Source organism: Tenacibaculum geojense, from assembly GCF_042676005.1.
Taxonomy (GTDB): domain Bacteria; phylum Bacteroidota; class Bacteroidia; order Flavobacteriales; family Flavobacteriaceae; genus Polaribacter; species Polaribacter geojense.
The window spans coordinates 57,672-112,550 of sequence record NZ_JBHTJR010000023.1 but is presented as its reverse complement, the minus strand read 5'-3'; the positions used below and the strand labels follow the sequence as shown (position 1 = coordinate 112,550).

Annotated in this window: 48 protein-coding genes; 26 read left to right on the top strand and 22 right to left on the bottom strand. The window is 31.3% G+C overall.

Annotated features, from left to right (window positions below; genetic code table 11):
• The first annotated feature begins 193 nt into the window (after positions 1–193).
• On the top strand, positions 194–2,575 hold the full coding sequence (locus ACFQ1U_RS04920) for a GAF domain-containing protein (protein WP_386105930.1): 2,382 nt from the start codon (positions 194–196) through the stop codon (positions 2,573–2,575).
• Here the strand turns inward: ACFQ1U_RS04920 and ACFQ1U_RS04915 are convergent, their stop codons facing one another.
• Positions 2,576–3,811 (bottom strand): Pycsar system effector family protein, encoded by a 1,236-nt coding sequence (locus ACFQ1U_RS04915; protein ID WP_386105928.1) that lies wholly within the window; start codon positions 3,809–3,811, stop codon positions 2,576–2,578. It lies immediately after the preceding gene.
• A 90-nt stretch (positions 3,812–3,901) separates the two neighbouring features.
• Here ACFQ1U_RS04915 and ACFQ1U_RS04910 point away from each other — a divergent pair, with 90 nt between their 5' ends.
• Genes ACFQ1U_RS04910 through ACFQ1U_RS04900 form a run of 3 tightly spaced genes read left to right on the top strand, consistent with a single transcriptional unit; the run spans position 3,902 to position 9,511 of the window.
• Complete coding sequence (locus ACFQ1U_RS04910; protein WP_386105926.1) at positions 3,902–5,452, top strand: protein adenylyltransferase SelO; 1,551 nt, start codon at positions 3,902–3,904, stop codon at positions 5,450–5,452.
• A gap of 21 nt (positions 5,453–5,473) precedes the next feature.
• Positions 5,474–9,139: a metallophosphoesterase gene (locus ACFQ1U_RS04905; RefSeq protein ID WP_386105924.1), complete on the top strand. Its 3,666-nt coding sequence runs from the start codon at positions 5,474–5,476 to the stop codon at positions 9,137–9,139.
• Positions 9,140–9,142: 3 nt separating this feature from the next.
• Positions 9,143–9,511, top strand: a complete 369-nt coding sequence (locus ACFQ1U_RS04900) for a DUF423 domain-containing protein (RefSeq protein ID WP_386105922.1) — start codon at positions 9,143–9,145, stop codon at positions 9,509–9,511.
• On the opposite strand, the gene ACFQ1U_RS04895 is transcribed toward ACFQ1U_RS04900, so the two are convergent.
• From ACFQ1U_RS04895 to ACFQ1U_RS04865, 7 genes are all read right to left on the bottom strand, one after another.
• Positions 9,504–10,352, bottom strand: coding sequence for a hypothetical protein (locus tag ACFQ1U_RS04895; RefSeq protein WP_386105921.1), 849 nt, complete (start codon positions 10,350–10,352; stop codon positions 9,504–9,506). The genes ACFQ1U_RS04900 and ACFQ1U_RS04895 overlap by 8 nt on opposite strands.
• 67 nt (positions 10,353–10,419) lie before the next feature.
• On the bottom strand, positions 10,420–12,126 hold the full coding sequence (locus ACFQ1U_RS04890) for an alkaline phosphatase D family protein (protein ID WP_386105919.1): 1,707 nt from the start codon (positions 12,124–12,126) through the stop codon (positions 10,420–10,422).
• 85 nt (positions 12,127–12,211) lie between these two features.
• Positions 12,212–13,039: a TPM domain-containing protein gene (locus ACFQ1U_RS04885; RefSeq protein ID WP_449343023.1), complete on the bottom strand. Its 828-nt coding sequence runs from the start codon at positions 13,037–13,039 to the stop codon at positions 12,212–12,214.
• Positions 13,020–13,457: a TPM domain-containing protein gene (locus ACFQ1U_RS04880; RefSeq protein ID WP_386105915.1), complete on the bottom strand. Its 438-nt coding sequence runs from the start codon at positions 13,455–13,457 to the stop codon at positions 13,020–13,022. Before ACFQ1U_RS04880 ends, ACFQ1U_RS04885 begins: the two co-directional genes overlap by 20 nt.
• 2 nt (positions 13,458–13,459) lie before the next feature.
• On the bottom strand, positions 13,460–14,068 hold the full coding sequence (locus tag ACFQ1U_RS04875; protein ID WP_386105913.1) for a LemA family protein: 609 nt from the start codon (positions 14,066–14,068) through the stop codon (positions 13,460–13,462).
• A 17-nt stretch (positions 14,069–14,085) separates the two neighbouring features.
• Positions 14,086–14,415 carry a MerR family transcriptional regulator gene (locus ACFQ1U_RS04870; RefSeq protein ID WP_386105911.1) on the bottom strand — a complete coding sequence of 110 codons (330 nt, stop codon included), beginning with the start codon at positions 14,413–14,415 and terminating at the stop codon, positions 14,086–14,088.
• Positions 14,416–14,441: 26 nt separating this feature from the next.
• On the bottom strand, positions 14,442–15,410 hold the full coding sequence (locus ACFQ1U_RS04865) for a M23 family metallopeptidase (RefSeq protein WP_386105909.1): 969 nt from the start codon (positions 15,408–15,410) through the stop codon (positions 14,442–14,444).
• Between the two features lie 153 nt (positions 15,411–15,563).
• On the opposite strand from ACFQ1U_RS04865, the gene alaS reads away from it, so the two are divergent.
• Complete coding sequence (gene alaS / locus ACFQ1U_RS04860) at positions 15,564–18,179, top strand: alanine--tRNA ligase (RefSeq protein WP_386105907.1); 2,616 nt, start codon at positions 15,564–15,566, stop codon at positions 18,177–18,179.
• A gap of 36 nt (positions 18,180–18,215) precedes the next feature.
• Here alaS and ACFQ1U_RS04855 read toward each other — a convergent pair whose 3' ends face one another.
• Entirely contained in the window at positions 18,216–19,100 is an 885-nt protein-coding gene (locus ACFQ1U_RS04855) for a hypothetical protein (protein ID WP_386105905.1), read from the bottom strand.
• A gap of 48 nt (positions 19,101–19,148) precedes the next feature.
• On the opposite strand from ACFQ1U_RS04855, the gene ACFQ1U_RS04850 reads away from it, so the two are divergent.
• Complete coding sequence (locus ACFQ1U_RS04850; protein WP_386105904.1) at positions 19,149–19,514, top strand: TM2 domain-containing protein; 366 nt, start codon at positions 19,149–19,151, stop codon at positions 19,512–19,514.
• 64 nt (positions 19,515–19,578) lie between these two features.
• On the top strand, positions 19,579–20,529 hold the full coding sequence (locus ACFQ1U_RS04845) for a GSCFA domain-containing protein (RefSeq protein ID WP_386105902.1): 951 nt from the start codon (positions 19,579–19,581) through the stop codon (positions 20,527–20,529).
• 8 nt (positions 20,530–20,537) lie between these two features.
• Here ACFQ1U_RS04845 and ACFQ1U_RS04840 read toward each other — a convergent pair whose 3' ends face one another.
• Together ACFQ1U_RS04840 and ACFQ1U_RS04835 are read right to left on the bottom strand one after the other, a co-directional pair.
• On the bottom strand, positions 20,538–20,816 hold the full coding sequence (locus ACFQ1U_RS04840; RefSeq protein WP_386105900.1) for a rhodanese-like domain-containing protein: 279 nt from the start codon (positions 20,814–20,816) through the stop codon (positions 20,538–20,540).
• Positions 20,817–20,848: 32 nt separating this feature from the next.
• The gene (locus ACFQ1U_RS04835) at positions 20,849–22,606 is read right to left on the bottom strand and encodes an aromatic amino acid hydroxylase (RefSeq protein WP_386105898.1); all 1,758 of its coding nucleotides are present in this window, start codon (positions 22,604–22,606) and stop codon (positions 20,849–20,851) included.
• Between the two features lie 120 nt (positions 22,607–22,726).
• On the opposite strand from ACFQ1U_RS04835, the gene ACFQ1U_RS04830 reads away from it, so the two are divergent.
• Positions 22,727–23,512: a M48 family metalloprotease gene (locus ACFQ1U_RS04830; protein WP_386105895.1), complete on the top strand. Its 786-nt coding sequence runs from the start codon at positions 22,727–22,729 to the stop codon at positions 23,510–23,512.
• 54 nt (positions 23,513–23,566) lie between these two features.
• On the opposite strand, the gene ACFQ1U_RS04825 is transcribed toward ACFQ1U_RS04830, so the two are convergent.
• On the bottom strand, positions 23,567–24,406 hold the full coding sequence (locus ACFQ1U_RS04825; RefSeq protein ID WP_386105893.1) for a hypothetical protein: 840 nt from the start codon (positions 24,404–24,406) through the stop codon (positions 23,567–23,569).
• 236 nt (positions 24,407–24,642) lie between these two features.
• On the opposite strand from ACFQ1U_RS04825, the gene gpmI reads away from it, so the two are divergent.
• The 4 genes from gpmI to ACFQ1U_RS04805 are packed head-to-tail and all read left to right on the top strand — an operon-like array spanning position 24,643 to position 28,382.
• Entirely contained in the window at positions 24,643–26,163 is a 1,521-nt protein-coding gene (gene gpmI / locus ACFQ1U_RS04820) for a 2,3-bisphosphoglycerate-independent phosphoglycerate mutase (RefSeq protein WP_386105891.1), read from the top strand.
• A gap of 10 nt (positions 26,164–26,173) precedes the next feature.
• Positions 26,174–26,704 (top strand): thioredoxin family protein, encoded by a 531-nt coding sequence (locus tag ACFQ1U_RS04815; protein ID WP_386105889.1) that lies wholly within the window; start codon positions 26,174–26,176, stop codon positions 26,702–26,704.
• Between the two features lie 32 nt (positions 26,705–26,736).
• Complete coding sequence (map, locus tag ACFQ1U_RS04810) at positions 26,737–27,555, top strand: type I methionyl aminopeptidase (protein ID WP_386105888.1); 819 nt, start codon at positions 26,737–26,739, stop codon at positions 27,553–27,555.
• Between the two features lie 56 nt (positions 27,556–27,611).
• Entirely contained in the window at positions 27,612–28,382 is a 771-nt protein-coding gene (locus tag ACFQ1U_RS04805; protein WP_386105886.1) for a class I SAM-dependent methyltransferase, read from the top strand.
• On the opposite strand, the gene ACFQ1U_RS04800 is transcribed toward ACFQ1U_RS04805, so the two are convergent.
• A complete protein-coding gene (locus ACFQ1U_RS04800) occupies positions 28,379–29,356 on the bottom strand; it encodes an FAD:protein FMN transferase (protein WP_386105884.1) in 978 nt (325 codons plus the stop codon). The two genes, ACFQ1U_RS04805 and ACFQ1U_RS04800, sit on opposite strands and share 4 nt — an antisense overlap.
• A 112-nt stretch (positions 29,357–29,468) precedes the next feature.
• On the opposite strand from ACFQ1U_RS04800, the gene ACFQ1U_RS04795 reads away from it, so the two are divergent.
• The 9 genes from ACFQ1U_RS04795 to ACFQ1U_RS04755 all read left to right on the top strand — a co-directional run bounded on the left by ACFQ1U_RS04795 (position 29,469) and on the right by ACFQ1U_RS04755 (position 38,165).
• Complete coding sequence (locus ACFQ1U_RS04795; RefSeq protein WP_386105882.1) at positions 29,469–30,320, top strand: OmpA/MotB family protein; 852 nt, start codon at positions 29,469–29,471, stop codon at positions 30,318–30,320.
• Positions 30,321–30,485: 165 nt separating this feature from the next.
• Complete coding sequence (gene rplM, locus ACFQ1U_RS04790; protein ID WP_386105880.1) at positions 30,486–30,941, top strand: 50S ribosomal protein L13; 456 nt, start codon at positions 30,486–30,488, stop codon at positions 30,939–30,941.
• The gene (rpsI, locus tag ACFQ1U_RS04785; RefSeq protein WP_386105878.1) at positions 30,941–31,327 is read left to right on the top strand and encodes a 30S ribosomal protein S9; all 387 of its coding nucleotides are present in this window, start codon (positions 30,941–30,943) and stop codon (positions 31,325–31,327) included. The genes rplM and rpsI overlap by 1 nt, the downstream gene beginning before the upstream one ends.
• Before the next feature lie 122 nt (positions 31,328–31,449).
• Complete coding sequence (gene rpsB, locus ACFQ1U_RS04780; protein ID WP_386105876.1) at positions 31,450–32,184, top strand: 30S ribosomal protein S2; 735 nt, start codon at positions 31,450–31,452, stop codon at positions 32,182–32,184.
• 79 nt (positions 32,185–32,263) lie between these two features.
• The gene (gene tsf, locus ACFQ1U_RS04775) at positions 32,264–33,226 is read left to right on the top strand and encodes a translation elongation factor Ts (RefSeq protein WP_386105874.1); all 963 of its coding nucleotides are present in this window, start codon (positions 32,264–32,266) and stop codon (positions 33,224–33,226) included.
• 202 nt (positions 33,227–33,428) lie between these two features.
• On the top strand, positions 33,429–34,139 hold the full coding sequence (gene pyrH / locus ACFQ1U_RS04770; protein WP_386105872.1) for a UMP kinase: 711 nt from the start codon (positions 33,429–33,431) through the stop codon (positions 34,137–34,139).
• A 44-nt stretch (positions 34,140–34,183) separates the two neighbouring features.
• The gene (frr, locus tag ACFQ1U_RS04765) at positions 34,184–34,738 is read left to right on the top strand and encodes a ribosome recycling factor (RefSeq protein WP_386105870.1); all 555 of its coding nucleotides are present in this window, start codon (positions 34,184–34,186) and stop codon (positions 34,736–34,738) included.
• Between the two features lie 101 nt (positions 34,739–34,839).
• Complete coding sequence (locus tag ACFQ1U_RS04760) at positions 34,840–37,203, top strand: efflux RND transporter permease subunit (protein WP_386105868.1); 2,364 nt, start codon at positions 34,840–34,842, stop codon at positions 37,201–37,203.
• 230 nt (positions 37,204–37,433) lie between these two features.
• Positions 37,434–38,165: a LuxR C-terminal-related transcriptional regulator gene (locus tag ACFQ1U_RS04755; protein WP_386105866.1), complete on the top strand. Its 732-nt coding sequence runs from the start codon at positions 37,434–37,436 to the stop codon at positions 38,163–38,165.
• A 2-nt stretch (positions 38,166–38,167) separates the two neighbouring features.
• Here ACFQ1U_RS04755 and ACFQ1U_RS04750 read toward each other — a convergent pair whose 3' ends face one another.
• Positions 38,168–39,223 (bottom strand): hypothetical protein, encoded by a 1,056-nt coding sequence (locus ACFQ1U_RS04750; RefSeq protein WP_386105864.1) that lies wholly within the window; start codon positions 39,221–39,223, stop codon positions 38,168–38,170.
• A gap of 107 nt (positions 39,224–39,330) precedes the next feature.
• Here ACFQ1U_RS04750 and asnS point away from each other — a divergent pair, with 107 nt between their 5' ends.
• The 3 genes from asnS (at position 39,331) to ACFQ1U_RS04735 (ending at position 42,952) form a co-directional block, all read left to right on the top strand.
• Entirely contained in the window at positions 39,331–40,764 is a 1,434-nt protein-coding gene (gene asnS / locus ACFQ1U_RS04745; protein WP_386105862.1) for an asparagine--tRNA ligase, read from the top strand.
• Between the two features lie 123 nt (positions 40,765–40,887).
• Entirely contained in the window at positions 40,888–42,351 is a 1,464-nt protein-coding gene (rpoN, locus tag ACFQ1U_RS04740; protein WP_386105860.1) for an RNA polymerase factor sigma-54, read from the top strand.
• 1 nt (position 42,352) lies between these two features.
• Positions 42,353–42,952 carry a phosphatase PAP2 family protein gene (locus ACFQ1U_RS04735; RefSeq protein ID WP_386105858.1) on the top strand — a complete coding sequence of 200 codons (600 nt, stop codon included), beginning with the start codon at positions 42,353–42,355 and terminating at the stop codon, positions 42,950–42,952.
• Here the strand turns inward: ACFQ1U_RS04735 and ACFQ1U_RS04730 are convergent.
• The 6 genes from ACFQ1U_RS04730 to ACFQ1U_RS04705 form a co-directional block, all read right to left on the bottom strand.
• Positions 42,947–43,609, bottom strand: a complete 663-nt coding sequence (locus tag ACFQ1U_RS04730; protein ID WP_386105856.1) for a porin family protein — start codon at positions 43,607–43,609, stop codon at positions 42,947–42,949. The two genes, ACFQ1U_RS04735 and ACFQ1U_RS04730, sit on opposite strands and share 6 nt — an antisense overlap.
• Positions 43,610–43,692: 83 nt before the next feature.
• Positions 43,693–44,166, bottom strand: coding sequence for an ExbD/TolR family protein (locus ACFQ1U_RS04725; RefSeq protein ID WP_386105854.1), 474 nt, complete (start codon positions 44,164–44,166; stop codon positions 43,693–43,695).
• 21 nt (positions 44,167–44,187) lie between these two features.
• Positions 44,188–44,820, bottom strand: coding sequence for an ExbD/TolR family protein (locus ACFQ1U_RS04720; RefSeq protein WP_386105852.1), 633 nt, complete (start codon positions 44,818–44,820; stop codon positions 44,188–44,190).
• Positions 44,821–44,826: 6 nt separating this feature from the next.
• The gene (locus ACFQ1U_RS04715) at positions 44,827–45,264 is read right to left on the bottom strand and encodes a hypothetical protein (RefSeq protein ID WP_386105850.1); all 438 of its coding nucleotides are present in this window, start codon (positions 45,262–45,264) and stop codon (positions 44,827–44,829) included.
• 9 nt (positions 45,265–45,273) lie between these two features.
• The gene (locus tag ACFQ1U_RS04710; protein WP_386105848.1) at positions 45,274–45,993 is read right to left on the bottom strand and encodes a MotA/TolQ/ExbB proton channel family protein; all 720 of its coding nucleotides are present in this window, start codon (positions 45,991–45,993) and stop codon (positions 45,274–45,276) included.
• Between the two features lie 258 nt (positions 45,994–46,251).
• Positions 46,252–47,286, bottom strand: coding sequence for an asparaginase (locus ACFQ1U_RS04705; RefSeq protein WP_386105846.1), 1,035 nt, complete (start codon positions 47,284–47,286; stop codon positions 46,252–46,254).
• Positions 47,287–47,379: 93 nt separating this feature from the next.
• Between ACFQ1U_RS04705 and ACFQ1U_RS04700 the strand changes: the two genes are divergently transcribed.
• Complete coding sequence (locus ACFQ1U_RS04700) at positions 47,380–48,078, top strand: zinc metallopeptidase (RefSeq protein WP_386105844.1); 699 nt, start codon at positions 47,380–47,382, stop codon at positions 48,076–48,078.
• Between the two features lie 55 nt (positions 48,079–48,133).
• On the opposite strand, the gene ACFQ1U_RS04695 is transcribed toward ACFQ1U_RS04700, so the two are convergent.
• Together ACFQ1U_RS04695 and ACFQ1U_RS04690 are read right to left on the bottom strand one after the other, a co-directional pair.
• Complete coding sequence (locus tag ACFQ1U_RS04695) at positions 48,134–51,412, bottom strand: discoidin domain-containing protein (protein WP_386105842.1); 3,279 nt, start codon at positions 51,410–51,412, stop codon at positions 48,134–48,136.
• A gap of 24 nt (positions 51,413–51,436) precedes the next feature.
• Positions 51,437–53,464: a carbohydrate-binding protein gene (locus tag ACFQ1U_RS04690; RefSeq protein WP_386105840.1), complete on the bottom strand. Its 2,028-nt coding sequence runs from the start codon at positions 53,462–53,464 to the stop codon at positions 51,437–51,439.
• Between the two features lie 606 nt (positions 53,465–54,070).
• On the opposite strand from ACFQ1U_RS04690, the gene ACFQ1U_RS04685 reads away from it, so the two are divergent.
• Complete coding sequence (locus tag ACFQ1U_RS04685; protein ID WP_386105838.1) at positions 54,071–54,847, top strand: hypothetical protein; 777 nt, start codon at positions 54,071–54,073, stop codon at positions 54,845–54,847.
• Positions 54,848–54,879: the final 32 nt, after the last annotated feature.

Genomic DNA, 54,879 nt, shown 5'->3' with positions numbered 1-54,879 from the left:
CTTTTTCTTGCGTAAACTGTTATTCATAAAATAAGTCTTATTGGTGTAAACTTATTTTAGGACGGGACAGCTTAGGAAAAAAAGGCGAAATTAAAAGCTATCGCTTTTAATAGAACTTCATTGTAAGTTTTCACCTCTATACACGACTTTAACTAGTAATTAGTTATTTTTGTAACATGTATAGGGGTGAAATATGAATAAAAAAATACTATTTAATGAGCAAAAATCCGAATTACCTTTACAACTAAACGTTAGTTTTAAAAAGGTATATGATTTATTTGTTCAATTTTCTTCGGATGACAACAAACAACATCCTTTTTATACTTCTGCTTTAACTATAAAAAAAGAAATTGAAAAATATCCTTTTTTAGTAGATGGCTTTTCTGATTTTTCATTGCTTAAAAAACATGAAGACATCATAAACCTACTTTTAGACCCATTATTTCCAGAATTATTACAAACTAATGAAATAAAAGCAGCTAGTATCCCCTTTTCTTTTGAATCATTTAAATTCACAAAACGTTTTCAAGACATTTTAAATAATGCTGGTGATTCTTACGAATTTAGCATAAGAAATTTTCCAGAAGACATGTTTTACATTCAAGCATGTTCATTCATACTTAACTTTTATTACGGATTTAAGGTTGACTTAAAACGTCCTTTTTATTTTGACATACCAGACACCTCAACTGGTTTAATTAAACATTATAGAGTTGCTTTTAATGGAGATTTTTCTGACATTACTAAAACAGAAAATGCTCCAGAAATAACACAACAAGATTACCATGAATTACTTAACAACTTTGACAATATTGCTATTTGGAAAGAGAAATTCCCTCCTAACAGCTATATTTTTAAAGGTTTTGGAATCATAAACTTATTTGATGTTACTGCGGACGAAAGTATTGCTGGTATTCGATCTGAACTTTTAAAACCAGAAAACGATTTTACAACCAGAATAGAGAAACGATTACAAGACTTTTTTGAAATTCCTGATTTACGTGTAGGACTTTCTGTGTACGACTTTTCTCAAAACAGTATTGAAAATATATCTATTAAAAAGAACGAAAGTTTAATTATACCTAAAAATGACGATTTTGTTTGTAACAATTTCTTCTGTGATTACATTGCTAAAAAAGCTTTTTTAGACAATGAAACCATTGCTATTTCTAGCGTTGAAAAATATGGAGAAAACAATCATAAAAACGGACTATATCAACAATTAATTAAAGAAAATATAGGAAGTATTTTAATCATTCCTATTTTATCATCTAACAAAAGAGATATGGTTTTAATAGAAATTGCATCTCATAGACCTTATGAACTAAATTCTATTAATCAACATAAATTAACAGATATTATTCCCGCCTTTCAAATTGCAGTTGAAAGAAGTAGTGCAGAGTTTGCCAATGCGCTTGAAGCGTTAATTCAAGAAAATTACACTTCTATTCATCCAACTGTAAAGTGGAGATTTTTAGCTGCTGCTGAGAACTATCAAAAACAACTTTTTAAAACCAAAGAAGATGTTAAGGTAGAAGATATTGTTTTTAATGAAGTATATCCTCTTTATGGTCAATCAGATATTAAAGGTTCTTCTGAAGCAAGAAACCAGGCCATACAAGAAGATTTAACCACTCAGCTTAACTTAGCTATTTCTGTATTAAAGCAGGCATGTGAAACAGAAAAACTTCCTATTTATAATGAGTTAATGTTTCGAGTAGATGAATATCTTTCTCACGTTAAACTAGGTTTAAATGCTGGTGATGAAATAGATATTTTATCCTTTTTAAAAAGAGAAATATATCCAGTTTTTAATCATATTCAAAATATCAATAGTGAACTAAAAAAGCTTGTTGATGTATATATGAATCGATTAGATCCAAAACTACAGGTGGTTTATGAAAAACGTAAAGCTTATGAAAATAGTGTTACGGTTTTAAACAACAAACTAACTGGCTTTATAGACAAAAAACAGAAAGAAGCTCAAGAAATGTTTCCTCATTATTTTGAACGTTATAAAACTGATGGTGTTGAATACAACATGTACATTGGGCAATCTTTAGTAAACAATAAAAAATTTAACGAGTTACATTTATATAATTTAAAACTATGGCAACTTCAATTAATGTATGATCTCGAAAATTTAGCACTCAATGCTACTCATGAAATGGAACATCAATTACGTGTAGCTTCCTTAATTTTAGTTCATAGTAATCCATTAGCTATTAAGTATAGAATGGATGAAAAAAAGTTTGACGTAGATGGTGCTTACAACATTCGATATGAGATTATTAAAAAAAGAATAGACAAAGCACATATAAGAGGAACCAACGAAAGACTTACTGTTCCGGGTAAAATAGCTATTGTTTATTCTCAAGACAAAGATGCCTTAGAGTATGTTAAATACATAAAATATTTACAATCCAAAAATCAATTAGGTACCTTAGAATTTTTAGAATTAGAAGATTTACAAGGAGTTTCTGGTTTAAAAGCCTTGCGAGTTGAGGTTATTTACAACCAAAGTAATAAGGATAAAACCATAACTTTAGATGAGTTAATGAGCGAGTTTAAATAATTATACACCTGCAAAAGCTGTTTGAGCAGCTTCTACAGGATGTAAACCTTGTGTATAAAAGGCAATTGCAAAAGCCAATACACTTACAATAATACCAATCATAAAAACAACGTAAGTAGCTCTTAATAAATTATATTTTCTGTTTAAAACTAACCCTAAAAAATATAAATCTTTAGTTAAAGAACCGTACAAATAATCTCTGTCTTTCATCATTTCATCCATAGCCCATTCAAACTCTGGTAAACTCATTTTGTGAAAATTTCCGAAGAATATTAAATTCACTTTCTTATTTGCTACATCTTCTTTAGTAAACTCGCCTTTAGTTACATTAGGCTTAGTTGCTAAAATAGATAATATGATTGACGCTACCGTAAATAAAATAAAAATAAGGGATGGAACTATTAAATAACTATTTGAAGGATTATCTAGCTTTGGCAACAATGTTGATAACGCCATAGAAATTATTATCGCGTTTACCGAAAGTAAAATATTTGCTTTTGTATCAGCTATATCACTTAAAGTAATATGGTTACGCAACGCTACCCTAAACATAGTTTCAATACCTCTTTCTGGCAGTTCTATCTTTTCTTTTTTTAACTGAAGCTCTTCCTTTTTTAAAGATGCTTTCTTTTTATCTTTCTTTATTTTCTTTTCAGCTTTTAATAACCGAGCAATGTTTTTAGCCTTCTGTTTTTCCCATTTTTTAATAGCAACATCAGAATAAAACTTATGTCCGTTTGTCAAAAAATGAATATTTCCAGCAATCCAATCTAAGTCAGAAATTTTTGCACCTGATAGTAATTCGGTTTCTTTGTGTAATAATTCTGAAAACTCTTGATAATTTTTACTCCCTAAATGAGAACAATCAGCATCATTCAATAATTTATCTACAATATTTTCGGCTTCCACAGCCATTTTTGTTGAAAGTATAGCAGATGAAATCTCTTTTATCATCTCAGAGCTTACTCCTTCTTTGGCTAAAAATTCTTTTGCTATTGCAACACTTTCTTCTTCATGGTTAGTCGTATTTTTGGTATAACCAACATCATGTAACCAAGCTGCTAAAAGTAATTTTTCAGTATCAACTTCATTTAATTGTATTTCTTCAGCTAATTCTTTTGCTTTTTCTACAACTCTTAGAGTGTGAGATGTATTATGATATACTAACTTTGCATTAGCATTTTTATAAAATAGTTGTAAAACGAAATTTTCAGTTTTTTCAACAAGAGTATTCATAAATAAGTACTTTAGTAAGTAAAAATAGTAAACTTTGCTTGCAAACAACAAGCTTTGTAAGTTTAAAACCAATTTGTCGGCTAATTATAAATGAAATTACATATCCACAATACATTTAGCAAACAACTTCCTGCAGATAAAATTCATGATAATTATCGAAGGCAAGTTTTAGATGCTTGTTTTTCATACGTAACTCCTAAACAACCATCTAATCCTCAACGTATTCATATTGCTAATGATTTAGCTAATAAGCTAGGGTTTTCAGAAAATGATATGCTGTCTGAAGATTTTTTAAATATTTTTAGTGGAAAAACAACCTATCCTAATACGCATCCTTACGCTATGTGTTATGGAGGTCATCAGTTTGGGCAATGGGCCGGACAATTAGGTGATGGTAGAGCTATTAATTTGTTTGAAACTAATCACAATAATCAACAATGGGTTTTTCAGCTAAAAGGAGCTGGAGAAACACCTTATTCTCGTTCTGCTGATGGTTTAGCTGTTTTAAGATCATCTGTCCGAGAGCATTTATGTAGTGAAGCCATGCATTATTTAGGTGTACCTACAACCAGGTCTCTTTCTTTATGCTTAAACGGTGATGAGGTTTTAAGAGATATAATGTATAACGGAAATGCAGCCCATGAAAAAGGAGCAATTGTTTGCAGGGTAGCACCAAGCTTTATTAGGTTTGGAAATTTTGAAATATTAGCTGCAAGAGAAAATCATAAAACTTTAGAACAACTTGCTAATTATACTATTTCAAATTTTTATCCTGAAATTTCTTCAAAAGGCCCTCAAAAATATTTAGACTTTCTTTCAAAAGTTAAAGAAAAAACTATTGATATGATTGTGCACTGGCAACGTGTAGGGTTTGTTCATGGAGTTATGAATACAGACAACATGTCTATTCTAGGACTAACCATTGATTATGGTCCATACGGCTGGTTAGAAGGGTTTGATTATAATTGGACTCCCAATACTACAGATGCTCAAAATAAAAGATACAGATTCGGAAACCAACCCTACATTGGTTTATGGAATTTATATAAACTAGCCAATGCATTATATCCTTTAGTTAATAAGGCTGATTCATTACAAGAGATATTAGATTCTTATGAACTAGAATACTTACATAAATATGAAAGTATGATGCACCGTAAGCTTGGTTTACAAACTACAAATAAAGCCTTTATTGCTGATACCGAAAAAATACTTCAACTTACAGAAACTGATTACACTATATTTTTTAGAAATTTAGCAAATATTGAAGAAAATGATACGCCAAAAAGCGCCTTTAATAAAATTACTGATGCTTTTTACCACCTTAAAAATGATGAAATCATCAAAAAATGGATACAATGGTTTGAGAAGTATTTATTACTATTAAAACATAATAGCTTTTCTGACATAGAAAGAAAAGAACAAATGAATACTATAAATCCTAAATACGTATTACGTAACTACATGGCACAATTAGCCATAGATAAAGCTAACAACAAAGATTTTAGTTTAATCAATGATTTTTATGAGCTATTAAAAAAACCATATGATGAACAACCCAATTATAACAAATGGTTTGTAAAAAGACCCGAATGGGCACGAAATAAAATTGGCTGCTCTATGCTGTCTTGTAGCTCTTAATTACATAACTTATTTTAGTAAATGAAACTAATAAAAATACTTTCTCTATTAATAATCGTTACTACATTAATACAATGTGCGAGTTATAAAGCTAAATATAGTAATCCACAAAAAAAACATGCAGTAACTAGCAGTAAAAAGCCAGTACATACTTTTTATTTAATAGGAGATGCTGGTAATGCTAATATGGGTGAAACTTTGCCTTCGTTAAATTATTTCACCAAAGAAATTAAAAGTGCATCAAAAAATAGCACCACTTTATTTTTAGGAGATAATGTATATCCAGTTGGTATTTACCCTAAAAACCATCCAAAATACGAACTATCTAAATACCGACTTTTACTTCAAGCCAATACTGTAAAAGAATATAAAGGGAAACCAATTTTTATTCCTGGAAATCATGATTGGTACAATGGTATTGATGGCTTAAAAAGACAAGAAAAACTAGTAGAAAAAGCGCTTGGAAAAAACACTTTTTTACCAGAGGGCGGCTGTGGATTGAAAAAAGTTTCTATCAACGAACATGTTGTTTTAATTGTAATAGATAGCGAATGGTATATTACCAATTGGGACGGTAAACCTAAAATGAACGACAATTGTGATATAAAAACACGTGAACACTTTCTTGAAGAGCTTTCTGGTTACTTTAAAAAAAATAGGGATAAAAACATTGTTGTTGCTTTACATCACCCACTGTACTCTAATGGTCCGCATGGAAGTAGTTTTTCTGTAAAAGACCATTTAAAACCGGTACCCGTTTTAGGCACTTTAAAAAATATTATTAGAGCCCATGCTGGTATTCAAACAGATAATTTTAACAAAAGTTATGCGCAATTTGTTAAAGAAATAGAAAAAATAGCAGAGGATTTTAAAAGTCAAACAGTTTTTGTTTCTGGTCATGAGCATAATTTACAATACATAGAAAAAAACGGATTTAAACAAGTAGTTAGTGGTTCTGGGTCTAAAAAATCTGCTGCTCTTATTGGTTACGGGGCTCAATTTACTTATGGAAACAGTGGGTATGCAAAGCTTCATTTTTATAATGACGGATCTGCTGTATTAGCTTATTATGCGGCAAATAACAAAGATGAAAATCAATTGTTATTCAGTAAACAAATTATCAAGCCCAAAAAAGTAAAAGTGTTTGATAATTTTCCAGAATACAACCTTCACAAACAACAAATTACCACTACTATTTATGATTCTACCGAAACTAAAGTAAGTAAGCTTCATCAATTAATGTGGGGTAAATTAAACAGAGACATTTACGGCGAAGAAATTACAGTTCCTGTATTGGAGCTTGATAAAGTATTTGGTGGCCTACAACCTGTTAGAAAAGGCGGAGGCAACCAAACAAATTCTTTACGCCTACAAAATAAAAAAGGTAAAGAATATGTTTTGCGATCTATGCAAAAAGATGCCTCAAGAATTATGGGAGGTATTTTAAAAGGTACTTTTTTAGTTGATGTAGTTAAAGATATTTTCACCATGTCTCATCCATACGCCGCTTTTGTTGTTCCATCTATGGCAACTGCGGTAAATGTATACCACACTAATCCTAAATTATACTACGTTCCTAAACAGCCAGCTTTAGCGGAATTTAACGAAAGCTTTGGAGGTGGCTTGTATTTACTTGAAGAAAGACCTGACGGAAATAGAGAGGACATTAATTCTTTTGGAAATTCTAAGAAAATCATTAGCACCTATGATGTTTTAGATAAAATTAGAAAAAATGAAAAACACTATATTGATCAAAAATGGGTTATCCGTTCGCGATTGTTTGACATGACGATTGGCGACTGGGATAGACATGAAGATCAATGGAGGTGGGCTTCTTTTGAAACAGCGGATAAAAAAACAATGTATCGTCCAATCCCGAGAGATAGAGATCAACCTTTTTCTAGATTTGACGGAATTATTATTCCTATTTTCAAACAATTTGTTCCTATTGTTAGAAACATGCAATCGTTAAATAACGATATCCAAAATATTGAATGGTATAACAACTACGCCCGCTTTTTTGACGCCGAATTTACCAATCAGTTAACACTTAACGATTGGCTGACAGAAGTTTCTTTTATTCAGAAAAATTTAACCGATGAGGTTATAGAAAAATCAATTAAACAATTACCTAAAAATATTTTTGACGTTAACGGACAAGATATTATCAACAAACTAAAATCTAGGCGAGATAATTTAGCCAACATAGCTAAAAAATATTATAAAAAACAAGCGAAAATTGTTCAAGTAATAGGTACTGACAAAGATGACAAATTTGTAGTTAAAAGAATCGATGATAACCAAACTAGTGTTCAAGTATATCGACTAAAAAAGAAAAAGGAAATCATTATTTATGACCGAATTTTTAAAACCCATGAAACTAAAGAGATTCATTTGTATGGTTTAAACGGAGATGATGAATTTAACATAAGCGGTAATGTTAGTAAAGGAATTACAGTTAGATTAATTGGCGGCCAAAACCACGATGTTTATTCTGATGAATCTACTGTTAACGGATGGAGTAAAAAAACAAAAATTTATGATTTCATTTCTAAGAAAAACACACTCAAAGTTGGTAACGAAACTGCTGACTTAAGAACTAACAGCTACTATAAAAACACCTACAACCATAAAGACATTCAAAACAATACAACTGTTGTTTTCCCTACAATTGGTAGTAATCCAGATGACGGATTATTTTTAGGTGCAAATATTGAATATACACGTCATGGATTTAAAAAATTACCGTTTAGCAGCCAACATAACTTTACAGCTAATTTTTATTCTAGTACCTCTGGTTATGATTTTGAATATTCAGGTGAATTTACTGAGGTTATAAGTAATTGGAGTTTGTTGCTAAAAGGAAAAATTACTAGTGATAATTATTCTTTTAACTTTTTTGGGTGGGGTAATGAATCAAAATATAATAGGGATATAAATTTAGATTTTTACAGAGTAAAAAAAGAAGAAGTTAGCTTTTCTTCTTCTTTATTAAAAAGATTTCGAGGGGGAAGTTTAATAAGAGCTACCTCAACTTTTGAAGCAATTGAAATAGAAGACACCCCTGGCAGAAACATTAATAGTTTTAATAATCAACCCACTAATATTTTTGACACAAATTACTTTATAGGAGCAGAATTATTTTTTAATCATAATAGGGTTGACAATAATAGTTTTCCTACCAAAGGAATGAATTTTAAATTGTTAGGAGGCGCTAAAATGAATTTAGAGAATTCAACAAGATATTTTGGTTATCTACAATCGTCTTTAGCTATATATCAAAATTTAATTCCTAATAGAAGTATTGTTTTTGCATCTGAAATAGGTACTCATGTTAATTTTAAAAACCGTTTTGAAATTTATCATGCAGCTAGTATTGGTGGTGATCGTAACCTTCGTGGTTTTAGACAAAATAGATTTACGGGCACGGAAAGTTTTTACCACTCTAACGATATTCGCTATAAACTTGCTAACTTTAAAATATTCATCCCTGTTAAGTTTGGCGTTACAACTGGGTTTGATTACGGAAAAGTTTGGAGCCCATATTCACCATATTCAGATAAATGGCATCATAATTATGGTGGATCTGTTTGGTTAAGCGGTGTTGATATGTTCACTGCTAATTTATCTATTTTTAACAGTAATGAAGGAAGCAGAATAGCTTTTGGATTTGGATTTAATTTTTAAAATATGTCACAACAAATTATATTATTTTTTGCATGCTTATACGGTTTATTAGCAGTCATTTTTGGGGCTTTTGGAGCACATGCACTTAAAAAAGTATTAAACACAGATCAGTTAAAATCTTTTGAAACAGGGGTAAAATATCAAATGTATCATGCGCTTGTTTTACTGTTTGTGGGAAGCTATTTTTCCACTACACAAAACAGTATAGCTTACTGTTTTATTATTGGTATATTTTTATTTTCATTCAGTATTTATGGTTTGGTAATATCGGATGCTAAAGGAAAAAAAATGAAGTTTTTAGGACCAATTACACCAATAGGTGGCTTGTTTTTAGTTATTGGTTGGTTATTACTACTTTTAAAATTTATTTAATAACAAACTCAAATAAATTACCGCCACTACCATGTTCTCTTTCATCTGTAATGTAGAGAGTCTGATTATCTTTAAAACATATTCCTTCTTTTTGAGAAGTATGTTTTAATGGTATTTTTTTAAGTGTTCCATTTAAAAAATCATCCTTTTTAAAATTAGAAAATAATAAAACAGAATTATGCGTTAAAAGGGCTACCTCATTTTTATTTGGTGATAAGGTGGCTCCTGTTATCCAACACTGTAAATCATTACAATTATTAAATGATGATATAAAAGTAGCTATATGATTCCCTTTTTTTGCTGGTATTTTATATAGGCTTGTTTTTCCGAAATCACCTTTTACTCTACTTTTAGTGAAAATGTAGAGATAATTATTGAAATAAATTAGAGCTTCGGCATCAAAATATCTTTCAGATTTCTTGGGTGGAAATTTATGCTGCTCAGCAAATGAAAATTTAATTTTCTCAACCGCTACTTTGTCATTAGTGAGTATATCATTGTTGGCAATTTTAAGAATTACTAAATTTTTACGTTCACTATTATTATTACCAAAATCAGCTATATATAAATTCCCTTGTTCATCAGTGCTAATGTCTTCCCAATCATTATTCTTTGCCTTTACATTTACAGTTCTCTCTATTTTACCTTGAGTATTTACTCCGTAAATTTCACTTTTATTTCCACCATCATTGTGCATCCAAATTAAATCAGATCCTTTAATCATAACATTCCCAGAAACCTCTTTTAATTTTTTAGGCAATTTTACCCGCTTTTTAAAAACCGTATGCTGTGAACAATTTAGTGTGAAAGCTGCTATTAATAACAATCCGAACTTTTTCATAAATGTAAAGTTACTAAAAAAAGCCTCTGAAAAACAGAGGCTTCAAAAAACAACACAACATTACAATTTAAATAGTAATACTATTTTTTAATTGAGTACTAAAAGTTGTTTCTGTAACAGAATCAACATAATACCAATCTGTTTTAATTTCACCAGCGTTAACAGTTAACTTCATATAACCTCTTTCTGATGCATTTAAATATTCTAAGTCATTAATTAATACTTGTAAAGCTTGCTCTAATTCAGCAGTATTATCTAACCCTAAATACCTTTCTAAACCAGGTGATGAAACAGAACTTGTTGCAACCTCTACGCCAACTGTAACTCCTGAATTTGTTGTTAAATTACTATACCAAGCATTGTGGGTATCTCCTGCTAATACAACTACATTTTTATTCTCAAAACCCGTTAAAATTTCTTCTCTTTCCATGTAATAACCATCCCAAGCATCTAAATTATATGGAGCTACATTGTTAACTCTAGCTAATTCTTCAGTAGTTACTGTTGGATCACCTTGAGCAACTCTAAGTTTTATAGCTACTAAGGATGTTATTGTATTTTGAAACGCTGCAAATGTTTCTGGTGACGCAGATCCATTAGCTCCTATTTCACTCAATAGCAAACCTAACAAGTTTAGTAACTCTACGGGCATCATCATTTTACCCATTAACACCTGTTGACCAATAATTTGCCAATTAGCATTAGAACCACTCACCTGATTCATTAACCAATTTTTTTGTTGTTGCCCAAGCATAGATCTGGAAGTGTCTAATAAATCTGTTTGAAATGCCTGAAAATTTATTCCTTGAGCAGTAGTATAATCTGCATATGCTAACTGTTTATCTCTACCAATAATTCTGGTATCTAGCATAATTAAATCTATTAAATTACCTATTTTTAAGTTTCTATAAATAATAGCATTATCGGCAATATTAGTTGTATTAGGTAAATATTCGCTATAAACTTGAAGTGCTACTTGTTTTCTTACACCATAATCTCCTTCGTTATCTTGGTGATTTTCTGCACCATCAACATAAGCATCATTGGTAATTTCATGATCATCCCAAACACAAATAAATGGTTTTCTTCTATGTAATTCTTTCAATTGATCATCTGATCTATATTGACGGTAACGTGCTCTATAATCGTCCATAGATATAATTTCACCAGCCGGAACAGGAGTTCTAAATGAGCCGTAAGTATCTGGACCATATTCATAAATATAATCACCTAAATGAACAACTACATCTGCATCTGAATTAGCAATAGCTTGATACACGTTAAAATATCCATACGCATAATTAGCACAAGAAGCTACCGCTAATTTTGCTTCAGCTATATTTTCAGCAAAAGTTAGTGTTTCCCCTATTGGAGATACATCTTCATTCGTTATTTGTACAAAACGATAATATAGTTTTAAACCAGCTTCAAGATCTTTTACCTCAATAGCTATGGTATAATCTCGAGAAGCATCTGTAGTTACCTCACCTTCTCTTATAACTTCTGTAAAGTTACTATCTGTTGCTAACTGCCATACTAACTGAACGGAAGCTGCTGAAGATTCGTAACGAGTCCAGATGATAACTTGATTGTTCGTTGGGTCGAAACTAGCAACTCCTTGGTTAAAATTGTTTTCTATTAAGTTTGGGGGTATTTGTATTGCAAAATCTTCGTTGTCACTACTACAACTAATAATATTTGGCGCAAGTACAATTCCGCCAGCAACAAATAATGAATTTTTAAGAAAGTTTCTTCTCTTTATATTGGTAGACATAATAAGGATTGTTAATGAATTGCATAGTTAACTTCCTTATATTTCTAAATAGTTATATAAAGTTTACAATAAACTTATTAAATTGTTACCAACTACCTCCAGCTCCACCACCGCTGAAGCCTCCGCCACCAAAGCCTCCGCCAAAACCGCCGCTAAATCCTCCTGAAGAACCTCCAAAGCTTCCACCATCAAAACTACCGCCTCTACCTGAGCTACTTAAAATAATAGTTTCTAAAATATCTCTAGAGTCTGAACGCCTGTAATTTCGTTTTCCTCCACCTTTATTTCCTTTATTTCCAATAGAAATTAGAATAAATATTATGACAACAATTATAATAAAGATGATAAAACTAAAACCTGGTTTTTTTGTTTCTTTTCTACTTCCTTTATACTCGCCATTTAAAACTTTAAAAATAGCATTTGTACCAGCTTCTAATCCGCCATAAAAATCGCCTCTTTTAAATTGCGGAATAATATAATTCCTAGTAATTTCACCTGTGATTCCTGCAGTTAGTTTGTGCTCAACTCCGTAGCCTGGAGAAATCCATATTTTTCTATCATCTTTAGCTAATAATATAAAAACACCGTTATCTTCTTTTGCTTGACCAATTCCCCATTTATGTGCCCATCGTGGAGTTAAAACCCCAATACTTTCTCCATTTGTTGAACCAATAATTCCAACTACAATTTGTGTAGAAGTAGTATCAGAATACTTAATTAACTTTGTTTCTAAAGTTGTTTTTTGAGTATTCGAAAGTAAGTTTATATAGTCGTAAACACTTGATTGTTCTTTGGGTTTTTCAGGAACTTTATATCCTTGTGAAAAAGTTATTTGAACAAAAAATAACGTAGTTAAAACAACTAAAAAATGAGTTATTTTTTTCAAAACTTTTTTATCCTTTTGATATTTCATTAGACAATTCATCTACATCGTTGGTATGCCAAGGAAAATGAACTTTTAATTCTTCTCCAGCTTTTAAAATTCCTGCTACAATTCCTTGTTTAAAATTTCCTTTTTTGAAATGACTTAGCATCGTATTTTTTGTGCTGTCCCAAAAATTATTGGGCACCACTTTATTAATACCTTCATCTCCATAAATCACAAATTGATGATCTTCAACAGCTATGTAAATTAACACAGCATTTTTTTGTTGAGTTTCAAACATTTTTAACTCATCAAACACTTGTAATGTACGTTTAAAGGCATCGTTTTTACACGATGCCTCTATATGAACTCTAATTTCACCTGAAGTATTTAGCTCTGCCATTTTAATAGCTTCAACAATTTTTTGCTCTTCTTCTTTTGAAAGAAAATCTTCTACTTTAGACATTATTATTTTTTTGAACCAAAATCAAAATTAACATCTGGTGCTTTTTCAGCTCCTTCTTCTGCTTTAAAATATGGCTTTCCTTCAAAACCAAACCATCCTGCTAATATTGAATTTGGAAAGATTTTTACGTGATTATTATAAGGTTTAATAGCTTCATTAAAACGAGTTCTTACCGTTAATATTTGATTTTCAGTACTCGCTAATTCGTCTTGTAATTTCAAGAAGTTCTGATTTGTTTTTAAATCAGGATAACGCTCAACAGTTACTAATAAACTCTTTAATGCACCGCTTAAACCACCTTGTACTTTATTAAACTGCGCTAATTGTTCTGGAGTTATCTTTGAAGGATCGATATTCATTGATGTAGCCTTGGCTCTTGCATTAATAACTTCTGTTAGTGTTGATTTTTCAAAATCAGCAGCTCCTTGTACAGTTTTTACTAAGTTACCTATTAAATCGCCTCTTCTTTGATAAGCTGTTTCAACATTTCCCCAAGATTCTGCAATATTTTCGTTTAATTTTACAGCGGTATTTTTAAATTCCACCACCCATTTAAATACTGCAAATACTATAATTCCTACAACTATTAAAGGAAGTAAACCTTTCTTCATAATCTTTCTTTTTAAATTTATAACTGATTTTTTATCTTGATTAATTCGGCTTTCACCGCTTCTAATCTACTAATTATTTCGTGATTGCCAATAACCTTATTAGGATTTTGCTTTAACTTTTGTTTTGCTCCATCTAAGGTAAAACCGCGTTCTTTTACCAAATTGTAAATCAATTTAAAATTCTCAATATCCTCTGGTGTAAAAAGACGATTGCCTTTGGCGTTTTTTTTGGGCTTTATAATATCAAACTCACCCTCCCAAAAACGAATAAGAGAAGCATTAACACCAAAAGCGTTAGCTACTTCTCCTATTTTGTAATAATTTTTTTCCGGTAAATCTATGTGCATAAAAGCTTTTAATGGCAATTTACAAATTAATCATAAGATTGTCTTTGTTCTTGTGATGCTTTTTGCATTGCTGTAAACTCTTCTGGTGATAAATCTCCGTAGTAGTAATAAATTGGATTCACAGGGCGCCCATTTTTATGAACCTCATAATGAAGGTGAGGAGCTGCAGATCGTCCTGTATTACCAACATAGCCTATTAAATCTCCTCTTTTAACTTTTTGACCTCTCTTGGCAACCATTTTACTCATATGAGCATAAATTGTTTCATAACCATACCCGTGATCAATATAAATTACATTTCCGAATGTAGAGCTTCTTGCAGATCTTATTACAGTACCATTACCAGAGGCATAAATTGGTGTACCTGTTGGCGCAGTAAAATCCATACCTTTATGCATTTTCCATGATTTTAAAATTGGATGCATACGCATTCCAAAACCAGAAGCCATTCTTTTTAAATCTTGATTTTTTAAAGGTTGAATTGCGGGAATTGAAGCTAACATTTTTTCTTTTTCTTTGGCCAAATTCACAATTTCATCCAAAGATTTAGACTGTACTACAATTTGTTTAGATAAAATATCTATGTCTTTAGTTAAATTGATAATCATTTTACTGTTATCAAAACCTTCTAACTTTTTATACTTATTCACACCACCAAAACCAGCTTTTCTTTGTTCATCTGGAATAGGGTTTGCTTCAAAATAAGTTCTGTATATGTAATTATCACGCTCTTGAAGATCAGCTAACACATTTGAACTTTCTTCAATACGCTTGTTTAACAATTCATATTGTAGCTTTAAATTCTCTAACTCTCTATTTTGAGCTCTTTCTTTAGGTGATACAATAAATTGATCTAAAACAATAAATCCTATTAACCCAGATAATGCAAACGCTAGTGTAAATACCACCGTATTCTTAAACTTATCACGTTTTCTTACCTCTATTTTTCTGTAAGAAAGTGTATCAGGGTCATAATAATATTTTACTTTTGCCATACGACTAATTATACTATTTTTGTGGTTTTTGAGGGGGCTTTTTCAACAAAAAATAGCCTAAAACAACTCACAAATTTACAAAATGTTTTAAAACTTTATTTTTTTAGGGTTTTAATTAAATTAATTTTAACAATATTCTAGTACGAGTAACGCATGAAATCTCAAGAAATTAGATCAAAGTTTTTAGATTTTTACAATTCTAAACAGCACTTAATTGTGCCTTCTGCACCAATGGTGTTAAAAAACGACCCAACCTTAATGTTTACAAACTCTGGTATGGCTCCGTTTAAAGAATATTTTTTGGGAAATGCCGCCCCTAAAAGTACTAGAATTGCCGATAGCCAAAAATGTTTACGTGTTTCTGGTAAACATAACGACCTAGAAGAAGTTGGTTATGATACTTACCACCATACCATGTTTGAAATGTTAGGAAACTGGAGTTTTGGAGATTACTTTAAAAAAGAAGCAATTGCCTGGGCTTGGGAATTACTAACAGAAGTATATAAAATACCTAAAGATATTTTATACGTAACTGTTTTTGAAGGTGATAAAGAAGATGGAACTTCAATGGATACGGAAGCTTATGACCTTTGGAAAGCTCACATATCTGAAGATCGTATTCTAAAAGGTAATAAAAAAGATAACTTCTGGGAAATGGGTGATCAAGGACCATGTGGACCTTGTTCTGAAATACATGTAGATATTCGTTCGGCAGAAGAAAAAGCAAAAATTGATGGTAAATCTTTAGTAAATGAAGATCATCCTCAAGTTGTTGAAATATGGAACTTAGTTTTCATGCAGTACAACCGTAAGGCATCAGGAGCTTTAGAAGAGCTTCCTGCTAAACACATTGATACAGGTATGGGATTTGAACGTTTATGTATGGTATTACAAAACGTACAATCTAATTATGATACTGATGTTTTTACGCCGTTAATACGAGAAATTGAGACTATCTCTGGAGTAGCTTACGGAAACAACGAGAAAATAGACGTTGCTATTCGTGTAATTGCAGATCATGTAAGAGCCGTAGCTTTTGCAATTGCTGATGGTCAATTACCAAGCAATAATGGAGCTGGATATGTTATTAGAAGAATTTTACGCCGCGCAATTCGTTATGGTTTTACCTTCTTAAATCAAAAAGATCCGTTTATTTTTAAGCTAGCAGAAACTTTATCTCATCAAATGGGTGATGCTTTTCCTGAAATAAAAAAGCAATTTACCTTAGTTCATAATGTAATTAAAGAAGAAGAAGCATCGTTCTTAAGAACTTTAGATCAAGGGTTATTATTGTTAGATAAGGTAATTGAAGAAACTAAAGACAAAGAAATAGCTGGTAAAAAAGCATTTGAATTATATGATACTTATGGTTTTCCTTTAGATTTAACCCAATTAATAGCTCGTGAAAAAGGCTATACGGTTAATGAGGATGAATTTGCATCTGAAATGGAAAAACAAAAAAACAGATCTCGTTCTGCGTCTGCAAGTGAAACTGGAGATTGGATAATTTTAGACGATAATTCAACAGAAGAGTTTATAGGGTATGACACTTTAAAATCAGACATAAAGGTAACTAGATATAGAAAAGTAACTAGTAAAAAAGGTGGCGATCAATATCAATTAGTATTCAATAAAACACCTTTTTACCCAGAAGGTGGAGGACAAGTTGGAGACAAAGGTTATATTGAAACAAATAATGGTGATGTTATCCATGTTTTAGATACCAAGAAAGAAAATAACGTTATCATTCATTTTACTAAAAACCTTCCAAAAAACATAGAGGATACTTTTACTGCTGTTGTAAACGAAGAATACAGAAACTTATCTGCAAGTAATCATACTGCTACTCATCTTTTACACCAAGCATTACGTACTATTTTAGGTACACATGTTGAGCAAAAGGGATCTTTAGTAAATCCTGATTATTTGCGTTTTGATTTTTCACATTTTTCTAAAGTAGAAGCAGATCAACTAGAAGAAATTGAAGCATTTGTTAATGCAAGAATAAAAGAAAACCTTCCGTTAATTGAAAAAAGAGCTATTCCTATGCAACAAGCTATAGAGGAAGGAGCAATTGCTTTATTTGGCGAAAAATACGGTGATGATGTAAGAGCTATAAAGTTTGGAAAATCTATGGAACTTTGTGGTGGTACGCATGTACAACAAACAGGAGATATTTGGTATTTCAAAATTAAATCTGAAGGAGCTGTTGCTGCTGGAATCAGAAGAATTGAAGCCATAACTAATGTAGCTGTTGGTAATTATTTTGAAGAGGTAGAGAAAAACTACACAGAGGTTAAACAGCTACTAAAAAACCCTAAAGACCTAATAAAATCTGTAAGTAATTTACAAGATGAAAATACAGCTTTGAAAAAACAAGTTGAACAATTGTTAAAAGACAAAGCTAAAAACATGAAAGGCGAACTTAAAAATCAACTTCAGGAAATTAATGGAGTTAATTATTTAGCTACTAAAGTCGATTTAGACCCTAATAGCATTAAAAACCTTTTGTTTGAATTAGGTGGTGAAGTAGATAATCTTTTTGTTTTATTTGCCACAGCACCAACAAAAGAAAAAGCTATGCTAACTTGTTACATATCTAAAGATTTGGCAAATGAACGTGGTTATGATGCTGGTAAAGTGGTAAGAGAACTAGGTAAATTCATTCATGGTGGTGGTGGTGGACAAAACTTTTTCGCTACTGCCGGAGGAAAAAACCCTGGAGGAATTCCTAAAGTACTGGACAAAGCAAAAGAATATATATCGTAAACTAAAAATCCCAAACATGTTTGTTTGGGATTTTTTTTAATTTACAATAACATTTATAATCGCTGATTTTCCTTTATCTACGTTAGAAGTTAGCTCATAAAACCTAGTAGCATCGTAAATTTTAATCTTAGCCGTATTGGTTTTGATAGTACCAGAACTTACTGTAGTTACTTTAATTTCATTTTTACCTTCTTGTAAATTAAAAACTACATTCTTCTTTTTGCGTTTAACCTCTAAGTTAGAAATAATCTTTTTTCCATTAATATAGATATCCACTATATCCCCATCTTCTTTTCCATAGTCCCATATTTCAAATTGAACTTTATTCTTTTTTACAAAAAGAGATATTGTTTCATCCTGAGAAATTGTTGTTTTTCCAAACTTAGATAAAATTCTTTCAGGCCTTAACTTTTCTTTTACTACAGAATCTATTTTTTTCTTGTTTTTAACTTTTTTGTAAAGTTTTTTAGCTTTCTTTTCAATAAATTTAGTTCCAACAACTTTAATTCTTCCCGAAGCACATGAAGTACCATCTTCATAAACACCTTCAAATTCTGAATCAAAAGAGTTTTTATTGGACTTTAATTTTAATTTACCGTTAGACTGAATAAAACAAAATTCATCCTCTCCTACTACAGATTTTGTGTATAAAACATCTTGCTCTTTAAAAAAAATATCGTTTGTTATTTTATCATAAGTTCCAAAAATATAGGATTTGGTTTCATGTGGGCCTGTAAGATCTGTATAAGAATACCCTTTAATACTATCTTTATAAATATTAAACTGTAATTTATATGAATACAGCTGTGTTTTACTTATTAGTAAAACTCCTAGAAATTCATAATCAAATTTTTCCTCCTGTGCCTTTACTGTTGATATTAAGAAACTTAGAATTCCTAAAAAAAATAGCTTTTTATTCATTAATTTGTTTATTTTCGTCAGAATCCAAAACTAATATTTTTATTTACTATGAAAAAATCTATTACAATTTTAAGTTTCTTATTTGCTTTTTTATTATGTACTCCTAGTGCAGAAGCGTCTTTCCCTGTAAAGAAAAACAAAGAAAACAAAGAATTAGTAGCTAAAAACTCTGTTGATAAAGACGATGCGTCAGCAACTGTTGCTTACTCTGGTAAAAGCCAGATTGCTGCCTTATTATTATGTTGGTTTGTTGGTATTATTGGTATTCACAGATTTTATTTAGGGTATACTTGGCAAGGAGTTGTTCAGTTATTAACTTTAGGTGGATTAGGTATTTGGACCTTAATTGATTTTATTAGAATTATTATTGGTGATTTACAACCTAAAAACGGAAGTTATACTTCTACATTCTAATAAACCGTAACCAACAAAAAAATCAAGTCTCTTAAAAATAAGAGACTTTTTTTATTTTTACACTATGCAATTATTCACTCAAGTACCCATAAAAAAACAGCAACATCATTTAATTAATTATGATGCCAAACTTTTGTTATTAGGCTCTTGCTTTTCTGAAAATATTGGCCAAAAACTTGAGTATTTTAAATTTCAAACCTATCAAAATCCTTTTGGAATTTTATTTCACCCTAAGGCTATTGAAACATTAATTCTAAATTCTATAAACACCAAAGAATATAATAGTGATGCTATTTTTTTAAACAATAATGTTTGGCATTCTTTTGAAGCACATTCTAGCCTAAGTAATATTGATAAAAATAGCTTACTAGATAGCCTAAACAATGCCGTGATTAAAACTCACAAACAGCTCATATCGGCATCTCATATAATAATAACGTTAGGAACAGCTTGGGTATATCGGCATATAGCTTCAGATAAAATTGTTGCAAATTGTCATAAAGTTCCTCAAAAAAAGTTTTTAAAAGAATTACTTTCTGTCGAAGCTATTTCCGAAAGTATAGAAAACTGTATAACTCTTATTAAAAGTGTAAATCCAAAGGCTTCTGTTATTTTTACAGTGTCACCCGTAAGACATATCAAAGACGGATTTATAGAAAACCAACAAAGCAAAGCTCATTTACTGACTGCTATTCATCAACAAATTAACAATAGAAAGCAATTATTTTACTTTCCTTCTTATGAGATCATGATGGATGAACTACGTGATTACAGATTTTATAATGAAGACATGATTCATCCAAACACAACGGCCATTAATTATATTTGGGATAAGTTTACAGCTACTTGGTTTAGTAATAATACTTATGAAACCATGAAATTGGTTGATAGTTTACAAAAAGGATTTGCACACAAACCTTTTAACCCTGAAACCCCTGAACACCAAAAGTTTTTAGATAACTTGCACAAAAAAAAGGAAACACTTTTAAAAGCATTTCCTTTCATGAATTTTTAAAATCTAATTTAATTTGTAAACTCAGCTACGTTTTGCCATGGTCCGCCATTAATAGCATCTACTCCATGACTCTTTAAAAACTGTGTTGCTTGCTCACTTCTTGCTCCACTTCTACAAACCGCAATTACAGGCTTATTCCATGCTTTAATTTCATCTACCCTTGCAGGTACAGTTTGTAAAGTTATTAAAGTAGCTCCGTTACCATGACCTTCGTTCCATTCTTCTACAGTTCTTACATCTAAAACTACTGCTCCTTTGTCTAAATATTCTTTAATTTCGTTTGCCATTTTCTTTTTTGTAAATAAATTAAATAACTGCATTATATTTTTGCCGCTTGAGGCAACAAAGCTAAGCCATTTTCTATTAAAGTTTTGTAGCTTTTGTTACACTTTAACGTTTCTATATGTTTTTCAACGTGTGCAGATAAACTATAATTGTTTTGTAAGCTTAATTCATAAATTTCCAACGGAAGTAACCAATCATTAGGATATTCATTTTGCAAAACTTCAAATATTAGTTGCAATGCTGCTTCTGAAACATTTTTTTGTTCTCTAAGCATTCTTACCTTACTATACATATCATATAAAGTTTTATCTGATGCTGAATAGTTAATTTTATGGGTTTTAGTTTCAGAAACCTTTCCTAAATCCTCATACGAACTAACATCTGCGGGCCCAGCATAAGCAGAAACAACCTCTACACCAACTGCCATATCATAAATACCCCAATCTGGGTGAAAAAGTAGTGTATCATTACAAGTTACTGTACAGTTTTTAAAAGATATTAATTGAATTCTACCGCGCAAATCTCTAGTTCCTGTAATTACTTCTCCTTCTACTTTAACGCCACCTTCAAACTCTAAACAAACATTTTTCCCTTCGTAAATACCATAAGCTTCTAAATCGCGAGGACTCATGTTTTCAATAGGAATATTAATACCTTTTAGCTTACCAATTGGGCTTCCAAAACCTTCTTTATGATAATTAATACCATGACCAATTAATTCTTTATCTCTATTTGCCAAAGCAGTTGGACCCGTTGTTTGAATATAAATAGGTTTGTTATTTTCATCAGTTATTACATTCGTAAATACACCTGAAATCTGAACACCTGTTGACAACTCAATGGTTCCTAAACTATTAGAATCTATTAACTTTTTCACTCCACTTAATCCGCCTTTTCTAATTCCCATAGTATTAGCATATTGCTCTAACACCAAGCTTAAATACGCAAAATCTGGAGTAACAAATAACTGAGGTTGAGGTTTGGTAATATCAAAAGATACATTTGCAGCATCAAGTGTGTAGGGTAATTTCTTTACATCACTTTGCATACACCATTTACTCTCACCAATAGATGATAAAAGCCCTGCACCATAAATTTTTGGATTTTCTACAGATCCAATCAATCCATACTCAACAGTCCACCAATGCAAATTTCTTATTTGAGCCATTTCTGACAACTCTCCTAAGTTATTTTGTAAATATTCTACCTTTTCCTGAGCTTTATTAATATCTTTTTGAGTAGAATTAGGGTTTTCTTTTAAAATAGATAACAACCTAATTGCCTCATACATTTCATAGTCTTTAGCAGATGAAATTGCTTTTGCACCTATTTCTCCAAATCTTCTAAGATATTCGGCATATTCTGGGTTTGCTATAATTGGTGCATGACCAGCTGCTTCATGAATAATATCTGGAGCAGGTGTATACTCTATATGATCAATAGTTCTCATATCGGAAGCAATTACCAATACATTGTATGCCTGAAACTCCATAAAAGCGTTGGGAGGTATAAAACCGTCTACAGAAACAGCTGCCCAACCTATTTCTTTTAATATTCTATTCATTCCTTCCATTTTAGGAATGTTATCTACAGAAATACCTGTTTTTTTTAATCCATCTACATAAGATTCGTGCGCAACTTTACTCAAATAATCAACATTCATACGCATAACATACCTCCATACAGCCTGATTTTGTGCCGTATATTCATCATAAGGTTGTTTTACAACAAATTTGTGTAAATGTTTAGGAAGCTTTTTAGTTACTTCATTTAATTCGAATGCAACATCCATAAAAAATCTCTTTAAGAAATTAATGCTATAAAATTAACGAATTTAATATTGACTTAACCTATATAAAATCATAAACTCTATTATTTTGTATATTTACCTTTATACATAAAATGAAGAAAAATGAGAAGAGGTGGTCTTAATATTCGGTTATTAATTGGTGTAGCTATTGCTTTTTTTGCCTTATTTAAATATTGTTCAAACGCTGAAGTAAATCCGTACACTGGAAAAAAACAACACATATCTATTTCTCCAAAAGAAGAAATAGCCATTGGCTTGAGTTCTGCACCACAAATGGCTCAACAACATGGTGGTTTGCATCCTAACAAACAGTATCAACAAATAGTTGATATAATAGGAACCAAATTAGTAAATAACTCTATTGCCAAAAAATCTGGTTACCCATTTGAATTTCATCTTTTGCAAGATGAAAGAACAATTAACGCTTTTGCATTACCTGGCGGACAAATTTTTATAACTTTCGCTTTATTTTCTCAACTAGTTGATGAAAGTGGTCGATTAAATGAAGATATGGTAGCTGGAGTTTTGGGTCATGAAATAGGACATGTTATAGGAAGGCATTCTGCCGAAAGAATGGCTAAACAAGAATTAACACAAGGATTATTATCTGGAGCTGCTGTTGGTTTCGATCCTAATACTGCTCAAGGGGCTGCTGTGATTGCCAATGCTGTTAACATGAAATATGGTAGAGAAGATGAGTTAGAAAGTGATGATTTGGGTGTTAGGCTTATGGTAAAGTCTGGTTACAATCCCAAATACTTAATAAATGTTATGGAAATTTTAAAGGCTGCAGCTGGACCAAACAGAACTCCAGAATTTCAAAGTACTCACCCAGACCCTGAAAACAGAATAGCTAAAATTAAGGAAGCCATACGAAAGTATCAATAATAAAAAAGGCGAAACCAATGGTTTCGCCTTTTCGTTCAGTTAACAAATTATTTATTATATGCTTTTTATAGCTTCTTTTTTATCGCTTATTTCCTTTTCAAGCTTCACTAATTTATCTTCTAATCTTTTTATTAATGATGTTCTTCTCTCCGTAGCTTCTGGAGTTAAAGATCCTGAAGTTTTAGCTGCTTCAAATTTTTCTTTCATTTTAGCTAAACCATCTTTTCCTGTAGCTAACATTTCTTCATTAATAGCAATCTCATCTTGATATTCAGCAATTTTTTGTTGCTTTTCTCTTGCTATTTTTGCCGCAGCTTTTTCTTCTTTTAAGTTAGTTTGCATTGCTGCTAACTTTTCATTTTTTTCTTTTAATTCTTGTTGCTTTCTTAAAAAGGCTGCTTCGCTTTCTTTCATTTCACGCTCTAACTTTTCTCTAGCAGCTTGTAACTCTTGTTCTCTAGTTTTAATATCAGAAACACTATTAGAATTCGTTGAAGTTTTTGCAACCTCTGTGTTAGATACTTCAACTTCTTCTGAAGCTTCTACTGCAATATTTAAGCTAGACTTATAAGCGTTTAATTTTTCTTTCTGAGCTTTAATTTTTGCATCTAAACCACTTAGTCTTTTCTCAACATTTAAAATGATTCCTTCTTTTCTTGCTATTTCTTCGTCAGATAATTTGCCTTTTGCTTTATCTTTTTCAAATCTAGATTTAATTCTATCTAAACCTTTTACACCAGTTAATAAAACTTCTTCATTAACATCTATCTCTTCTTCTTGTGCTTTAATTTCTTTCTCTTGCTCTTTGGTAAGGTCTTGAGCATAAAGTTTTTGAGATGAAGTTGCGATAGTAAACACAACTAATAATGGGGCGATTAATTTTAGTACTTTCATTTTTATTTTCAATTTATATTTTAGACACCGTATTCTAAAAAAGTCACACGATGAAATCCTTTTTTTGGGCGTGCAAAAATACAAACAAAAACGATACCAAAAAGTTTTATTATGTTAAAATTAAAAGTTAATCCGTTGAATAGCAGTTTTAAAAAAAACACACCTTATTTATTAAGTAATTTTTAAACAATAACAAAAGCTAAAAACTTTGTACTTTTACTTTTTAAAACATTTTTATGAACAAGAAAGTTATTTTAATGATTTTAGACGGCTGGGGCATTACTCAAAACCCAAAAGTTTCTGCTATTTACAATGCAAAAACACCGTTTATCAACAGTTTATATGATAAATTCCCTACCGCATCTCTTAGAACCGATGGTGAACATGTTGGTTTACCCGAAGGCCAGATGGGAAATTCTGAAGTTGGACATATGAATCTTGGAGCTGGAAGAATTGTTTATCAAAACTTAGCAAAAATCAATAATGCTGTCAAAGATGGCTCTTTAGCTAACGAAAAACCGTTAATAGATGCATTTAACTATGCTAAAAAGAATAACAAAAATGTTCATTTTTTAGGTTTGGTATCTAATGGAGGAATTCATTCTCACATAAATCATTTAAAAGGATTATTATCTGCCGCAAAAAACAACGGATTAGCTACTAATGTTTTTCTACATGCTTTTACAGACGGAAGAGATTGCGATCCTAAATCTGGAAACTTTTTCATTAATGAAATACAAGATCACATGCAAAAAACTACTGGAGAGTTAGCTAGTATAACCGGTAGATATTATGCAATGGATAGAGATAATAGGTGGGAACGTGTTGCTTTGGCCTATAATGCTATTGTTAACGGACAAGGTATTAAAAGTACTAATGCCTCAAAAAGTATTTTAAAAAGTTATGATGATAATGTTACTGACGAATTTATAAAACCTATTATTATGGTTGATGAGCATAATCAACCAAAAGGTAACATTCAACCAGACGATGTTATTGTGCTTTTTAACTTTAGAACAGATCGAGGTCGACAGTTAACCCAAGCACTAAGTCAGCAAGATTTTCCAGAATACAATATTAAAAAGTTACCATTATACTTTGTTACAATGACTAATTATGATGCAACTTTTAAAAATATCAATGTTATTTATGACAATAAAAATATTGAAAACACCCTTGGTGAAGTATTAGCTAATGCTGGAAAGCAACAAATTAGAATTGCCGAAACAGAAAAATACCCACATGTTACATTTTTCTTCTCAGGAGGAAGAGAAAAAGAGTTTAAAGGAGAAAAAAGACTATTATGTCCATCACCAAAAGTTGCCACATATGACTTAAAACCTGAGATGAGTGCTTTTGAAATTAAAGATGCTATAGTACCAGAATTGCAAAAAGGAGATATAGACTTTGTTTGCTTAAATTTTGCTAATGGAGATATGGTTGGCCATACAGGTGTTTTTGAAGCCGCTGTAAAGGCATGTGAAGCTGTTGACACATGTGTAAAAGAAGTTATTACAACTGCACTAGACAACAATTACACTACATTATTAATTGCTGATCACGGAAATTGTGAAACCATGATAAATCCTGATGGCTCTCCACATACAGCTCACACTACTAACCCTGTTCCGTTCATTGTAATAGATAATGACATTAAAAAAATTAAAGATGGTATTCTTGGAGATATTGCTCCAACCATACTTCATTTAATGAATGTAGCACAACCCAAAGAAATGACTCAAAAATCACTTATTTAGAATTAAAACCATGAAAAAAACTATATACATTTTAGCCACAATTGTTTTAACTGCATGTGCTTCACCTAAAAAAATTTCAGCCACTAAAAATGATAAAGGAAATTTAGTTGGAATAGCCACAAAAACAGACTTTGAACAAGAACCATATGCTAGTGAGTGGTTTAATGATTATTACGGTTATTACGAAACCGACAAACAAACCGTTGCAGAACTTAAACCTTATTTAAAAAATGTAACCATTAAAGGTTTTATGGGAACATGGTGTGGTGATAGCCAACGAGAGATTCCTAATTTTTATAAAATCTTAGACGAAGTTAACTATAACTACAACAACTTAGAGCTTGTGACAGTTGATAGAAAAAAGAAAGCACAAGGACTTGAAAAAGGTTACAATATCAAAAGAGTACCAACATTTATTTTCTACAAAGACGGAAAAGAAATTGGCCGCTTTGTAGAGCATACAGTAAACGGAAATAGCTTAGAACATGATATGTTACAAATTGTATCAGAAAAAGGCTACAAACACGCTTACCAAAAATAAAAAAGTATCTTTACAGCAAAATCAAACAAACAATGATAATTCAAAAAACCAGAGAAGAAATTGAGTTAATGCGCGAAAGTGCTTTGGTAGTATCTAAAACCCTAGGAATGCTTGCTAAAGAAGTAAAACCAGGCGTTACACCTTTATATTTAGATAAACTAGCTGAAGAATTTGTACGATCGCAAGACGCAATTCCTGGTTTTTTAGGTTTGTATGATTTCCCTAACACACTTTGTATGAGCCCAAATGCTCAAGTTGTGCATGGTATCCCAAACAATACTCCTTTACAAGAAGGAGATATTATTTCTATAGATTGTGGAGCTATTAAAAATGGTTTTTACGGTGATCATGCATACACCTTTGCAGTAGGTGAAGTAACTCCAGAAGTTGAAAAACTTTTAAAAGTTACCAAAGAAAGTTTGTATGTAGGAATTAGAGAACTAAAAGTAGGTAATAGAGTTGGTGATGTAGGATATGCCATTCAACAATATTGCGAAAAACACGGTTATGGTGTTGTAAGAGAACTTGTTGGTCACGGTCTTGGAAAAACAATGCATGAAGACCCTGAAATGCCTAATTATGGCAGACGTGGAAGAGGTAAAAAATTTGTTGAAGGAATGGTGGTTGCTATTGAACCTATGATTAATATGGGAACCCAAAAAATACGTCAGCACAAAGATGGATGGACCATTACTACATTAGATGGTAAGCCTTCTGCTCATTTTGAACATGATGTTGCTATTGTTGATGGTAAACCTGAATTATTATCTACCTTTCAATACATTTATGATGCATTAGGTATAGAAAGTACAGAGGAAAATGAGTTCAGACAACAACCTTTAGCGTTGTAAATCCTTTTTAAAAAGTAGTTTTTTCAAACAAATAACCTATTGCTTTCAACTTAAGAATGAAAATATTTAAGTTAATTCTTAACACCATACCCAGACCTTTACTTATTAAAGCCAGCTTTATAGTAAGACCTATTATTGCATGGTGGCTAAAAGGAGATAATTTTACTGATCCTATAGATGGTAAATCCTTTAAAAAACTACTACCCTATGGATACGGAAAGCAGCGTGAAAACGCACTATCTCCATCAACACTTTCTTTGGAAAGACATCGGTTAATGTGGCTTTTTCTTCAAAACGAAACCAGCTTCTTCTCATCAAAAAGCACACTCAAGGTACTACATATTGCTCCAGAACAATGTTTCTTATCTATTTTTAGAAAACAGCCGAACCTTGATTATTTAACTTCTGATATAGAATCACCCATTGCAGATGTAAAAGCAGACATTTGTGATTTACCTTTTGAAGATGAATCTTTTGATGTGATTTTTTGCAACCATGTTTTAGAACACATTCCTGATGACACTAAAGCTATGCAAGAATTATACAGAGTAATGAAAACTAATGGATTTGGTATATTTCAAATTCCACAAGACTTATCGAGAGAAAAAACATTTGAAGACTATTCTATTACAGATGCAAAAGAACGCGCAAAGATATTTGGTCAATATGATCATGTTAGAGTTTATGGTCGTGATTATTTTGACAAGCTTCGTAGCATTGGATTTAAGGTAGACGAAATTGATTACACAAAAAAAATCGCTCCAGATAAACTAGAACGATTTGCTTTGATGAAAGGCGAAATTTTGCCCGTATGTTATAAAAATTAGTTAGTGAATTCCACCAACTCATTTGCTTCATTATTAAACAACAACACAACTTTCAGTTCTGGGTGCTTACTTAAAAACTCTTTTGTTCTCTCCAATCCCATTGCTAAAAAAGCGGTTGCATAAGCATCTACATCAGCACAATCTCCTTTTAAACGTACAGAAACGCTTAACAAATTACTTTCTTGCGCCAATCCTGTTTTTGGGTTAACCGTATGCACTATTTTTTTTCCTTGGTCATTTAGCTTGTATTTTCTGTAATTTCCAGAAGTAGCCATAGATTCATTATTTAACTCAATTACTTTCTGAATAGAACGTGTTCCATCTACATTTGGTTTTTCAATAGCCACTTTCCATAATTTTCCATTTTTGGTACCTCTTGCTCTAATCTCACCTCCTATTTCTACTAGATAATCAAAAATATTTTTAGATTCTAAAAATCTACCAACCATATCTACACCATAGCCTTTAGCAAAAGCATTTACATTAAACTCTATATTGTCACTATCTTTAAAAACTTTTCTATCTCTTAAAGTCACTTTATCAAACCCAACATTTTGCATTAAACTTGATATTTCTTCTGGAGTTAAATTTTTCTTTTCTTCACCAGAACCAAACCCATAAGCATTTATCAATCTTCCGATTGTTGGGTCAAAATAACCATCTGTTTCAATATAAATTCTTTTAGCCTTTTCAAATACTTCAACAAACATATCATCTACCACTATAGTAGTATCTCCTTTATTAATTTTTGAAATATCTGAATTAGGTATATACGTAGATAATGATTGATTTACTTCTGCAAATAAACTATCAATAGAGCTTTGATAATTAATGTCACTATTGTATATAATTGAATAAGTTGTGCCAAAAACACCACCTTGAAGTTTTGTAAGGCTATTTTTTTTAACATTTTCTTTGCATCCTAATAAAAAAACAAAAAAAATAAAAGCAATTAAACGCAGTATAGCTTTCATGTAGGTAAATTTTTTAAACACAAAATTACATTTAATTAATTTCTTAAATAATAGTTAATCTTATTTTTTGTAACATTGTTTTTATAACTTTGTTAAAGATTTAATTGAAACAATGATGAAAAAACTAGCTTTATTATTAACATCAATCGTATTACTTGCATCATGTGCATCTACCAAAGAGATGGAGGCTTTGCAAGCTAAACATGATCAAACTAAAGAAGAATTATTAGCTGTAAAAAACAACTTAACAAAATGTTTAGTTGAAAAGGAAAGATATCAAGATGAGTCTGCTTCTTTACAAACTCGAATTCAAGAGTTACAAAAAGATAAGCAAAACACGTTACAACAAGTTGAAAATTTAACTGTTTTAACGCAAGGTGCTAATGACAACATTAAAGAAACGCTTTCACAATTAAGCAAGAAAGATAAATACATTAATAAAATTCGTGAAGCTGCCTCTAAAAAAGATTCATTAAACTTGGTAGTTGCTTTCCATTTAAAGAAAGAATTACAAGATGGAATTGATGACGAAGACATTGAGGTTAACGTTGAAAAAACTGTAGTTTTCATTTCTATTTCTGATAAGTTATTATTTAAAAGCGGAAGCTATACTATTACAGACAAAGCTTCTAAAGTTTTAGAAAAAGTAGCTACTGTAGTAAATGGACAACCAGAAATGGATGTTATGATTGAAGGTCATACAGATGACACTCCAATTTCAGCAAACTCTAATTTAAAAGATAACTGGGATTTATCTGTAAGAAGATCTACAGCAATTGTACGTGAATTACAAGCTAAGTATAATGTAGCTCCAGACAGATTAATTGCAGCAGGAAGAAGTAGCTATTTACCATTAGTAGCTAATGACACACCAGCAAACAAGGCTAAAAACCGTAGAACAAAAATTATAATTTTACCAAAATTAGGTCAGTTCTTCGATTTATTAGATCAAAAAGTAGAATAAGCATTTGCTATTTATAAAATGAAAGTCGTCCAAATGGGCGACTTTTTTTATAGAACAAAAACTGAGTTAGTATTTGTCAATCAAATAATTAATTGTAATTTTGCACACTCTTTTTAAAGAGAAAAGTAAATTTATTAACAATAAACAAAAACTAAACGTGTAATTATGAACACATTAAGTTACAAAACAGTATCAGCTAACAGCGCTACTGCAAACAAAGAGTGGGTTTTAGTTGATGCGGACGGGCAAACATTAGGTCGTCTAGCTTCTAAAGTTGCAAAACTAATTAGAGGTAAACACAAGCCAAACTTCACTCCTCACGTGGATTGTGGTGATAACGTTGTAATTATCAACGCAGAAAAAATTAACCTAACTGGAAAAAAGTGGACAGATAAATCATATATCCGTCACACAGGTTATCCAGGTGGACAAAGATCGTTAACTGCTACAGAAATGTTCGAAAAAGATCCTACAAGATTAATCGAAAAAGCAGTAAAAGGTATGTTACCAAAAAACAAATTAGGTAGCGCTTTATTCAGAAATTTATATGTATACGCTGGTACTGAGCACGGACAAGATGCTCAAAAACCAAAAGCTATTAACCTTAACGATCTTAAATAATGGAAACAGTTCACAAAATAGGTAGAAGAAAAACAGCTGTTGCACGTGTATATGTTTCAGAAGGAAACGGAAACATCACTGTCAACAAAAGAGAGTTAAACAATTACTTTACAACTCCAACTTTACAATATAAGGTTAAGCAACCATTAATGTTAACAGAAAACTTAGAGTCTTTTGATATCAAAGTAAATGTTTACGGTGGTGGTGTTACTGGTCAAGCAGAAGCTATTCGTTTAGCAATTACTAGAGCATTAGTAGCTATTAATGAAGAAACTAAAGCTGTATTAAAGCCAGAAGGATTATTAACTCGTGACCCTAGAATGGTTGAACGTAAGAAATTCGGTCAGAAGAAAGCACGTAAGAAATTCCAGTTCTCTAAGCGTTAATCGTTTATTAGAACTGTTATTTATAAGAGTATATTATTTATTAACAGTTTAGTATCTAAATATTTCAGACTTAATAACTACTGAAATATTGCGAAAACAGAACGTAAACACATTTTTTAAAAATGGCAAACATTCAAGAATTATTAGAAAGTGGAGTACACTTTGGTCACTTAACAAGAAAGTGGAATCCAAACATGGCTCCATACATTTACACAGAGCGTAACGGTGTTCATATTATTGACCTTTACAAAACATCTGCTAAAATTGATGAAGCTACTGCAGCTTTACAAAAAATAGCTAACTCTGGACGTAAAATTTTATTTGTAGCTACAAAAAAGCAAGCTAAAGATATCGTTGCTGAAAAAGCAAAATCAGTAAACATGCCTTACATTACTGAAAGATGGCCAGGTGGTATGTTAACTAACTTCGTTACTATTCGTAAAGCTGTAAAGAAAATGGCTTCTATTGATAGAATGAAGACTGATGGTTCTTTCGATGCTTTATCTAAGAGAGAAAAATTACAAATTAACCGTCAACGTGAAAAGTTAGAGAAAAACTTAGGTTCTATTTCTGACATGACTCGTTTACCAGGTGCATTATTTGTAATTGATGTTAAGAAAGAGCACATTGCTGTAGCTGAAGCTCAAAAATTAAACATTCCAATCTTTGCAATGGTTGACACGAACTCTGATCCAAGACCAATCGATTTCGTAATTCCTGCAAACGATGATGCTTCTAAGTCTATCGACAAAGTTTTATCTTACGTTACTGACTCTATCGCTGAAGGTTTAGCTGATAGAAAAGCAGACAAAGAAAAAGCTAAAGCTGAAAAAGAAACTCCAGCTAAAGAAGCTTAATAATTATAATTTAAAGGTTTCATTACATTGAAACCTTTATTTTGTTTTAAATTTAATCAAAACCTAAAACATATTTAAAATGGCAATAAGTGCTGCAGACGTTAAAAAATTAAGAGAAACTACAGGTGCAGGAATGATGGACTGTAAAAACGCTTTAGTTGAAGCAGAGGGTAACTTTGATCAAGCTATTGAGATTTTACGTAAAAAAGGTCAAAAAATTGCTGCTAAAAGAGCAGATCGTGATTCATCTGAAGGTGTAGCAATTACTAAAGTAGCTGAAGATAACACTTATGGTGTTGCTATCGTATTAGCTTGTGAAACTGATTTCGTAGCTAAAAACGATTCTTATAAAGAATTAGCTCAACAATTTGTAGATATTGCTTTTAACTATAAAACTAAAGAAGAGTTCTTAGCTGCTGATTTTGGTGGTGTAACTGTTGCTGAAAAATTAGTTGAGCAAACTGGTGTAATTGGAGAAAAAATTGATATTTCTGCATTTGAAAGAATCGAAGCTCCTTACGTTGGTGCTTATACTCACGTTGGTAAAATTGCTGCTTTAGTAGGATTAACTAAAGCTGTAGACAATGCTGATGTATTAACTAAAGACTTAGCAATGCAAGCTGCATCTATGGGTGCTACTTCATTATCTTATAAAGATTTTGATCCTGCATACGTAGCTAGCGAAACTGAAGCTAGAATTGCTGCAATTGTAAAAGACAACGAAGAATTAAGTCGTTTAGGTAAAACTTTAAAGAACGTACCTCAATACGTATCTAGATTACAATTAACTGATGAAGTTTTAGCGCAAGCTGAAGCAGATGCTAAAGAAGCATTAAAAGCTGAAGGTAAACCAGAAAAAATTTGGGATAAAATTTTACCAGGTAAAATTGAAAGATACATCTCTGACAACACTACTTTAGATCAAGAGCAGTGTTTATTAGATCAAAAATTCATCAAAGATGAGAAGAAAACTGTTGCAGAACACGTTGCTTCTTTTGGTGATGTTGAAGTTAAAAACTTCGTAAGAGTTACTTTAGGGTAATTATTACTTATTATAAAAAAAGACCTCGCTTATTCAGCGAGGTTTTTTTTTGATCAAACTTGAATGTATTAAATTGGTTTACTTTTTAATAAATTGACAATAATTATTTGATTGTAAAACATGATAGAAAAAGCAATCCTCTTTTTATATCACTTTTTTTGTAACATATACTTTGTATATTTGCAAAACTTTCAACTGAAAAATGCAATACAAAAGAATACTTTTAAAATTAAGCGGTGAAGCGCTTATGGGAGAACGCCAATATGGTATAGACCCTAAAAGACTTAAAGAATATGCTCAAGAAATTAAGCATGTGATTGAAAAAGGTGTAGAAGTAGCCATTGTTATAGGGGGTGGAAACATTTTTAGGGGTGTAGCTGGAGCTGCTAATGGTATGGATCGTGTTCAAGGAGATCATATGGGAATGTTAGCAACTTGTATTAACGGTTTAGCGTTACAAAGTGCATTAGAAGATGAAGGTGTACACACACGTTTACAAACGGCTTTAGAAATTAAAGAAGTTGCAGAGCCTTATATTAAAAGAAAAGCTATTCGTCACCTAGAAAAAGGTAGAGTAGTAATTTTTGGAGCAGGTACTGGTAACCCTTACTTTACTACTGATACTGCAGCTGTGTTAAGAGCTATAGAAATAGATGCAGATGCCATATTAAAAGGAACTCGTGTTGACGGTATTTACAATGCAGATCCTGAGAAAAATAAAGATGCTATTAAATTTGAAACAATTACTTTTAAAGATGTAATTGAAAAAGGTTTAAAAGTAATGGACATGACTGCTTTTACTTTAAGCGAAGAAAATAAACTACCAATTATTGTTTTTGACATGAATACTAAAGGAAATCTAATTAAGTTAATTTCTGGTGAACAAATTGGAACAATAGTTGATAATAAATAAAAAATCTATAGTATTTTTATAGAGTATATTAAACTTAAGATACGATGAACGAAGAAATCGATTTTATTTTAGATAGCGCCAAAGAAGCAATGAACAATGCTATTTCGCACTTAGAAAAAGAGCTAATAGGAATTAGAGCTGGAAAAGCATCTCCAGCCATGCTTTCTACAATTAATGTAGATTATTACGGCTCACAAACACCATTAGGTCAGGTAGCAAATGTGAACACTCCAGACGCAAGAACTATTTCTATACAACCATGGGAAAAAAACATGTTACAAGAAATAGAAAAAGCTATTATGTTAGCAAATATTGGTTTTAACCCTATGAATAATGGTGAAAACATTATCATTAATGTACCACCTTTAACAGAAGAGCGTCGTAAAGAATTAGCTAAACAAGCAAAAGCGGAAGCAGAACATGCCAAAGTTGGTATTAGAAACGCCCGTAAAGAAGCTAATAACGATATTAAAAAAACAGATGTTTCTGATGATATGAAAAAAAATGCAGAGGCAGACATCCAAGATTTAACAGACAAATTCGTTAAGATTATTGACGAAAAATACACTGTTAAAGAAAAAGAAATTATGACAGTATAATTTATATTTTTTATAAAATTATCAAAAAGAGTGTTTGAAACACTCTTTTTTTTGCACAATATCTACCATAATATACCTACCTTTGCAAAAATTTTTTTTAAATGACTTTTTGGACTAAAATTGCCGGATTTATTCTTAGAAATCGTTATCTCGTACTTTTTGTAATTGCTTTAATTACAGCTTTTTTAGTCAGCCAAATGAAATATATGCGCTTCTCTTATACAGAAGCTAATTTATTACCGCAAGATCATGAGGCTAACTTACAATATGATAAATTTTTAGAAATTTTTGGTGAAGAAGGTAATTTGGTCATTCTTGGTGTAAAAGACAGTACCATTTTTACCCCTAAAAAGTTTAATGCTTGGAACAAACTAGTTAAAGATTTTGACAGTTTATCTCAAGTAGATTTCACGGTTTCTGTTTCTAATGTAAAACAGCTAAAAGCAGACAGAAAAAAACGCAAGTTTGTTGTAGAACCTCTTTTTAATAAAGATCCTCAAACCAAGGAAGAAATTGCTGAAATAAAAGATTTACTTTTTAATAAACTACCTTTTTACAATAACTTACTATACAATGATGCTGGTACTTTACAAACAGCTATTTACATTAATAAAGATATCGTTAATACCATTGAAAGAAGAGATTTTATTGTAAATCATTTAATTCCATCAGTAGAAAAATTTGAGAAAGAAAACAACTTACATGTTCGTATTTCGGGGATGCCTTACATACGTACGGTTAATTCTCAGAATATTATTGATGAAATGGGAATATTTGTTTTTGGCGCATTACTAATTACAGCTATTATTTTCTTTTTCTTTTTTAGATCATTTAGAGCTACATTCATCACTCTACTAGTTGTAGGTATTGGAGTGGTTTGGGCTTTTGGTTTTATTGGTTTATTTAGGTATGAAATTACCGTTTTATCTGCATTAATCCCTCCATTGATTATAGTTATTGGTGTACCAAATGCTGTCTTTTTAATTAATAAATATCAGCAAGAGATAAAAAAACACGGTAACCAAGCAAAGTCATTACAAAGAGTTATCTCTAAAATTGGAAATGCTACCTTAATGACAAACATTACTACCGCTTCAGGTTTTGCTACGTTTGTGTTTGTAAAAAGTCAATTACTTAGAGAATTTGGAATATTAGCTTCTGTAAATATCATTAGTATTTTCATTTTAGCCTTATTAATTATTCCAATTATTTATAGCTTCATGGCGCTTCCAGAGAAAAAGCATTTAAATCATCTTGAGAAAAAATGGATGAGTAATGTAGTTAGTTGGATGGAAAAAATGGTAAAAAAACAACGTATTTACATATATATCACTACGGTAATAGTAATTATATTAAGTATGATTGGGCTTTTCCAAATTAGAGTTTCAGGAAGTTTAATTGAGGATATGCCAAAAAGTATGGACTTTTACAAAGACATCAAGTTTTTTGAAAAAGAGTTTGGTGGCATAATGCCTTTAGAGATTTTAATAGATACTAAAAAAGAAAAAGGGGTTATGAAGCTTTCTACTTTAAAAAAGATGGAAAAGCTTATTGAGACCATAGAAACATTTCCAGAGCTATCTAAACCAATATCCGTAACCAACTTAGTAAAATACTCAAAGCAGGCTTATTACAAAGGAAACCCTAAATATTATCAATTACCTACAAGTCAAGAGAAAGGGTACATTTTTGCTTATACTAAAAACTCAAATAGTAATGCTGGTATGCTTAATAATTTTGTTGACAGTACCGGAAGATATGCAAGAATCACAACCTTTATGAAAGATATTGGTACCGATAAAATGGATATTATTCAAGATAGGCTTCAAGCGGTAATCAATAAACAGTTTCCTGGAGACAGATATGAAGTTTCAATGACAGGAAAAGCATTAGTGTTTTTAAAAGGAACCAATTATTTAATTAAAAACTTAGTAATATCATTATCATTAGCCATTGTATTAATATCAATTTTTATGGCTTGGATGTTCCGTTCACCACAAATGATATTAATATCGTTAATACCTAACATGTTACCATTATTAATAACAGCAGGTTTAATGGGCTTTTTTGATATTCCTATCAAACCATCTACTATTTTAGTATTTAGTATTGCTTTTGGTATTTCTGTTGATGATACAATACACTTTTTAGCAAAATATCGCCAAGAGTTATTAGCCAATAACTGGAAAATTAAACCCGCAGTATACTCTGCACTTAGAGAAACTGGTGTTAGTATGTTTTATACATCCATCGTACTGTTTTTTGGTTTCTTAGTATTTACTATTTCTAATTTTGGTGGAACTATTGCTTTGGGAGGTTTAGTATCAGTAACGTTATTACTAGCTATGGTCTCAAACTTACTGTTATTACCATCGCTACTCTTATCTTTTGAAAGAAAAATAGCCAATCAAAGGGTATTAAAAGAAACAAACTTCAAGATTTTACCTCCAAAAGAAGACAAATAAAAAAGATAAAAACCGGTGGTGTTTACAAACATCACCGGTCTTTTAATCAACAATCAAATAGTAGTTAGCAATTGATTTGCAAAATTAATAGTTAATTTTTCATAGAATTTTCCCGAAAGCATAGCAATTATTAATTGAAATATTTAGAATATTTCTTACTTTCGATGTCAAAAATATACTGAATTCCTAAACAAGTCAACTGCGTCTTTCCGCAGGTTTTAAAAATTTATATGAAAAATAACGAATACGGTGAATATTCTAGATCATTAGTAAGAGATATTCCTGCTGATGTTAACAGTGACATCTACAAACATTACGACTCTATTATACCTAGCTTTGAAGGTGAAGCGGTGTATGTATATTCTTTTAAGGAAAATAAAATGTTGTTTGCAAAAGGTTGGCAAGACGTTTTAGGGTATGCTAATGATGAAATTACCCTTTTTAAAATCATCACCAGTTCATCTAAAAGACACATGGCCTTTTCTAGCGAACTGAATGACAAAGGATTAAAATTTGTGCAATCTAGAAAAAAAGATCATGAAAAATATAGCTTTACACTTGAGGTAGAAAAAATTCATAAAGATGGTTTTATTGTTCCATTATTATCAAGAGTCGGTATTTTTAAAGCAACAAATGGAATCATTGAAGAGATTATTGGAAAGTCTCAAGTGGTACCTTCATTAAAATTTGGTGAAGTAATGCAATATGGTGCCTATGGGCCAGATAGAGATGAATTTGAAGAAACCTTAAGTAAAGAACTTTTTCATCATTTTGCTATTTCAAGTAAGGAAAAAGAAGCACTAAGTATGGCTGCCAAAGGTTATGCATTTAAGGAAATTGCTGACCAATTAAAGGTTAGTCAATCTGCTATTGAAAAACGAATTATTCCTTTATACAAAAGATTTCAAGTAAAAAGCTTGCCTCACTTAATAAGCTTTGCTTATAAGAACCACATTCTATAAAATTAAATTAGGTTAATCATCCTGATTTTGTCAGGATGTACACCTATATTTACTAACATTTGTACCCAATCATTTTTATCATAATCGGTAGTTTTACAATTTCCTAGAACCCATATAATATTTTTTTTGGCAATTGTTGTTATACTTTCATTTTCTGGATTTCCAGATTGTGTAGGGTCTAAAAATCGTAAAAATCTATCTGGACAAATCAATTCTTCTTGAATTGGGCTTCCTGGATTTACATCATCAATTATCAAATAATCTGCCTGTTTCCAAGTCCAAATTTTCCAATCACTCAATAAGGCATTGTCTTCTATAAAGAAATAGGTATATAATTTAGTAGCGCTACTGTAAAAACAACGATGTTTTTTAATAGATAATTCATTTAACAAACCTACTCCTAAACTTGTTTTTCCACTTAATTGAGATCCAAAAATCAGTAAATGTTCACCTTCATTCTCATCTGCTAAATAATTTCGAACTATTTTTCGGTTGGTAGTCGTAATAAAATTATTCCATTGACTTAATCTAAATTGAAAAGGGTAATTAGCATATTGTTGATACATTTTTACTAAAAACCAATATCTAGAAGCTACGGTTAAATAAACTAATAAGGCAATTAATATTATTATTGATGTATTACTTCCTTCTTTTAATAAGGCAAAACTAAAAGCACCAACTGCAAAAAAACACATATCTGTAAAAGTATCGAAAGCAATATTTTTCCAACTAGGTTTAAAAACATACTTTCTTCCTACTGGTATATAAATATTTTTATACTTAGAAATCCTATTAATTAATAATGGTCCTAAAAAGTTATACAATTCAAAAACAAGCCAAAATGTAGTGACAATACAGGCCACATATAAAGGTTTTTTTAAATATGAGTTTTGAGGTAAAAAAACAAAAAGTAAAAAAGATGGCATGAAACCTAGTGCAATGTGTCCAAATTGATTGGCCATCCAAGCATAAGTTAGCGTCACTCCTCTATAGGAATCTTTTCCAATTAAATCTGCTTTTAATTGATTAAAAACTTCTTTATATGTAATAAAAGCCATAATAGTAGTTTGGTAGCAACAAAAGTAAAAATAAAAACTAATGATAAATGCAAGTTAATTGTTCATTTATATCTAAAAAATTATCTTTGTGCTTCAATTTTTAAACAATGAAGAGAAGTAGCGTAAAAGAATTATTACAATCTGATAAATTTTTACAAGAAGTAAGTGTTAACGGATGGGTAAGAACTTTTAGAAGTAACCGTTTTATTGCATTAAATGACGGTTCTACCATTCATAACATTCAATGTGTGGTTGATTTTGAGAATACAGAGGAAGCTTTATTAAAAAGGATTACCACTGGTGCGGCAGTTGCTATTAAAGGAACCTTAGCTGAAAGTCAAGGAAAAGGGCAGTCTGTTGAAATTCAAGTAACCGATTTGGAGATATTAGGAGACTCTAACCCAGAAGAATACCCTATTCAACCCAAAAAACATAGCTTCGAGTTTTTACGTGAAAATGCACATTTACGTGTAAGAACCAATACATTTGGTGCCGTAATGCGTGTTCGTTCTGCTTTATCATTTGCTGTCCACCAATATTTTCAACAAAATGGTTTTTACTACGTAAACACTCCTATAATTACTGGTTCAGATGCTGAAGGTGCAGGAGAAATGTTTAGAGTAACCAATTTTGAGGCTAACAAAGCTCCTTTAAATGAAGAAGGAGAAATTGATTACTCACAAGATTTTTTTGGTAAACAAACCAACTTAACGGTATCTGGTCAATTAGAAGCAGAAACTTTTGCTATGGGACTAGGTAAAGTATATACATTTGGACCAACTTTTAGAGCGGAAAACTCAAATACTACGCGTCATTTGGCTGAGTTTTGGATGATTGAACCAGAGGTTGCATTTAACGACTTAGATGCAAATATGGATTTATCAGAAGATTTTATAAAATATGTTTTACAGTATGTTTTAGACAATTGTAAAGATGACTTAGAGTTCTTAGATAGTCGTTTAGCGCAAGAAGAAAAGAAAAAACCACAAGCAGAACGAAGTGAAATGGGCTTGTTAGAACGTTTGAACTTTGTAGTTGAAAATAATTTTAAACGTGTTTCTTATACAGAAGCTATTGAAATTTTAAGAAACTGTAAACCTAATAAAAAGAAAAAATTCCAGTATTTAATTGATGAATGGGGAGCAGACTTACAATCTGAGCACGAACGTTATTTAGTAGAAAAGCATTTTAAATGTCCAGTAATTTTATTTGATTACCCAGCAAGTATTAAAGCATTCTACATGCGTTTAAATGAAGATGGCAAAACTGTAAGAGCCATGGATGTTTTATTCCCTGGAATTGGAGAAATGGTTGGAGGATCTCAACGTGAAGAACGTTTAGATGTTTTAAAAGAAAAAATGGAAGCCTTAGGTATTGAAGAAGAAGAATTATGGTGGTATTTAGATACTCGTAAATTTGGAACAGCAGTTCACTCTGGTTTTGGTTTAGGTTTTGAACGTTTAGTTTTATTCACTACAGGAATGGGTAATATTAGAGACGTAATCCCTTTCCCAAGAACCCCACAAAATGCAGAATTTTAAAATTCATACATATTAAAATACAAATCGTCATTCTTTGTAGAGTGGCGATTTATTTTTTTAAGCTATTATCACTATTTTTGTTTACATTCATTAAATTGTACTATCTATTTATAGTTAACATATATGCTAAAACAAAGCTTACATCAAAAATTACTTCAAAAATTATCTCCTCAACAAATTCAGTTGATGAAGTTAATTCAATTACCTACGCAAGCTTTTGAAGAACGATTAAAGCAAGAAATTGAAGAAAATCCAGCATTAGATACTGGCAAAGAAGAAAGTGATAATTTTGAAGATACTTTGACAAATGATACCGATTACGATGATAGCGGAAATGAAAAAATTGACGCTGAAGATATCAATATTGATGAGTATTTAAGCGATGATGAATATCCTAGCTATAAAACCCAAAGTAACAATTATGCGGCTGATGATGATGACAAACAAGTTCCATATGCAGCTGGAACTACCTTTCATCAATCTTTACTTAACCAATTAAACACCTTTAGAATTGACGAGGAAGAGAAAGCTATTGCTGAGTTTTTAGTTGGTAGTATTGATGATAGCGGATATATAAGACGTGAAGTGATTGATTTAGTAGACGATTTAGCATTCACTCAAAATATATTCACTACTGAAGATAAAGTAGAAAAAGTATTAAAAAATGTTGTTCAGCAATTAGATCCAACTGGTGTAGGTGCTCGTGATTTAAAAGAGTGTTTAATTATTCAATTAAATGCTAAAAATCATAAAGAAACAACTGAACTTGCTATTACTATTTTAGAAAATGCATTTGATCATTTTGTAAAAAAACATTACAAAAGATTATTAGAAAAATTTGATATATCAGAAGATAAATTAAAAGATGTAATTTCAGAAATCAGTAAACTCAATCCGAAACCTGGGAGTTCATATGCTGGAAACAATAAGATAGTAGAACAAATTGTACCTGATTTTTCTATAAGAATAATTGAAGGTGAATTAGAGTTAACATTAAACGCTAGAAACGCTCCAGAATTACATGTTTCTAAAGAGTATAATAACATGTTAAAAGGTTACCAAGACTCTAAAGAAAAAAGTAAATCACAAAAAGATGCTGTTTTGTTTATCAAGCAAAAATTGGATGCTGCTAAATGGTTTATTGATGCTATAAAACAGCGTCAACAAACCTTACTTATTACCATGAATGCTATTATGCATCATCAAAAAGAGTATTTTTTAACCGGGGATGAACGTAAGCTAAAACCAATGATTTTAAAAGATATTGCTGATGAAATTAACATGGATGTATCTACAGTTTCTAGAGTTGCAAATAGTAAATACGTATCAACACCTTATGGAACTAAATTAATTAAAGAGTTCTTCTCAGAATCTATGAAAAATGATCAAGGAGAGGATGTATCTACAAGAGAGATTAAAAAGATTTTAGAAACAGTGGTTAGTGAAGAAGATAAAAGAAAACCATTAACAGACGAAAAGTTATCTAAAATATTGAAAGAAAAAGGATATCCTATTGCAAGAAGAACTGTTGCTAAATACAGAGAGCAATTAGATATTCCAGTTGCACGATTAAGAAAAGAAATATAATTTGCGTTGGGATAAATTCATATCATCTATATTACATCCTGTAGTTATGCCTACTGTGGGTGTTTTACTATATTACTTTTTAGTACCTTATAATTTTGAAACGAGTAAATTATACACGTTACTTGGTATTATTTTTATAACCACATACATACTACCTATTTTATTATTGATTGTTTTAAAATCATTAGGACAAATTAATTCATTCGAAGTATTTTCGATAAAAGAAAGAAAGATTCCTTTGTTTTTTATGGTATCATTATTTCTTTTGTTAGGTAATTTTTTCTACAAAATAGGATATTTTAGAGACCTTAGCTATTTGTTTCTTGGAATAGTAATGGCTTTAATTATAGTATTTATAATATTTCTTTTAAATTTTAAAACAAGTCTACATTTATTATCTATTGGAAGTGCTGTTGGTTTCTTTTTAATGTTTCAGATACAATATCAAATAAATATTTGGCCTGTAATTTACATTTTAATTGTACTTTCAGGCGTTTTAGGAGCTTCTAGGTTAAGTTTAAAGGCTCACACCTTAAATGAGGTTTGTGCTGGCTTTATATTGGGTATTATAAGCCAAATAGCTATAAATTATATTCTATAATAAGAAGAAAGAAATACCAAACTTGGTAATTTTAGTGTTTACATGTACTCCATCAATATTTACATCTTTAAACATAGTTTGTAAACCGTAATACACAAAAAAGTTAAAAGCACCATAACCTGCATTTAATTCTAATCCATATTGAAAATTATTGTAAGCATTAATGTTTTTAAATTCATATTTAACATCATTAAGTTCATAAGAAAAACTATTTCGAAGGTTATAACTCAAACGAACTCCTGTATAAATTCTCCAAAACGAATACGTAACTGCATCAGAAGTTCTCCATCTAAATTGAATAGGAAACTCAATATTATGTAAATAAATTTTGTTAGCTGTAACTCCAGTATTATAAGTTACTTCATTAGTATTAACAACTTGTAAACTATGCGTAAAAACATCATAGTTATACCCTACTCCAATTCCCATAGCAAAATTACCCGATTTATTAAAAGGAATATCTCTAACGTATCCAGCTGATAAACCATAAGAAAAACCTCTATTCTCTTCGCCAAAAGGTCGATCTAATAACACATTATAGGTAATATTTGCATATAATTGATCTTCCAAATAACGATCTCCAATGCGTAACGAATCAATTTGAGCAGAAACATTAGCGATAAAAATGAAGCAAATAAAAATGAATAGTTTTTGCATTTGATATATGAATTAACTCAAAAATACATAAATAAAAAAGAGCAACCATAATGATTGCTCTTCTTTACTATTATTAAAAATAATTACTTTTTAATGCTACTTCCCTTTTGAGTAGATAAACTTAATTTAAGAGCATTAACTTCTCTTAATTTTAATCTAATATCAGTTAAAGTACCAACATTCGATTCTTTATCTGCTTTGATAGAAGTTGTCATAAAAGGAATATCAGATTCTGATACTTTTTCACGCTCACTCATAATAAATGATGGAACATCATCTGGAGTAGCGATTTTATCATTTAACTGAATTCTATTAAAACTAGCACCATATTTGTCTTTGTCTTTAGCTTTACCAACGTAAATAGTACTTACTAAACTTTTATGCTCTAACTTTTTAACCTCAGTTGCGCTTGGTAAACGTGGGCTATCAATTAATAAGTCAGTTTCTCTCATAGTAGTTGTTACCATGAAGAAGAATAATAACATAAAAACGATGTCTGGTAACGATGCAGTTGATACAGCTGGCAATCCTTTTTTCTTCTTTTTAAACTTAGACATAATTAAATGTTTTAAATGTTATTAATTAGCATCCGTTGGATCTAAATCTGTAATAATTTGAGGATAACTGGTTTTGATATCTTCAACCTTCTTTCTTAGCGCTTCATCTTTACGAGCAGTTTCTTTAAAACGTTCTTCTAACTCTGTAAAAGACATATTGTAACGCTTTTGTGATAATTTATTTCTTAATTCAGTGTAGGCAGCTAATAATTCATCTTGTACAGTTACATAAGTACCATACTCAGTTGCTCTATCACTTTCTACAGAAATAATCGCTTTGTTTGGGTGATCTGATGACTCAGGATTTCTTTCACCACCACAGTAATCACAAGGTTTACCTTCTTCTTGACCGTCTACTGGGTTTCCTACACCTCCACCATTGTCAATAAACTTAACAGCAGCTTCTCTTAAATCTTTAAGATCCATAACCTCTCCATCAACAAATAACTGGTTGTTTTTGTTAATACTTATTTGAAAGATATTTTTCTCTTTAATTTTAGGTGGTGTAATGTTTGGAGGTAATTTTTCAGCTAACTTTTTAGAGATACCTGAATCTACGTCCATAGTTGTTGTTACAAGGAAAAAGATAAGTAGCAAGAAGGCAATATCTGCCATAGAACCTGCATTAATTTCTGGGTTTTCTCTTCTTGCCATAATTTATTATTTTACTAATCCTTTTACTAAATCGAATACAAAGAAAGCACCTGCAATAGCTAATAAAACGATACTAGCCCAAATACCTGCACTTGTTAACTTAGTTACTGCACTGTTAGCAGCAGCAATAACTTTTTGTTCCGCATCAACAACTTCACTTGAATCTGCCATTAGGTATGATACTAATAATACCACAACTAAACCAACAAGACCTAATAATGTTTTCTTTAAAGCATCTGGGTTTTTAAAAACGCCTAATAAAGATGCAATTAAAGCAGCAGCTACTGAAAGCCCAAATAAAACAATTGAGAAGGTAATTAATGGTGAAACGGCAGCAGACAATTCAGCTGCTTGTTCTGTATCTATAGCTACAACTCTTCCGAATAAGATGGCTCCTATTACAGAAATTACAGCTACAAATATGGTTAATACTTTATTACTCATATTGTTTTCTTATTTTTTATACTTAGCTAACAAATCAATTAAAGAGATAGACGCATCTTCCATACTGTTTACGATACTATCTACTTTAGAAATGATATAGTTATAGAAAATTTGTAAGATAATTGCTACGATTAATCCAAATACTGTAGTTAAAAGTGCTTGTTTAATACCACCTGCTACTACTGCTGGAGAAATATCGTTAGCAACTGCGATAGAATCGAATGCAGAAATCATACCAATTACTGTACCCATGAATCCTAACATCGGAGCTAAGGCGATAAATAATGAAATCCAAGAAATGTTTTTCTCTAATAATCCCATTTGTACACCTCCATATCCAACTACTGCTTTTTCAGCTGCGTCTAAACCTTCGTCAGCTCTTTCTAATCCTTGGTAAAAGATAGATGCAACAGGTCCTTTTGTATTTCTACAAACTTCTTTAGCTGCTTCTACACCTCCAGAGCTAAGAGCGTCATCTACACTAGCAACTAATTTTTTAGTGTTAGTTGTAGCCATATTTAAATAGATAATTCTCTCGATTGCAATAGCTAAACCTAAAATTAAGGCAACTAATACAACTCCCATAAATCCTGGATCTCCTTCAATAAAACGTTGCTTTAACTCTTGGTGGAAAGTCTTTTCAGCTCCAGCATCCTGAGCGAAAGTTGATTGAATAGCTCCAAAGAACATAAATCCTGCAATAGTTAGGATATTTACTACTTTTTTCATCTTTGTTATAATTAATTTTAAATAGTTAACGGGTTAAAAATACAAATTTTTTAATTGCAATTCACAAGAAGATATCCCATAAAGGCCTATAAAAATAGAATATTAAAGAAACCTCCCCAGATTACAGACCGCCAAATAACGAAAAATTGTTGGTTTGATAAAAAAAAACTAAAGCTAATTATAGTTTTTTTTTGTTTTTTAAACTTTTAACACTTTTTTACCATCAATTTTAACATATGTGGTTGTTTGTTTTCAAATTTAGGTAGACATTTCACCTCTTAAAGGAGTCTCAAAATAATGTTTAAAGGCTTCATCTGTTAAATTTTCCCCCAACAAATACATCATTTTTACAATGGCTGTTTCTGTAGTAATATCTTTACCATTTATAATACCTATTCGTTGCAAATCTGAACTGGTTTCATATAAACCAAGCAACACACTACCACCTGCGCACTGTGTAACATTTACAATATGAATTCCTTTTTTTATTGTTTGTTCTAGTAAATTTATAAACCATGTTTCTGTAGGAGCATTCCCTGCACCATAGGTTTCTAGAATAACTCCTTTCAAATTTGGGATATTTAGTATGGTTTGCACAACATTTTTTGTTATTCCCGGAAATAATTTAAGTACCACTACATCTTCAATTAGCTTTTTTCTGAAAATAATTTTTTGTCGAGAATCAACCGGTTCATAAAGTAAATGTTTATTAAACGTTAAATGCACACCACTTTCTGCTAAAGGAGGATAATTCATAGATGTAAATGCTTCAAATTGCTCAGCATTAATTTTGGTTGTTCTATTTGCTCGATATAATTTATATTCAAAATATAAACAAACTTCTTTAACCATTGGTTCCTCATCATTTCGTATAGAAGCAATTTGTATGGAAGTAATTAGATTTTCTTTAGCATCTGTTCTTAAATCTCCAATTGGTAGCTGTGAACCTGTAAAAATGACTGGTTTCTGAAGGTTTTCAAACATAAAACTAATTGCTGATGACACATAAGACATCGTATCTGAACCTGTTAATACTACAAAACCATCAAAATCATTATAATTATCGGCTATTATTTGTGCTATTTTAACATAATAGCTTGTATTCATGTTTGATGAATCTATAGGTTCTTCAAAAGAAATTGTTGAAATTTCACAGTTTAATTGTTGTAATTCAGGGATTTTATTTTGAATTTGACTAAAATCAAATGCTCTTAAAGCATTGGTTTTATAGTCTTTTACCATACCAATTGTTCCTCCCGTATATACCAGTAATATTTTTGGTTTATTTGTCATTTTGACAATATTTTTTTGCTGTTTGTTTTTGGAATAATTTATGTTGTAAATTTATCAAACAAAATTGACACAAAACTTAAAACAATAAAGATTATGGGAATTGGTATGGAGTATTATATAATAATTGGAGTTATCTCATTATTTAGCTGGCTTGTTAGCAATACTTTAAAAAGAAAATTTAAAAAGTACTCTAAAGTACATTTACGAAACGGTATGAGTGGTGCCGAAATTGCAGAAAAAATGCTGGCAGATAATGGTATTTATGATGTTAAAGTAATATCTACTCCAGGTATGTTAACTGATCATTATAACCCACAAAGCAAAACTGTAAATTTAAGTGAAGGGGTTTACAACAAAAGAAATGCTGCTGCTGCAGCAGTTGCAGCTCATGAAGTAGGACATGCTGTTCAACATGCACAAGCTTACAAATGGTTAGAGATGAGATCGAACTTAGTGCCAATGGTAAATATATCATCTAAATTTTCTCAATTTTTAATTATAGGTGGTTTAGTGTTAGGAGCTGCTTCTAGCATGGGATTTTGGGTATTAGCCGCTGGAGTTGCTTTAATGGCAATAGCAACTTTATTTAGCTTTATTACGCTTCCTGTTGAATATGACGCTAGTAACAGAGCACTTGCTTGGTTAGAAAACAAACATATTGTAACCAGAGAAGAGTTAGCCGGTTCAAAAGATGCTTTAAAATGGGCCGCAAGAACTTATTTAGTTGCTGCTTTAGGTTCTTTAGCAATGTTAGCTTATTGGGTTTTACGTTTAATGGCTAGTAGAGACTAATTATAAGAAACAAAAAACAAAAAAGCTCCGATGTAATTATCGGAGCTTTTTCTTTTTACTTTTTAAGTACTTTAAATGATTTTACATTGTTCTGGTTTTTCATTCTTAGAATATAAAATCCCGTATTAACAGTATTTACATCTATTTGTAACGTATTACCATCATATGATTTTTTAATAGGTAATTGTTTACCGTTAACACCTATTAACTTCACTGATTTAATTTCTTTTTTAGTTAAGTTCCCTTTTACAAATAACTTATCTTTAAATGGAATTGGATACACCTTTACACCTTCAAAATCTTGCAAGTCTACTTCAGGAGTTACTGAACTTATTGGTTCACTTAAAGGCTCTTGACTAATGCTTGTTGCTGGTGTATTAATATATTTTACTGAGAACTCTGCTACAGAAGCCCATCTTTTACCATCTACTTCAGATAGAGCTCTGAAATACAAATATCTTGTCTTAAATTTTTCAAAATCTGCAGACTGTTTTAACGTAGACTTTTGAAATGCTCCTGTAGATAACTGTTTCCAATTACTTCCGTCCCATCCAAATAAAATATAATCTTTCACCATACCTGTAGTTCCAGACTGACGCCCCTGGTACGAAAAACCTACCAACTCCTTTTCTTGTCCTAAATCAATTGCAATAAAATGAGGATGTGAAGTATTATCATCATACCAATTAGAATGCCAATAGGTGTTTGGATCTCCATCTACTGCTTTTTCTTTCGAATGATCAGCGTTTGTAGTTTCTTCACTATTGGTATCATATACCACACAGCCAGCACAATCCTCTATAATATCTGGACCTGAATCTTCATCTGAAATGGTTATTTCTATACTATTTGAAAAATCAGAATAATCAGTACTATCGTAAGCTCTAACTCTATATTTGTAAGTTCCGTTTGCTAAGTTTTCATCTGTAAAACTTGACACGTTATTTACGTAGCTAATTCTTGAAAAACCTTGTCCATCATTTCTTTGAATGGTAAAACCAGATTCATTGGTAGAGTTATCTTGCCAAGTTAAATTTACACTCTTATTATTTACAGTTCCTGTAAGGTTACTTGGAGCTGCCAAAGCAATATCAGAATCCGAATCATCTTCATTATACAAATCAGATTCCCAAATACCCCTTCCGTAGGTTGCTAAACGTAATTTTCTAATTCCGTAATGAATTTCTAAATCAGTTGTCTGAACACCTGGAAGGTTTTTAGAAAAAGAAACCCAATTACTTAGATTATCATTTGTGTAATACACACCAGATTGCATCCCAACGTATAATCCGTTTTTACTTGTATCATCAAAAACCAAACACTGTGCTGCTATATTTGGTAAGTTACCTCTTATATTAGTCCAACTATCACCTGCATTGGTAGACACATATACTCTAGAACCAGTAGCTGCAATAGCAACTCTTTCAGGATTGTTTGGATCAACAGCTATAAAGTTTACATCACCACTAAAATTGCTAACTTCTGTCCAACTTGGACTACTATTTTGTCCGTTTTTAGTTCTCCAAACTCTTCCTCCTTGAGCAATATAGATATAGTTATTGTTAGATTTTGCAATTGCCATTTCATCTAAATTACCTCCAAGATTTATTCTTGATGTAATATTTGTCCAGCTACCACTACTACCTCCATTATTACTTCGGTATAAATCGCTATAACCCACATATATTTTTCTATTATCAATTGGGTCCATCATAAATGGGGTTACCCATTCACCACTAAAGTTTCCTGGTTTGCTAATATTACCAATACTGTTTCCTCCGTCGGTACTTTTGTATAAACTTCCAAACTGAACCGTACCATAAACAACATTTCGATTAGTATGATCAATAAAACATTCCATTCCATCAGCTCCCAACCATTCTACAAATTGCCTACTAGAACCTCTCATGATATTTGTACCGTTATCTTGAGCTCCACCAACTATCATATTTGCATCTGTTGCAGAGTTTCCTATTCTATAATATTGTCGAATAGCTAAACCGCCTTGAGTTAAATCTTTCATGTTATTACCACGATCGGAGCTTCTAAAAATTCCTCCATCGCTACCTACATAAATCACTCCGTTTATATACTGCATTACTTCAATATCTGCATGAACATAAGATCTATCTCCAGGAGAACTCCATGAAGCTAACTTTGTAAAAGAAACACCACCGTCTAATGATCTAGAATAATCCATACCTCCTACATGAACTTCATTTTCATTGGTATTCGAAACGGTAATAGCCATATCTCTAGACGCTTGTGTAAAATACACATCGTTTGTTGATACAGTTTGATAACTAGATCTGGTTGAGAAACTAGATCCGCTATTTGTAGACCTATAAACATAACCAAAGCTACTTCCTCTTTTTTGTACCAGATACACCATACTTGGATCAGCTTGTGTTACTGCCATTTTCATGCGTTCTGTTCTGCTTAAACCACTCGTTACTCTTCCAAATGAAGCTCCACCATTTGTTGATTTGTAAAAACTATTTCCGCATGCATAAACTACATTTACGTTTCCTGGTTTAAACTCTATATCTTCTGCGGTATCATTTAATACAGATGAAAAGCTACTTCCTTTATTGGTGGATCTATAAAGTGCTCTTGATGTACCTATAAAAATTGTATTCCCGTTTGGATGAATCAAAATTCTTCTTGGAGTACCACTAACTCGGTAAATTTCCGACCAGGAAGTACCTCCGTTGGTTGATTTCATAATTTGACCTGCTGAATTTCCTAAATAAACAGTATTGGTATCGGTAGGATCTATAGCAATTGCCCATACAGACATGTTGGTCATATTATCGCCTAAAGGAGTCCAAGAACTACCTGCATTGGTAGATTTCCATATTCCTCCACCAGGAGAACCTACATAAATTAAACTTTGATTTCTTGGTTCAACAGCAATAGACACAACTCTTCCTAAACCAGGAGACCAACTTCTGGTTCTTGTCCAGTTAAAAGGACCTAATTCTTCCCAACCAGAAAACCTTTGGGCTTCTTTAGATTCAGAAATTTTGTTAAACTTTTTTTCAAATTTTGCACGTTCATCTACTACTTGACGGTCGCTAATTACACGTCCATTTTCATCCTGATTACGTTTTGCCCAGTATAAGTTTCTCATGAATAACTTATACCCACTTCCTTTACCTTTGCTATGTGTTTGGTAATACTTCTCTCCTAATCGTTCTAACTTTTTAACTTTTAGATTTTCTTTTTGAGTTAGTTCATATAACTCCTGTGCTTTTAGCTCAGATACACTCATAAACAACGCTAAGGCTGCCAATGATGTTTTAAGACCTAACCATGATAATTTGTTTTTCATTTTAAAATAAATTTCGGGGGTTTATTATTGCTTTTTAACCTTTTTGGTTACTGTTTTATCTCCGTTGCTAATTTTTAGCAGATAAAATCCTTTTGAAATTGAGTTTACATTAAGAGCATTACTAACTGTACCTGCTGGAGAAATTTTATCTAGCTTTTTTGATAAAACTACTTTTCCAAGAATATTCAATAGTGTTACTTGCGTGTTTTTACTTTTGATATTAATCACTTTAAAATTAAGAGACTCTTTTACAGGATTTGGATAGATTTCTACATCTAACACTTTATCTTTTGATGATTGTATATTAGGTAACATGGCTCCTGGTTGTGATGTACAAGTTGCTAACTCAATCCATTCAGCACCATTCCATTCAAAAGCCTTACCGTTGTATATTACTTTATCTCCTGGTCCGTAGTTAGTATTTTCTCTCCATGGATCTATTCCTGAACATGGATCATTATTTTGATTATCGCACGACCCTAAACTAGTCCAGTCGTTATTTTCTCTTTTAAATAAGTTTCCTTGATAAATCACTAAATCACCGTCATTATAAGAAACGTTACTGGCCCATTGATCTAAACCGTAACACTTATCAGAACTACAACTACCCAGATCATTCCAATCATTATTAGCCGTTCTTTCAAAAAGCCTTCCATTATATACCACACGATCACCAGCTGAGTAACTAACATTATCAGCCCATTCAGAAACTCCAGAACAGCTGACTTCGTCATCATTTCCACCACCGCCTCCATCATTAGAGCAAGAATCTACACAATTTGCATAGCTAATAGTTCTTCTAATAACATTTGCTGGTTGAGATCCAAAACCTTTTCTAAGGTTTGTTCCTACACTATTTAAATGACAATAGCTCATTATAGTTCCCCCATCAGAAGGAACTCCTGGTCTACTACAATTTCCTTCCGTTTGATAGCAGCCATCAATAGCTGTATTATTTCCATTCCAAACACATGCATGCGTGTGACTTGATCCGAAATTATGACCTAACTCATGGGCTATTGTTGAAATATTCCAAGAATAACGAGGCACGTTAGAGTAATCTACATAAATACCTGAAAGCCCATAACGATAAGAACCACACAAAGCACTAACCCAAGCAACACCTCCAGAATAATCATATGTCACAAAATGACCTAAATCACCATTAAATCCGTTAGCATTTCTGTAACTTCTATAACTATCTAAGTCATTAAAAGGCGCGCTAGATGTCCAAGCTCTTATTCCTGATAATTTTAAATTTACACCTTCATCATTATACAAAATAGCAACCTGATTAAACATAGCTTCTACAAATGCTGATGCAGCGTTAGCACTTCCTTTATCTCTTACAACATCATTAGCAATGTCAAAAAATATCTCAGGACAGTTACTAACATTAGCAGCTGGCTGCTTATTAGTATTTTTTAATGAATTTGTGTTGGGTGTTTTATAATATTCATCTACTTGACATGCAAAATCATTTAAATGACTGATATCTTTATCTTCATAAATAATATGATTGCTGCTATCTTTAATTTTACCTAACACCAAGTTACCAACCTCATCATCTAAGCTTATTAAAGCATATACTTCTCCATTTTGAATTGATACTGCCACTCTAGACTTATTATTGTTCTTAACCACTCCACGGTAATGACTAATTTCTGTAGCTTCAAGTTTTAATTTTGCTGGCAATGTTTGACTGGTGAAATCATCTGTTTTTACATTTACTTTTACCAATTCTAATACTAATACTGATGATTTGTTTGGTATACTTACCCTAATGGCTTCTGGAGCTGATTTCTTTTTAGAAAATCTCCCCATTTGTTGCTGATTTAATGTTAGTAATTCATAATTTTTAATTTCATTCGGAATTTTTACTCGTTGTTTTCTTCCACTGTTTTTACCAAAACTAAAAAGGTTAATTTCTTGAAAATCTGTACCCGCTAGTTTTGCTTGATTGACCCGCTCTGCCGGTCGAACTTTTTGTGCTCTACATGTTGTTGTTACTGTTAACAAGAATAATGTTAACATAAAGAAAATTGATTTCATTTTAATAAAGTTTAGTTGAAACACTCTTTAAAAATTAGCATAGGAGTGGCCAGGCCCTAAAAAATAATTTTTAAAAAGCTATTGTTAGATTTTGTAAAACCACATGGATTTTACGGATTAATAAAATTCACTGATATTAAAACACGGGTAAGTAAATCCATAGATTATTATTAAAACAACCTGAATTTAGATAACATGTTTTGTACTGATTATTAACTATTAAGTTGGAAGTGTAGCGATACTTTTCATGTTTAGGGGACTTATTTAAATTGGTTAACCAAAGATACATGTTTCATTTTAATAGAACTAGAAAAAAATGAAATAAATGTTAAAAAAAAACATTTAACTACATGTTAATCAATAAACAACAAAACTACATTTTTAATAAAACATAAGAAAATACACATAAAATTATGTTATTGCAACTGACAGGTGTTTTCACTTATTAATTTCACATAAACACCCTAAAAGAAGAAGAAAAATCTTCAAAAAACACAATTTTTATCCTGATTCTTAAAAAGTTATCCTGTGTTAATTTTGAATTCGAGCTCAAGGCGGATACTGAAAAGCCTTAACAGAGTAAGTAAAACTTAAAAAACTAATACTATGTCAGCAATACAAATTGCATCTCAGGTTGATAAAATTAAGTTCCCTGAATTTACTGCCAGTTTAATTACTGGAGTTTTTGATGCTATTACAGCAAATCAAATTAAACAAATGGCCGCTTATACAGAAATGTTAAGTAAAGTAAGTAAATCTTTAACTTCATTTATTAATGAAGCGAAAGATGACATTACAAGTGGTGAATTATTAGAATTTTTATCTAATACTTTTAGCTATGAAAAAGGTGGCAATATTAAAACCATGCAGTACGGAGAAGTGTATGATAAGCTTCAAAACGGACAGGCTGTTGATAACGAAGCTAAAAGTGAATTAACCAGCGAATTAACAATAAAAGATGGAAGTAACACCATAACTCCTAGTATTACAAAAGCAGGTTTTTTAGATGCTGTTAAAAGCAGAATTGCAGAAAACAAATACAAGCTTTTAAGAGATATGATGAAGTTAGGATATCAAAAACTAGTTGTTAAAGATGGGGTTGTGGAAACAAAATTAGAATTTTTTACACAACAATATGAATACGATGTTGAAAACACCTCTGAATTTGAAAGAAAAAACAGAAGCTGGGGATTTGGCGGAAGTTTTAAAGGAGGTTTTTTAGGTGGTATTTTAGGTATTAATGGCGGAATTTCTAATACAGAAACTAAAGTAAGTACGGTAAATACAAGTAAAATTGATATTTCAAATACTACGGTAGATATTTTTGGTCATGTTAAAGTCAATTTTAAATCAGACTTTTTCCCGTTAGCTAATTTCCAATAATCAATTATAAGCAAAGAGCTATTAAGCTCTTT

Excerpts from the sequence above, each read along its gene's own strand:
- ACFQ1U_RS04895 (WP_386105921.1), bottom strand. The coding sequence starts at position 10,352 with ATGAAAAAGTTCGGATTGTTATTAATAGCAGCTTTCACACTAAATTGT.
- ACFQ1U_RS04755 (WP_386105866.1), top strand. The coding sequence starts at position 37,434 with ATGAAAAATAACGAATACGGTGAATATTCTAGATCATTAGTAAGAGAT.
- map (WP_386105888.1), top strand. The coding sequence starts at position 26,737 with ATGATAATTCAAAAAACCAGAGAAGAAATTGAGTTAATGCGCGAAAGT.
- ACFQ1U_RS04800 (WP_386105884.1), bottom strand. The coding sequence starts at position 29,356 with ATGAAAGCTATACTGCGTTTAATTGCTTTTATTTTTTTTGTTTTTTTA.
- ACFQ1U_RS04690 (WP_386105840.1), bottom strand. The coding sequence starts at position 53,464 with ATGAAATCAATTTTCTTTATGTTAACATTATTCTTGTTAACAGTAACA.
- rplM (WP_386105880.1), top strand. The coding sequence starts at position 30,486 with ATGAACACATTAAGTTACAAAACAGTATCAGCTAACAGCGCTACTGCA.
- ACFQ1U_RS04815 (WP_386105889.1), top strand. The coding sequence starts at position 26,174 with ATGAAAAAAACTATATACATTTTAGCCACAATTGTTTTAACTGCATGT.
- ACFQ1U_RS04900 (WP_386105922.1), top strand. The coding sequence starts at position 9,143 with ATGTCACAACAAATTATATTATTTTTTGCATGCTTATACGGTTTATTA.
- ACFQ1U_RS04695 (WP_386105842.1), bottom strand. The coding sequence starts at position 51,412 with ATGAAAAACAAATTATCATGGTTAGGTCTTAAAACATCATTGGCAGCC.
- ACFQ1U_RS04805 (WP_386105886.1), top strand. The coding sequence starts at position 27,612 with ATGAAAATATTTAAGTTAATTCTTAACACCATACCCAGACCTTTACTT.
- ACFQ1U_RS04850 (WP_386105904.1), top strand. The coding sequence starts at position 19,149 with ATGAAAAAATCTATTACAATTTTAAGTTTCTTATTTGCTTTTTTATTA.
- gpmI (WP_386105891.1), top strand. The coding sequence starts at position 24,643 with ATGAACAAGAAAGTTATTTTAATGATTTTAGACGGCTGGGGCATTACT.
- ACFQ1U_RS04845 (WP_386105902.1), top strand. The coding sequence starts at position 19,579 with ATGCAATTATTCACTCAAGTACCCATAAAAAAACAGCAACATCATTTA.
- ACFQ1U_RS04870 (WP_386105911.1), bottom strand. The coding sequence starts at position 14,415 with ATGCACATAGATTTACCGGAAAAAAATTATTACAAAATAGGAGAAGTA.
- ACFQ1U_RS04875 (WP_386105913.1), bottom strand. The coding sequence starts at position 14,068 with ATGAAGAAAGGTTTACTTCCTTTAATAGTTGTAGGAATTATAGTATTT.
- ACFQ1U_RS04715 (WP_386105850.1), bottom strand. The coding sequence starts at position 45,264 with ATGAGTAATAAAGTATTAACCATATTTGTAGCTGTAATTTCTGTAATA.
- ACFQ1U_RS04720 (WP_386105852.1), bottom strand. The coding sequence starts at position 44,820 with ATGGCAAGAAGAGAAAACCCAGAAATTAATGCAGGTTCTATGGCAGAT.
- rpoN (WP_386105860.1), top strand. The coding sequence starts at position 40,888 with ATGCTAAAACAAAGCTTACATCAAAAATTACTTCAAAAATTATCTCCT.
- ACFQ1U_RS04890 (WP_386105919.1), bottom strand. The coding sequence starts at position 12,126 with ATGTCTACCAATATAAAGAGAAGAAACTTTCTTAAAAATTCATTATTT.
- ACFQ1U_RS04840 (WP_386105900.1), bottom strand. The coding sequence starts at position 20,816 with ATGGCAAACGAAATTAAAGAATATTTAGACAAAGGAGCAGTAGTTTTA.
- ACFQ1U_RS04795 (WP_386105882.1), top strand. The coding sequence starts at position 29,469 with ATGATGAAAAAACTAGCTTTATTATTAACATCAATCGTATTACTTGCA.
- ACFQ1U_RS04830 (WP_386105895.1), top strand. The coding sequence starts at position 22,727 with ATGAGAAGAGGTGGTCTTAATATTCGGTTATTAATTGGTGTAGCTATT.
- ACFQ1U_RS04700 (WP_386105844.1), top strand. The coding sequence starts at position 47,380 with ATGGGAATTGGTATGGAGTATTATATAATAATTGGAGTTATCTCATTA.
- ACFQ1U_RS04710 (WP_386105848.1), bottom strand. The coding sequence starts at position 45,993 with ATGAAAAAAGTAGTAAATATCCTAACTATTGCAGGATTTATGTTCTTT.
- frr (WP_386105870.1), top strand. The coding sequence starts at position 34,184 with ATGAACGAAGAAATCGATTTTATTTTAGATAGCGCCAAAGAAGCAATG.
- rpsB (WP_386105876.1), top strand. The coding sequence starts at position 31,450 with ATGGCAAACATTCAAGAATTATTAGAAAGTGGAGTACACTTTGGTCAC.
- ACFQ1U_RS04910 (WP_386105926.1), top strand. The coding sequence starts at position 3,902 with ATGAAATTACATATCCACAATACATTTAGCAAACAACTTCCTGCAGAT.
- ACFQ1U_RS04880 (WP_386105915.1), bottom strand. The coding sequence starts at position 13,457 with ATGTCTAAAGTAGAAGATTTTCTTTCAAAAGAAGAAGAGCAAAAAATT.
- asnS (WP_386105862.1), top strand. The coding sequence starts at position 39,331 with ATGAAGAGAAGTAGCGTAAAAGAATTATTACAATCTGATAAATTTTTA.
- ACFQ1U_RS04725 (WP_386105854.1), bottom strand. The coding sequence starts at position 44,166 with ATGTCTAAGTTTAAAAAGAAGAAAAAAGGATTGCCAGCTGTATCAACT.
- tsf (WP_386105874.1), top strand. The coding sequence starts at position 32,264 with ATGGCAATAAGTGCTGCAGACGTTAAAAAATTAAGAGAAACTACAGGT.
- ACFQ1U_RS04855 (WP_386105905.1), bottom strand. The coding sequence starts at position 19,100 with ATGAATAAAAAGCTATTTTTTTTAGGAATTCTAAGTTTCTTAATATCA.
- ACFQ1U_RS04825 (WP_386105893.1), bottom strand. The coding sequence starts at position 24,406 with ATGAAAGTACTAAAATTAATCGCCCCATTATTAGTTGTGTTTACTATC.
- ACFQ1U_RS04685 (WP_386105838.1), top strand. The coding sequence starts at position 54,071 with ATGTCAGCAATACAAATTGCATCTCAGGTTGATAAAATTAAGTTCCCT.
- ACFQ1U_RS04905 (WP_386105924.1), top strand. The coding sequence starts at position 5,474 with ATGAAACTAATAAAAATACTTTCTCTATTAATAATCGTTACTACATTA.
- alaS (WP_386105907.1), top strand. The coding sequence starts at position 15,564 with ATGAAATCTCAAGAAATTAGATCAAAGTTTTTAGATTTTTACAATTCT.
- ACFQ1U_RS04915 (WP_386105928.1), bottom strand. The coding sequence starts at position 3,811 with ATGAATACTCTTGTTGAAAAAACTGAAAATTTCGTTTTACAACTATTT.
- ACFQ1U_RS04835 (WP_386105898.1), bottom strand. The coding sequence starts at position 22,606 with ATGGATGTTGCATTCGAATTAAATGAAGTAACTAAAAAGCTTCCTAAA.
- pyrH (WP_386105872.1), top strand. The coding sequence starts at position 33,429 with ATGCAATACAAAAGAATACTTTTAAAATTAAGCGGTGAAGCGCTTATG.
- ACFQ1U_RS04885 (WP_449343023.1), bottom strand. The coding sequence starts at position 13,039 with ATGAAATATCAAAAGGATAAAAAAGTTTTGAAAAAAATAACTCATTTT.
- ACFQ1U_RS04730 (WP_386105856.1), bottom strand. The coding sequence starts at position 43,609 with ATGCAAAAACTATTCATTTTTATTTGCTTCATTTTTATCGCTAATGTT.
- ACFQ1U_RS04920 (WP_386105930.1), top strand. The coding sequence starts at position 194 with ATGAATAAAAAAATACTATTTAATGAGCAAAAATCCGAATTACCTTTA.
- ACFQ1U_RS04865 (WP_386105909.1), bottom strand. The coding sequence starts at position 15,410 with ATGGCAAAAGTAAAATATTATTATGACCCTGATACACTTTCTTACAGA.
- ACFQ1U_RS04750 (WP_386105864.1), bottom strand. The coding sequence starts at position 39,223 with ATGGCTTTTATTACATATAAAGAAGTTTTTAATCAATTAAAAGCAGAT.
- ACFQ1U_RS04705 (WP_386105846.1), bottom strand. The coding sequence starts at position 47,286 with ATGACAAATAAACCAAAAATATTACTGGTATATACGGGAGGAACAATT.
- ACFQ1U_RS04760 (WP_386105868.1), top strand. The coding sequence starts at position 34,840 with ATGACTTTTTGGACTAAAATTGCCGGATTTATTCTTAGAAATCGTTAT.
- rpsI (WP_386105878.1), top strand. The coding sequence starts at position 30,941 with ATGGAAACAGTTCACAAAATAGGTAGAAGAAAAACAGCTGTTGCACGT.